This is a genomic window from Arthrobacter psychrolactophilus (assembly GCF_003219795.1).
GTDB classification, from domain to species: domain Bacteria; phylum Actinomycetota; class Actinomycetes; order Actinomycetales; family Micrococcaceae; genus Specibacter; species Specibacter psychrolactophilus.
The window spans coordinates 1-57435 of the sequence record NZ_QJVC01000022.1 but is presented as its reverse complement, the minus strand read 5'-3'; the positions used below and the strand labels follow the sequence as shown (position 1 = coordinate 57435).

Annotated in this window: 56 protein-coding genes (1 of these 56 only partly in view); 10 read left to right on the top strand and 46 right to left on the bottom strand. The window is 62.2% G+C overall.

The window, feature by feature from the left end; all coding sequences use genetic code 11:
* The 13 genes from CVS30_RS15615 to CVS30_RS15555 all read right to left on the bottom strand — a co-directional run.
* Positions 1-12, bottom strand: partial view of a helix-turn-helix domain-containing protein gene (locus CVS30_RS15615; RefSeq protein ID WP_110486483.1) — the start only. 429 nt of this gene lie to the left of the window's left edge; 12 of the gene's 441 nt are visible here — the first part of the coding sequence; the start codon lies at positions 10-12; its stop codon lies beyond the left edge, outside the window.
* 136 nt (positions 13-148) lie between these two features.
* Entirely contained in the window at positions 149-655 is a 507-nt protein-coding gene (locus tag CVS30_RS15610; RefSeq protein WP_110486482.1) for a CinA family protein, read from the bottom strand.
* A gap of 2 nt (positions 656-657) precedes the next feature.
* Positions 658-1269: a CDP-diacylglycerol--glycerol-3-phosphate 3-phosphatidyltransferase gene (gene pgsA / locus CVS30_RS15605; protein ID WP_110486481.1), complete on the bottom strand. Its 612-nt coding sequence runs from the start codon at positions 1267-1269 to the stop codon at positions 658-660.
* A gap of 52 nt (positions 1270-1321) precedes the next feature.
* Complete coding sequence (locus CVS30_RS15600; RefSeq protein WP_110486480.1) at positions 1322-4237, bottom strand: FtsK/SpoIIIE family DNA translocase; 2916 nt, start codon at positions 4235-4237, stop codon at positions 1322-1324.
* A 137-nt stretch (positions 4238-4374) separates the two neighbouring features.
* Positions 4375-6066 carry a ribonuclease J gene (locus tag CVS30_RS15595; RefSeq protein WP_110486479.1) on the bottom strand — a complete coding sequence of 564 codons (1692 nt, stop codon included), beginning with the start codon at positions 6064-6066 and terminating at the stop codon, positions 4375-4377.
* A gap of 2 nt (positions 6067-6068) precedes the next feature.
* A complete protein-coding gene (dapA, locus tag CVS30_RS15590; RefSeq protein WP_110486478.1) occupies positions 6069-6974 on the bottom strand; it encodes a 4-hydroxy-tetrahydrodipicolinate synthase in 906 nt (301 codons plus the stop codon).
* A 143-nt stretch (positions 6975-7117) separates the two neighbouring features.
* Complete coding sequence (locus tag CVS30_RS15585; protein WP_110486477.1) at positions 7118-7906, bottom strand: alpha/beta fold hydrolase; 789 nt, start codon at positions 7904-7906, stop codon at positions 7118-7120.
* 99 nt (positions 7907-8005) lie between these two features.
* Positions 8006-8398: a hypothetical protein gene (locus CVS30_RS15580; protein ID WP_370801143.1), complete on the bottom strand. Its 393-nt coding sequence runs from the start codon at positions 8396-8398 to the stop codon at positions 8006-8008.
* Positions 8399-8482: 84 nt separating this feature from the next.
* Complete coding sequence (dapB, locus tag CVS30_RS15575) at positions 8483-9241, bottom strand: 4-hydroxy-tetrahydrodipicolinate reductase (RefSeq protein WP_110486475.1); 759 nt, start codon at positions 9239-9241, stop codon at positions 8483-8485.
* A 10-nt stretch (positions 9242-9251) separates the two neighbouring features.
* Entirely contained in the window at positions 9252-9740 is a 489-nt protein-coding gene (locus tag CVS30_RS15570; RefSeq protein WP_110486474.1) for a molybdenum cofactor biosynthesis protein MoaE, read from the bottom strand.
* Complete coding sequence (locus tag CVS30_RS15565; RefSeq protein WP_110486473.1) at positions 9730-10230, bottom strand: MogA/MoaB family molybdenum cofactor biosynthesis protein; 501 nt, start codon at positions 10228-10230, stop codon at positions 9730-9732. Before CVS30_RS15565 ends, CVS30_RS15570 begins: the two co-directional genes overlap by 11 nt.
* A complete protein-coding gene (gene moaC, locus CVS30_RS15560) occupies positions 10227-10670 on the bottom strand; it encodes a cyclic pyranopterin monophosphate synthase MoaC (RefSeq protein WP_220033936.1) in 444 nt (147 codons plus the stop codon). The genes CVS30_RS15565 and moaC overlap by 4 nt, the downstream gene beginning before the upstream one ends.
* A gap of 53 nt (positions 10671-10723) precedes the next feature.
* Positions 10724-12031 (bottom strand): molybdopterin molybdotransferase MoeA, encoded by a 1308-nt coding sequence (locus CVS30_RS15555; RefSeq protein WP_110486471.1) that lies wholly within the window; start codon positions 12029-12031, stop codon positions 10724-10726.
* A gap of 179 nt (positions 12032-12210) precedes the next feature.
* Between CVS30_RS15555 and moaA the strand changes: the two genes are divergently transcribed.
* Positions 12211-13326 (top strand): GTP 3',8-cyclase MoaA, encoded by a 1116-nt coding sequence (gene moaA, locus CVS30_RS15550; RefSeq protein ID WP_110486470.1) that lies wholly within the window; start codon positions 12211-12213, stop codon positions 13324-13326.
* 2 nt (positions 13327-13328) lie between these two features.
* Positions 13329-13610: a MoaD/ThiS family protein gene (locus tag CVS30_RS15545; protein ID WP_110486495.1), complete on the top strand. Its 282-nt coding sequence runs from the start codon at positions 13329-13331 to the stop codon at positions 13608-13610.
* Positions 13611-13703: 93 nt separating this feature from the next.
* Here CVS30_RS15545 and CVS30_RS15540 read toward each other — a convergent pair whose 3' ends face one another.
* The 8 genes from CVS30_RS15540 to truB form a co-directional block, all read right to left on the bottom strand.
* A complete protein-coding gene (locus CVS30_RS15540; protein WP_110486469.1) occupies positions 13704-15068 on the bottom strand; it encodes a M16 family metallopeptidase in 1365 nt (454 codons plus the stop codon).
* 3 nt (positions 15069-15071) lie between these two features.
* Positions 15072-17312 (bottom strand): polyribonucleotide nucleotidyltransferase, encoded by a 2241-nt coding sequence (locus tag CVS30_RS15535; RefSeq protein ID WP_110486468.1) that lies wholly within the window; start codon positions 17310-17312, stop codon positions 15072-15074.
* Between the two features lie 375 nt (positions 17313-17687).
* Positions 17688-17957: a 30S ribosomal protein S15 gene (gene rpsO, locus CVS30_RS15530; RefSeq protein WP_110486467.1), complete on the bottom strand. Its 270-nt coding sequence runs from the start codon at positions 17955-17957 to the stop codon at positions 17688-17690.
* A gap of 171 nt (positions 17958-18128) precedes the next feature.
* Complete coding sequence (locus CVS30_RS15525; RefSeq protein ID WP_281268087.1) at positions 18129-19070, bottom strand: bifunctional riboflavin kinase/FAD synthetase; 942 nt, start codon at positions 19068-19070, stop codon at positions 18129-18131.
* Positions 19071-19152: 82 nt separating this feature from the next.
* Positions 19153-20331 (bottom strand): GNAT family N-acetyltransferase, encoded by a 1179-nt coding sequence (locus tag CVS30_RS15520; RefSeq protein ID WP_110486466.1) that lies wholly within the window; start codon positions 20329-20331, stop codon positions 19153-19155.
* Positions 20328-20753 (bottom strand): hypothetical protein, encoded by a 426-nt coding sequence (locus CVS30_RS15515; protein ID WP_110486465.1) that lies wholly within the window; start codon positions 20751-20753, stop codon positions 20328-20330. The genes CVS30_RS15520 and CVS30_RS15515 overlap by 4 nt, the downstream gene beginning before the upstream one ends.
* Positions 20750-21172, bottom strand: coding sequence for a hypothetical protein (locus CVS30_RS15510; protein ID WP_245934638.1), 423 nt, complete (start codon positions 21170-21172; stop codon positions 20750-20752). The genes CVS30_RS15515 and CVS30_RS15510 overlap by 4 nt, the downstream gene beginning before the upstream one ends.
* Complete coding sequence (gene truB, locus CVS30_RS15505; protein WP_110486464.1) at positions 21169-22146, bottom strand: tRNA pseudouridine(55) synthase TruB; 978 nt, start codon at positions 22144-22146, stop codon at positions 21169-21171. Before truB ends, CVS30_RS15510 begins: the two co-directional genes overlap by 4 nt.
* A 298-nt stretch (positions 22147-22444) precedes the next feature.
* Between truB and CVS30_RS15500 the strand changes: the two genes are divergently transcribed.
* Positions 22445-23572 (top strand): ScyD/ScyE family protein, encoded by a 1128-nt coding sequence (locus CVS30_RS15500; protein WP_110486463.1) that lies wholly within the window; start codon positions 22445-22447, stop codon positions 23570-23572.
* Positions 23573-23661: 89 nt separating this feature from the next.
* Here CVS30_RS15500 and rbfA read toward each other — a convergent pair whose 3' ends face one another.
* The 5 genes from rbfA to rimP form a co-directional block, all read right to left on the bottom strand.
* Positions 23662-24099: a 30S ribosome-binding factor RbfA gene (gene rbfA, locus CVS30_RS15495; protein WP_110486462.1), complete on the bottom strand. Its 438-nt coding sequence runs from the start codon at positions 24097-24099 to the stop codon at positions 23662-23664.
* A gap of 116 nt (positions 24100-24215) precedes the next feature.
* On the bottom strand, positions 24216-27143 hold the full coding sequence (gene infB / locus CVS30_RS15490; protein ID WP_110486461.1) for a translation initiation factor IF-2: 2928 nt from the start codon (positions 27141-27143) through the stop codon (positions 24216-24218).
* A gap of 176 nt (positions 27144-27319) precedes the next feature.
* Positions 27320-27670, bottom strand: a complete 351-nt coding sequence (locus CVS30_RS18595) for a YlxR family protein (RefSeq protein ID WP_110486460.1) — start codon at positions 27668-27670, stop codon at positions 27320-27322.
* A gap of 85 nt (positions 27671-27755) precedes the next feature.
* Complete coding sequence (gene nusA, locus CVS30_RS15480; protein ID WP_110486459.1) at positions 27756-28727, bottom strand: transcription termination factor NusA; 972 nt, start codon at positions 28725-28727, stop codon at positions 27756-27758.
* Positions 28728-28729: 2 nt separating this feature from the next.
* The gene (rimP, locus tag CVS30_RS15475; protein ID WP_110486458.1) at positions 28730-29359 is read right to left on the bottom strand and encodes a ribosome maturation factor RimP; all 630 of its coding nucleotides are present in this window, start codon (positions 29357-29359) and stop codon (positions 28730-28732) included.
* 168 nt (positions 29360-29527) lie between these two features.
* Between rimP and CVS30_RS15470 the strand changes: the two genes are divergently transcribed.
* The 3 genes from CVS30_RS15470 (at position 29528) to CVS30_RS15460 (ending at position 33808) form a co-directional block, all read left to right on the top strand.
* Positions 29528-31933 carry a DUF4439 domain-containing protein gene (locus tag CVS30_RS15470; RefSeq protein WP_110486457.1) on the top strand — a complete coding sequence of 802 codons (2406 nt, stop codon included), beginning with the start codon at positions 29528-29530 and terminating at the stop codon, positions 31931-31933.
* 91 nt (positions 31934-32024) lie between these two features.
* On the top strand, positions 32025-32756 hold the full coding sequence (locus tag CVS30_RS15465) for a VIT1/CCC1 transporter family protein (protein WP_110486456.1): 732 nt from the start codon (positions 32025-32027) through the stop codon (positions 32754-32756).
* 65 nt (positions 32757-32821) lie between these two features.
* Positions 32822-33808, top strand: a complete 987-nt coding sequence (locus CVS30_RS15460; RefSeq protein ID WP_110486455.1) for an aminoglycoside phosphotransferase family protein — start codon at positions 32822-32824, stop codon at positions 33806-33808.
* A 27-nt stretch (positions 33809-33835) separates the two neighbouring features.
* Here CVS30_RS15460 and CVS30_RS15455 read toward each other — a convergent pair whose 3' ends face one another.
* Together CVS30_RS15455 and CVS30_RS15450 are read right to left on the bottom strand one after the other, a co-directional pair.
* A complete protein-coding gene (locus tag CVS30_RS15455) occupies positions 33836-34636 on the bottom strand; it encodes a sulfite exporter TauE/SafE family protein (RefSeq protein ID WP_110486454.1) in 801 nt (266 codons plus the stop codon).
* Between the two features lie 101 nt (positions 34637-34737).
* Entirely contained in the window at positions 34738-36531 is a 1794-nt protein-coding gene (locus CVS30_RS15450; protein WP_110486453.1) for a proline--tRNA ligase, read from the bottom strand.
* A 251-nt stretch (positions 36532-36782) separates the two neighbouring features.
* On the opposite strand from CVS30_RS15450, the gene CVS30_RS15445 reads away from it, so the two are divergent.
* A complete protein-coding gene (locus CVS30_RS15445) occupies positions 36783-37589 on the top strand; it encodes an ABC transporter ATP-binding protein (RefSeq protein ID WP_110486452.1) in 807 nt (268 codons plus the stop codon).
* Positions 37589-38344 (top strand): ABC transporter permease, encoded by a 756-nt coding sequence (locus tag CVS30_RS15440; RefSeq protein ID WP_245934636.1) that lies wholly within the window; start codon positions 37589-37591, stop codon positions 38342-38344. The genes CVS30_RS15445 and CVS30_RS15440 overlap by 1 nt, the downstream gene beginning before the upstream one ends.
* Here CVS30_RS15440 and CVS30_RS15435 read toward each other — a convergent pair.
* From CVS30_RS15435 to CVS30_RS15390, 10 genes are all read right to left on the bottom strand, one after another.
* Positions 38341-38886 (bottom strand): PadR family transcriptional regulator, encoded by a 546-nt coding sequence (locus tag CVS30_RS15435; RefSeq protein ID WP_110486451.1) that lies wholly within the window; start codon positions 38884-38886, stop codon positions 38341-38343. The genes CVS30_RS15440 and CVS30_RS15435 overlap by 4 nt on opposite strands.
* Positions 38887-40914: an oxidoreductase gene (locus CVS30_RS15430; protein ID WP_110486450.1), complete on the bottom strand. Its 2028-nt coding sequence runs from the start codon at positions 40912-40914 to the stop codon at positions 38887-38889.
* Between the two features lie 229 nt (positions 40915-41143).
* A complete protein-coding gene (locus tag CVS30_RS15425; RefSeq protein WP_306418786.1) occupies positions 41144-41974 on the bottom strand; it encodes a GNAT family N-acetyltransferase in 831 nt (276 codons plus the stop codon).
* Positions 41975-41993: 19 nt separating this feature from the next.
* Positions 41994-43160 (bottom strand): flavodoxin-dependent (E)-4-hydroxy-3-methylbut-2-enyl-diphosphate synthase, encoded by a 1167-nt coding sequence (gene ispG / locus CVS30_RS15420; protein ID WP_110486492.1) that lies wholly within the window; start codon positions 43158-43160, stop codon positions 41994-41996.
* A gap of 129 nt (positions 43161-43289) precedes the next feature.
* Complete coding sequence (locus CVS30_RS15415) at positions 43290-43583, bottom strand: YciI family protein (protein ID WP_110486448.1); 294 nt, start codon at positions 43581-43583, stop codon at positions 43290-43292.
* Between the two features lie 4 nt (positions 43584-43587).
* Entirely contained in the window at positions 43588-44091 is a 504-nt protein-coding gene (locus CVS30_RS15410) for a hypothetical protein (RefSeq protein WP_110486491.1), read from the bottom strand.
* A gap of 42 nt (positions 44092-44133) precedes the next feature.
* A complete protein-coding gene (locus tag CVS30_RS15405; protein WP_110486447.1) occupies positions 44134-44775 on the bottom strand; it encodes a MarR family transcriptional regulator in 642 nt (213 codons plus the stop codon).
* A gap of 59 nt (positions 44776-44834) precedes the next feature.
* Entirely contained in the window at positions 44835-46166 is a 1332-nt protein-coding gene (locus CVS30_RS15400) for a M50 family metallopeptidase (protein ID WP_110486446.1), read from the bottom strand.
* 23 nt (positions 46167-46189) lie between these two features.
* On the bottom strand, positions 46190-47404 hold the full coding sequence (gene dxr / locus CVS30_RS15395; protein WP_110486445.1) for a 1-deoxy-D-xylulose-5-phosphate reductoisomerase: 1215 nt from the start codon (positions 47402-47404) through the stop codon (positions 46190-46192).
* 49 nt (positions 47405-47453) lie between these two features.
* Positions 47454-47951, bottom strand: a complete 498-nt coding sequence (locus tag CVS30_RS15390) for a MarR family winged helix-turn-helix transcriptional regulator (RefSeq protein WP_110486444.1) — start codon at positions 47949-47951, stop codon at positions 47454-47456.
* Positions 47952-48094: 143 nt separating this feature from the next.
* Between CVS30_RS15390 and CVS30_RS15385 the strand changes: the two genes are divergently transcribed.
* Positions 48095-48670 (top strand): NADPH-dependent FMN reductase, encoded by a 576-nt coding sequence (locus CVS30_RS15385; RefSeq protein WP_110486443.1) that lies wholly within the window; start codon positions 48095-48097, stop codon positions 48668-48670.
* A gap of 145 nt (positions 48671-48815) precedes the next feature.
* Here CVS30_RS15385 and CVS30_RS15380 read toward each other — a convergent pair whose 3' ends face one another.
* Genes CVS30_RS15380 through CVS30_RS15350 form a run of 7 tightly spaced genes read right to left on the bottom strand, consistent with a single transcriptional unit; the run spans position 48816 to position 56512 of the window.
* On the bottom strand, positions 48816-49625 hold the full coding sequence (locus CVS30_RS15380; RefSeq protein WP_110486442.1) for an HpcH/HpaI aldolase/citrate lyase family protein: 810 nt from the start codon (positions 49623-49625) through the stop codon (positions 48816-48818).
* A gap of 48 nt (positions 49626-49673) precedes the next feature.
* The gene (locus CVS30_RS15375) at positions 49674-50180 is read right to left on the bottom strand and encodes a MaoC family dehydratase (protein WP_110486441.1); all 507 of its coding nucleotides are present in this window, start codon (positions 50178-50180) and stop codon (positions 49674-49676) included.
* On the bottom strand, positions 50177-50830 hold the full coding sequence (locus CVS30_RS15370; protein WP_110486490.1) for a CoA transferase subunit B: 654 nt from the start codon (positions 50828-50830) through the stop codon (positions 50177-50179). The genes CVS30_RS15375 and CVS30_RS15370 overlap by 4 nt, the downstream gene beginning before the upstream one ends.
* 2 nt (positions 50831-50832) lie before the next feature.
* A complete protein-coding gene (locus CVS30_RS15365) occupies positions 50833-51618 on the bottom strand; it encodes a CoA transferase subunit A (RefSeq protein ID WP_110486440.1) in 786 nt (261 codons plus the stop codon).
* Positions 51619-51663: 45 nt separating this feature from the next.
* Positions 51664-52827 carry an acyl-CoA dehydrogenase family protein gene (locus CVS30_RS15360; RefSeq protein WP_110486439.1) on the bottom strand — a complete coding sequence of 388 codons (1164 nt, stop codon included), beginning with the start codon at positions 52825-52827 and terminating at the stop codon, positions 51664-51666.
* A 1-nt stretch (position 52828) separates the two neighbouring features.
* Positions 52829-54901: an acetyl/propionyl/methylcrotonyl-CoA carboxylase subunit alpha gene (locus CVS30_RS15355; protein WP_110486438.1), complete on the bottom strand. Its 2073-nt coding sequence runs from the start codon at positions 54899-54901 to the stop codon at positions 52829-52831.
* A gap of 3 nt (positions 54902-54904) precedes the next feature.
* On the bottom strand, positions 54905-56512 hold the full coding sequence (locus tag CVS30_RS15350; protein WP_110486437.1) for a carboxyl transferase domain-containing protein: 1608 nt from the start codon (positions 56510-56512) through the stop codon (positions 54905-54907).
* A 101-nt stretch (positions 56513-56613) separates the two neighbouring features.
* Between CVS30_RS15350 and CVS30_RS15345 the strand changes: the two genes are divergently transcribed.
* Positions 56614-57216, top strand: coding sequence for an SACE_7040 family transcriptional regulator (locus tag CVS30_RS15345; protein WP_110486436.1), 603 nt, complete (start codon positions 56614-56616; stop codon positions 57214-57216).
* Positions 57217-57226: 10 nt separating this feature from the next.
* On the opposite strand, the gene CVS30_RS18170 is transcribed toward CVS30_RS15345, so the two are convergent.
* On the bottom strand, positions 57227-57435 hold a 209-nt coding region (locus CVS30_RS18170), incomplete at its 5' end, for a hypothetical protein (RefSeq protein ID WP_220033935.1).

Below are 57435 nucleotides of genomic sequence, written 5' to 3'. Positions count from 1 at the left end.
TTGTTTCACCATTGGTATCGCCTTACTCCTTGTTAGATCACTAAAACAATGTTTGCTCTTCCAGTCTCTGACGGATGTTCCGTCAAACACTGCGCCCGTTAGGTGTTCCCATCCTAGAGGGGAAAGGAACCTTTTGGGTTCACTATGACTAACTATTGGATGACAACTTTTGTTCCCGAGCGGCATTAATGACTTGCTCAAGCAACGAAATCGCCTCCTGCGTGGCCTGCATGCGGATCATTTCGCGGTCGCCGAGGAAGTGATATTCATAGGATTTCGCCTCACCGTCAAAGGCCACACCGAGGTACACATGGCCAACTTCCTTGCCCTGATGAGGTTCCGGCCCGGCTACCCCGGTCGTGGAAATTCCCACGCGTGCCCCGGCTGCGGAGCAGGCACCCAGAGCCATGGCGCAGGCAACCTGAGGATCAACAGCACCCTGAGTTTCCAGTAATGACGCGGAAACTCCTAGAAGACGTTCCTTAATACTATTTTGGTAGGCGATGATCCCGCCCTGCAACATCGCCGAGGATCCGGGGACTTGCACCAACGTTGCCGCCAACAATCCACCGGTCAAGGACTCTGCCGTGGCGACGGTAATGTCTGCCTCGCGGGCGGCCGCAACGATTTCCGCCAGCCGTGTTTGTGTCAGCATGATTAGCCCTTGGCCGAACCTGAGTTAAGTCCCGAACGACCGGCGGCGCGCAACTGCCAGGCCTTCACGAGGTAGTCAATTCCCGTAACAACTGTGACGGCCAGGGCCGCCAGCATGATGATGAGCGCCAGCAAGGAGAGCCAGCTCGTGGCAGGCGTCACCGGCAAAAGGTACACAAAGATGGCGACGGTCTGCATGACGGTCTTGAGCTTTCCACCCTTGGAGGCGGCCATGACTCCGTAACGGATCACAACGAAGCGAAGCAGCGTAATGCCGATTTCACGCACCAGCATCACGATCGTGACCCACCACCACAGCTCACCCATGGCCGAGAGCATGATCAGCGCGGAGCCAATGAGCAACTTATCGGCGATGGGGTCGGCAATCTTGCCAAAGCTCGTGATGAGCCCGCGCGCCCGGGCGATGTCGCCGTCGAGCTTATCTGTGTAGATGGCAATGACAAAGATGACCACCGAAATCCAGCGCAAGAGCCCATAGTCGCCGTCGTCGGCCACGAAGGACCAGACAAAGAACGGCACCAAGACAATTCGCAAAAGCGTCAAAGCGTTGGGAAGATTCCAGTTCGAAGGGCGTGGCGCCACCGATTCACTCACAGCCCAAGGCTATCTGTAAATAGGGCCCAGAGAACATTTATGTGAGATTCGACTAGCGACCGGTCAAGGACCATGCGTCCTCACCGTCCTCGTCATCGGCGCCGTCGTTGTAGTCGACGGCCTGTGGGCGGCTCGCCAAATCGTCGGCCACGAGGTCCCCGCCCCAGCCATGATTGGCGTTGGCGTTCTCGGACAGGGCGGCAATCTTCGGGTCAACGGTCGGTGCGGCGGGCAGTCCCGCAGAAGGCCCGACGGCGGATCCGCCGCCCGCTCCCCCGTCGCCTCGGATGGCGGCGAGAGTCTCGGCCAGATCGTCGGGTTTGACCAGCACGTCGCGAGCCTTGGAACCCTCCGAGGGCCCCACGACGCCACGGGACTCAAGCAGATCCATGAGGCGACCGGCCTTGGCGAAGCCAACGCGCAGCTTCCGCTGCAGCATCGAGGTGGAACCAAACTGTGTTGTAACGACGAGTTCGGTGGCCTGCAACAGCACATCCATGTCGTCGCCAATGTCATCCTCGATGACCTTCTTGGGTGCCTCGGCGGCGACATCCTCGCGGTAGGTGGCTTTAAGCTGACCCTTGACGTGATCCACGACGGCCTTGATTTCGGCCTCGGTGACCCAGGCGCCCTGTACACGGACCGGCTTGGACTTGCCCATGGGCAGGAACAAGGCGTCACCTTGACCCAGCAGCTTTTCGGCACCGGGCTGATCCAGGACCACGCGGGAGTCGGTGACCGAGGAGGTAGCGAATGCCATGCGGGAGGGCACATTGGCCTTGATCAGACCCGTGACAACATCCACGGACGGACGCTGCGTAGCCAACACCAGGTGGATACCTGCCGCACGGGCCAGCTGGGTGATGCGCACGATGGAGTCTTCCACGTCGCGCGGGGCCACCATCATGAGGTCGGCGAGCTCGTCCACGATGACCAAGAGGTACGGGTAAGGGCGCACGACTCGCTTGGAGTCGACCGGCGGGTGCACATTGCCGGCCTTGACGGCCTTGTTGAATTCGTCGATGTGCTTGAAGCCGTAGTTGGCCAGATCGTCGTAGCGCTGATCCATCTCGCGCACGACCCACTGCAACGCCTCGGCGGCCTTCTTCGGGTTGGTGATGATCGGGGTAATCAGGTGCGGCACGCCTTCATAGGCGGTCAGTTCCACACGCTTGGGGTCAACCATGACCATCCGCACCTCATCCGGGGTGGCCCGCATGAGGATCGAGACAATCATGGAGTTCACAAACGATGACTTACCGGCACCCGTGGCACCGGCCACGAGCAGGTGCGGCATCTTAGCCAGGTTGGCCACGACAAAGCCACCCTCGACGTCCTTACCAACACCCATGACCATGGGGTGTTCGGTGCGCCGGGCATTGGCCGAGCGCAGCACGTCACCGAGCACCACAATTTCCTTGTCGGCGTTGGGGATCTCGATACCGATGGCGCTCTTCCCCGGGATGGGACTCAGGATGCGCACATCCGAGGAGGCCACGGCGTAGGAGATGTTCTTGCTCAGCGCCGTCACACGCTCCACCTTGGTGCCGGGTGCGAGCTCAATTTCGTACCGGGTCACGGTCGGTCCACGGCTAAAGCCGGTGACCTTCGCATCGACATTGAATTGCTGCATCGTGTCGGTCAGCGCGGCCACGACGGTGTCGTTGGCTTCCGTTGCGTCCTTGCCGGGAGGGCCCGCCGGAAGGAATTCGGAATCCGGCAGCGTGTAGGTGACATCGCCCGAGAGCAGCAGCTGCTCGGAGCGAGCCGGGATAGGTGTGGGTGGGGCCAGCGGCGGGGCTGGCATGGCCTGCGTCGCAGCGGCATCGAAGTCGTACACGCCAGCGCCGGCCGTAGCCCGGCCGGTCGGAGAGGCGATGACGCCAATGGCCTCGGTGACAGGCTCTCCGTCGGCGGCGACATCGAAAACATCCGAGGAGGTGGGCAGACCCTGGCGGGCCTTGATCTTGTCGGCGGCCAGCTGATCCCGTGTGGGGCGGCGGACCCCGGGGCGCAGGGAAGGCGACTTTGACGCTGGGATGGGAGCTCCGTCGTCGTCCAATTCAATAATGGGCGTGGCAAAGGCCTCGGTACCGACGACGTCCTCAAACTCGTCCTCGGCCTCACGGGCAGCCTTCTGCCGGGCGCGCAAACTCCGCGGCTTCTTGCTCTCAGCGGCATGCTCGTAGAGGTAGCTTTGGTCGTGGCCGTTGGGCAGGGCCCCGTCGGAATAGCCGGGCTCGGTGCCCATGAGCTTCTCGTAAATGCCGCGCAAACGGGCCGGAATATGCCGCACGGGCGTGTTGCTCAGGACCAAAACACTCGCGAAAGCCACGAGTGAGAACACGATGAGCGAGGTGACTGAGCCAAGATTGGCCACCAGCCCGCCGCTGAGCACGCCCACCATGCCACCGGCGGCGCTAATACCCGCGAAGCCATCGCTGATGTTGGGGTTCCCGGCGGCCACATGGGCCAGCGCGCAACCGGCCAGTGTCAGGATCGAGAACCCCAGGGCCACCCGGTTATTCGTTGACATATTGCTCGGCTGGCGGAAGACCAATACAGAGAAGATGAGGAACATGGGCGGCAGAAGGACGGAGAACCAGCCAAAGCTGCCCTGGAAGATGCCGCGCACACTGTCGGCCAGGGGACCTGTCAGACCCCACCATTCAAAGGTTGCGGTGACCAACGCCAAAAGGAAGAACAACAGTCCTGCGCCATCACGGCGTTCCTCGGCCGGCATGGCACCCTTGTCGGTACCCATGCGTCGAATGGCGGCACCCACAAGGTGGCCAAAGCCTTGCCAAAACGAGACGGCAACACGAACCGGCCACACCAAGTGAACCTCCTGCCCGGAAGCGGAAGGTTTGCTGCGGGAGACCGGCGTCTTGGTGGTCTTGGGGGCGCGCGAAGAGGTGCTGCCCTTCTGACCGGTGGACGAACGGGCGGAAGTAGAACGAGTCGCCATACCTTAAAGGTACCGCCAACTGCCTAAAATCCTAGGGATTTGGCCGCTGAAGGACCCGTGGTCACGGGTGGGAGCACGCGCCCGAGAGCCCCACCGTGACGACGCGCCAGCGCCGCCACGGTGGGAGCCCGTGGGTGCTACGCCTCCAAAACCACCGGGATGATCATGGGGCGGCGGCGCAATTTCCGGTTGACCCAGGTGCCGATGATCCGGCGCACCACCTGCTGGAGCTGGTGGTTGCTGTGATCGCTGTTGGCTAGGACCGCTTCCTCGAGCGCCTGAGCGATCTTGGGCTTGATCTCGTCAAAGACGGAATCATCCTCGGCCACACCACGGGCGTGGATATCGGGCCCGGAGACGATCTTTCCTGTGGCGCGATTCACGACCGTGATGATGGAGATGAAGCCCTCATCGCCGAGCACGCGGCGATCCTTGAGGTCGGCATCGGTGATTTCGCCGACGCTATTGCCATCGACGTAGACAAAGCCGCACTCGACCTGGCCCACGATGCTGGCCACACCGTCCTTGAGGTCGATGACGGATCCGTCATCGGTCAGGAGCACGTTCTCGGCCGGGACGCCCGAGGAGATGGCGATGTTGGCGTTGGCGATGAGGTGGCGAGTCTCTCCGTGCACGGGCATAACATTTTTAGGCGTCAGGATGTTGTAGCAGTACAGCAACTCCCCCGCGGCGGCATGTCCCGAGACGTGCACCTTGGCGGTGCCCTTGTGGATCACCTCGGCGCCACGCTTGAGCAGGCCATTGATGATCCGGAAGACAGCATTTTCATTACCCGGGATCAGCGAGGAGGCCAGAATGACGGTGTCGCCGGTGCCCACGGAGATCTTGTGATCGCCGCTCGCCATCCGGGACAGCGCGGCCATGGGCTCTCCCTGAGACCCCGTGGACATGAGCACAATCTCATGATCCGGGAGGCCGCCGACGTTCTTCAGGTCAATCACGACGTCGCTAGGCACGTGCAAATAGCCCAGCTTCTCGGCGATGGCCATATTGCGGACCATGGAGCGGCCCACGAAGGCGACCTTGCGGTTGTGCTTCACGGCGGCGTTGAGGACCTGCTGCACGCGGTGCACGTGGGAGGAGAAGCTGGCCACGATGATGCGCTTTTTGGCCTTGCCAAACAACACCTCAAGGGTGGGGCCAATCTCGGCTTCACTTGTGGTGAAGCCAGGGACGTCAGCATTCGTAGAGTCCACGAGGAACAGGTCCACTCCCTCTTCGCCCAGCCGGGCAAAGTGGCGCAGATCGGTGATGCGCCCGTCGAGCGGCAGCTGATCCATTTTGAAGTCGCCCGTGTGCAGTACGGAGCCGCCCTCGGTGCGGATGAACACGGCCAAGGCATCCGGGATGGAGTGGTTGACGGCGACAAATTCGCATTCGAAGGGGCCAAATTGTGCCACTTCTTCTTCCCGAACGACCGTCGTCACGGCCTTGATGCGGTGCTCCATGAGCTTGGCTTCCACAAACGCCAGCGTCAGTTGGGCGCCGATCACGGGGATGTCGTTGCGGAGGCGCAGCAGGTATGGCACGGCGCCGATGTGGTCCTCGTGACCGTGTGTGAGCACTAGGCCCACCACGTCATCGATTCGATCCGCAATGTAAGAGAAGTCCGGCAAGATGACGTCGACGCCGGGCTGATCTTCCTCGGGGAAGAGCACACCGCAGTCAACAATGAGCAGTTTTCCGTCCATTTCAAAGACGGTCATGTTCCGGCCGATTTCGCCGATGCCACCCAATGGCACAATGCGCAGGGTGCCCTTGGCCAGTTCTGGCGGGGTCCGCAGTCCCGGCTCAGCAATTTGGGTCATGTTTAGAGTTCCATTCCAGCTTCCGCAAGGTCAGCCTTGATCATGGCGATCTCGGCCTCGCCAGGCTCCACGAGGGGCAAGCGGACGACCGAGTTGGACAGGATTCCCTGCCACTTAAGAATTTGCTTGACGGCCACGGCGCCCTGCACATGGCCCATCGTGGCCCGGATGACCGGGTCGAGGGCAAAGTGGATGCGGCGGGCTGTGACAAAGTCTCCGGCCGCTGCGGCGTCGATCAGCGCGCGGAACTGTCCGGGGGCCACGTGGGCGCTGACACTGACAAGTCCGACGGCGCCGGCGGCCATGAGCGGCAGCGTCAGTCCGTCGTCGCCCGAGTAGACATCGAGGTCGGTGTTGGCCAGCACGCGGCTGGTTTCGGTGAAGTCGGCCTTGGCGTCCTTCAGCGCGGTGATCTGCGGGTGTGCGGCCAGCTTGATGATAGTTTCCGTGTGGATCGGCACGCCGGCGCGGCCGGGGATGTCGTACAGCATGACGGGCAGGTCCGTGGAGCTTGCGATGGCCTCGAAGTGAGCCTGGATGCCGGCCTGGCTGGGCTTGTTGTAGTACGGGGTAACAATCAACAATCCGTCAATGGGCAGCTTGGCTGCGCGCTGAGACAGGCTGATGGAGTGGCGGGTGTCGTTCGTGCCGGTTCCGGCGATGACGCGGGCGCGGCCGCCTACGGCGTCGATCACGGCCTGGAACATGCCAAGGTTTTCTTCGTCCGTCAGGGTGGAGGTTTCACCCGTGGTGCCGGTCACGAGGATACCGTCGCATCCGCCGTCGACCAGTTTGTTGGCGAGCTCTCCGGCCGCCTTGTAATCCACTTCGCCGTCAGGGGTGAAGGGGGTGACCATGGCGGGCACCAAAGTTCCGAAGGTACGGGGGGAGATTTCAGTTGCAGACATAGCTAAAACATTAGTCGCTCGGCACGGATTTCATGCAACGTCGTCCACGGCGTGAGCCAAGAAGTGCCGGTCCGTGACGTAAAAATGCGAGGACGCCGCGAGGGCTCTGGGACGACGGCGCGCCCGGGTGAGGCGGCGAGGTGCTAGAGCTCACGCAAAAACGGCAACCATTCATCCAGCACGGGGCCCGCGGGAATGAGCGTGTTTCCGTGGTTGCGGCCCGGCAATTCCACGAAGCGGGCGTGCGGCATGAGCTCGGCCGCGAGCCGCGAGTCAGCCCAGCGCGCCCGATCCTCGGTGCCGGCCATGAGTAGGCTCGGCAACGTGATGGTGGCCAAATCGGCCTCGGTGACACCGGGTTCGGTCTCCGTCTGGGCGAAGTATGAGCGCAGCGCCACGGCGTTGTTAGCCAAGAAGGCGGCGCGGGTCTGGGCATCGAGCGGACGGGCCATGGCACCTTCCCAGCCCTCGACGAAGGCGGGCATGCCACCCGAGCCGAGAGCGGCGTCGTACTCGGGGAAGAAGAGCCGGCCAATACTGCCGGGCTGGATCCGGAAGGTGCCGCCCAGCGAGGTGAAGGAGAGCAGGCGTTCGGGGGCGGCCAGCGCGAGCGAGAAGCCCAGCCGCGCGCCCACCGAATATCCGCCGTAGTGCGCCTGCTGCACGCCAGCGGCATCGAGCACGGCGAGGACGTCGGACACAAGGGTCGGCATGACATAGTCTTCACGGGTGAGGGGCTTGCCGCTGCGACCGTGGCCGCGCAGATCCATCGTGATGATGCGGTAGCTCTCGCGCAGGGCCTTGGAGTAGCCAAAGCCGCGCCAAATGGCCTTGCTCAGGGCGCTACCATGCACGAGCAGCAGGGGCGTGCCCTCCCCGACCGAATCGTAGGCGAGCTCGACGCCGTCGTGCGGGTTCAGTGCAATGGCCATGATCTCTCAACTTCCCATAATTCCAGGACGCACTTAGTGGACAAAAAACCGGCAGATAGACTTTTCACCGTCCACTAAGTGCGTTCTCGATAAGTTTGACTACCGGGTGGCGCGGAACATCGCCACGGCGTCCCGCATGGTTTTGCGGGCTCGCTTACGGTCGCCGGAAGCGTCGTAGGCGCAGGAGAGCCGGAACCAGGAACGCCAGTCCTCCGGAGCAGCTTCCGCCTCGAGCTTGTACTTTTCAAACTCGGCGTCCGCGGCCTCCCGGAGGATCCGTCCTCCGGGGGTGCGCGGCAAATTATCCACGGGCAGGCCGCCCTCCGCCGCGAGGACGTTGGCCATCTTTTCCGTGCGGGCGCCAAAGAGGATCTCACTGATCATGGCCCACGCCGCCACGAACGGGATGACAAAATACGCCAGCCCCAGCAACTTGGCGACCCAATCGGCGTCACCCAGCAACAGCACGGCTCGCTGCATCATGACCACCATGTAAAACACCAACAACAGGACGATCAAGGCGACCCAGATCTTGGTTTTTGAAATCCGCTTGCTTGCTCCGTCGTTCTCCACGGTTTAGCCTTCCAAATCGAGGTAGCCGTCCAGGCCCACCGTAAGTCCGGGGCGGGTGCCCACGGTGCGCACGCCGAGCAAGACACCGGGCATGAAGGACTCGTGGTTGAAGGAGTCGTGACGGATGGTCAGCGCCTCGCCGTGACTGCCAAAGAGTACTTCTTGGTGGGCCACGAGGCCGGCAAGGCGAACGCTGTGGACGGGGATGCCGTCCACCGAGGCGCCGCGGGCGCCGTCGAGTTCTGTTTCGGTGGCGTCGGGGGAAGCCGGAACACCGGCGGCGGTGCGGGCCGCGGCGATCAACTGGGCCGTGCGCAGGGCGGTGCCCGAGGGAGCGTCGACCTTGCGCGGGTGGTGCAGCTCGACGATTTCCACGGAGTCGAAGTACCGGGCGGCCTGGGCGGCGAAGCGGGTCGCAAGCACGGAGCCAAGTGCGAAGTTGGGGGCGATCAAGACACCGGATTCGGGGTGCTGGGCCAGCAACTCCGAGAGTGTAGCGAGGCGCTCGGCGTCCCAGCCGGTGGTGCCGACCACGGCGTGAATGCCATGCTCTACGGCAAAGTGCACATTAGCCTCCGTGGAATCCGGAACCGTCAGATCCACCACGATCTGTGCCCCGTGTTCGCGCAACAGCTCCAGGGAATCGTTGCGGCCCAGCGCGGCCACGAGTTCCATATCCGGTGCCGCAGTAATTGCCGCAACCGCGGCCGATCCAATTCGTCCCTTGGCGCCAAGTACGGCCACCTTCAGCATTTCACTCATAGCTTTAAGCCTACTGGTTTTCCTTGCCCTCGAGATCCGGCACCGTCCCGGCGCCCACCCACTCGACGGATCCGTCGCTAAAGAACTGTTCCTTCCAGATGGGAACCTCGGCCTTGATGCGTTCCACGAGCGCCGAACACAGCTCAAAGGCCTCGGCCCGGTGTGAGGAGGCCACGGCGCACACGAGCGCGAGATCGCCGATCTCGAGGGAGCCCACGCGGTGGGCGACCCAGACCCGGACGGGGTGGCCACTGGGGTCCATCACCGCGGTGCCGTCATCCACGAGGGAGGCGACGACGTCGCGGAGCACTCGCGTGGCGAGGGGGTGCGCACTGTAGTTGAGCCGCGTGACTTGTTGGCCGCCGTCGTGGTTTCTCACGATCCCGCTAAAGGAGACCACGGCACCGGCGGTGTCCGATTCCACTGCGGCAATGGCAGCATCCACGGAGATGGGTTCGGAGCTCAGCCCGGCGTACACAACGTCGATATTAGTGCCCATGGTGGCCGCCTACTTGATCCAAAAGATGTTTGATGATGGGGTCCAGAACGGCCAGACCGTCCATGACCCCGGAGGGCGAGCCCGGCAAGTTCACGATGAGCGTCTGAGCGGCCAGACCCGCGTACCCTCGGCTCAGCGCCGCCATGGGGGTCTTACTCAGCCCTGCCGCGCGGATTGCCTCCATGATGCCGGGGATCTCCCGGTCCAGGAACGGCTGCGTCATTTCGGGAGTCTGGTCATCCGGACTCAGCCCCGTGCCACCACTGGTCAGTACGACGGCGGGATGTTGCGTCAGCACGGCCCGCAGCGCCGCCCCTACCGGTGCCCCGTCTGGCACCACGATGGGCTCGAGCGTCTCAAAGCCATGTTCGGTCAGCCAGTCGGAGATGACGGGTCCCGTGAGGTCTTGATAAACGCCCAAGGCCGCTCGGGTCGAGGCGATGATGACGGCTGCCTTACCGAGAGAGGCGCCGGGTTCGCAGGCGCTCATGCCGGTGTCCCTTCGGAGATGGCCCAGTCGCCACTTTTGCCGCCGCTCTTGGCCAGCACCTGGATCCCGGAGATCACGGCGTGCTTGTCGACGGCCTTAATCATGTCGTAGACGCTCAGTGCGGCCACCGAGACTGCCGTCAACGCCTCCATCTCAACGCCGGTCACGCCGCGGGTCTTGACGGTGGCCAGGATCGTGACGGCGGTGTCGCCCAGTTCAAAGTCCACCGTGACCTTGGAGATGGGCAAGGGGTGGCACAGCGGAATGAGGTCCGGGGTCTTTTTTGCTCCCATAATGCCGGCGATGCGTGCCACGGCGAGGGCGTCGCCCTTGGGCAGGCCGCCGGTGCCGAGGAGTTGCATGACGGCGGGTGTGGTGGTCACCGTGCCGGTGGCGGTTGCCTCGCGGGTCGTGACGGCTTTGTCGGAAACGTCCACCATGGCGGCCGTTCCGTCGTGGCGCAGATGGGTCAGGGCAGGTGTATCGGAAGTAGTCACAACAGTAATACTTCCACTTTTGCCCCGACCTGCAATTCCGTGACACCTGCCGGGACAGTGATGAGTGCATTGGCCTGGGCTAGGGCACCGAGCAAATGCGATTGTGGACCGCCCACCTCGCGCACGGACGCCGCGGATTCAAACTCGGGGCCGGAATAACTGCCGCGGCGAATCTGCAGCTTGCCTGCGGGAGAGCTCATGGCGTGTTCCAGCGTGGCCAGCACGCGGTGGCGCCGCACGGGAGCGCCGAGAAGCTCGGACAAGGCCGGGCGCAGGAACATCTCAAAGGAGACAAAGGCGCTCACCGGGTTGCCCGGGAAGCCGAGGAAGGGAACGCCGCGGTAGCTTCCGGCGGCCTGCGGCCCACCCGGTTGCATCGCGACATGGCCAAAGTCCATCTGGGCCGCCTCCCCCGCGACCGTCAGGGCTTGCTTCACCACCTCAAAGGCGCCGGCGCTGATGCCGCCCACGGAGATGATCACATCGCACGGGTGTTCTGTGGCTCCTAGGAAGTTGTCAAGGAATTGCAACAGCTCCTGCGGATCGTCCTTGGCCACGAGTGATGCCACAACCTCGGCACCGGCCGCCTCGAGGCTGGCGCGTAACAGGGAGTCGTTCGCGTCGAAGATCATCCCTTCCGGCAGACCCGCGGCGGCGGCGGGATCGCCCGGCGACAACACCTCATCGCCGGTGGTCAGCAGGAGCACCTGTAGTTTTCGCCGCACGGAGACCTCGGTCAGGCCAAGCGCTGCCGCAAGTCCTAAATGGGCGGCGTTCAGCAATGTGCCGGCAGGGATCACGAGCTCGCCACGGCGGACATCGCTCCCGCGCTCGCGCACGAAGGTGCCTGCCGTCGTGCGGGGCAATTCAACCTTCTCGCCAACCTCGGCAAAGTGCTCGGGAATGGCCTGTTCGATGGGAACCACGGCGTTCGCCCCGGACGGCAACATGGCGCCCGTCATGATGGGTGCGGCACTTCCCGGTTGCAGCGGCTCGGGAACAGCTCCTGCGGGGATCGTCGCAGCAACCCGGTAACTGGTTGATTGTGCGAAATCAACGTCTTCTGATTGTTCCGGCTCGACCCGGATGGCGTACCCGTCCATCTGCGAGTTCGCGAAGGGCGGCAGGTCCAGGGGCGCTCGCAGATCGGCGGCCAGCACCCGGTCTCGGGCTGCCATAAGTGGCAGGCTCATGGTCCCCTCGCCGTCCTGCGCGCTAGCAGTGATGGATCCGGGAAGTGCGGCCCACTGCGTACGCAATAACTGCGCAATGGCGCGCTGGTGTTCGGCAACTGTTCTTCGCATCTTGTCCTCCCGGCAGGGCAGCACGGCGCGCCCTCGTCTTCAAGTCTAGGTGAGTGGGCTGGGATGGAACGGGGCCGCGGTGGCGAGTTCCCGCCGTCGTTCTTCATATTCGGAGCCTGCGCGAGCTAAAGCTGCCTCCAGACAGCGCCGGAGCCGCCGAGATGGCGTAGCGTTATGGCATGAACAGTGAACGAGTGGCATTGGGCCTGCCAGAAGTGCGCCCGAGCTCCTCCGAGACTGCCACTACCCGCACAGGCGGTGACGAACGCGGCCTGCTGGATCAATTTGGTCGAGTTGCCAGTGATATGCGGCTGTCGTTGACGGATAAGTGCAATTTGCGCTGCAGCTACTGCATGCCCGAGGCGGGACTCGACTGGCTCAAGAAGGACAAACTACTCACGGCAGCGGAGATTATCCGGCTTGTGGGCCTCGGCGTAAACCGTTTGGGCGTGCGCGAATTGCGTCTGACCGGTGGCGAGCCGCTGGTGCGCGCGGACCTCGTGGAGATTATTGCCGGGCTGCGCAAGAACCACCCCGAGCTGCCGATTTCCCTCACGACCAACGGCGTGGGGCTCGCGAAGAAGGCCCAGGCACTGGCCGACGCCGGGCTGACGCGCCTGAACGTCTCCATGGACACGCTGCACCACGACGCCTTCCTGCAGCTGACGCGCCGGCCCTTCCTGGACCAGGTGCTCGCGGGCATTGAGGCGGCCGCCGCCGCGGGACTTAGGCCATTGAAGATCAACGCCGTGCTGTTGCGTGGTGTCAATGAGGGACACGCGGCTGAGCTTTTGCAGTGGAGTCTGGATCGTGGCTACGAGCTGCGTTTTATCGAGCAGATGCCGCTCGATGCCGACCACGGCTGGACCCGCGAGGGCATGATCACCGCGGCCGAGATCCGTGAGCTGCTGAGCCCCGACTTTGAGCTCTCCCCCGACCCGCGCGCCCGCGATGGGGCGCCCGCGGAACGCTTTGAGGTTCGCCATCACGGCTCGACGGCGCTCTTGGGCACGGTGGGCATCATCGCCTCCGTGACCGAACCGTTCTGCGCCGATTGTCGCCGCACCCGCATCACGGCCGAGGGTAAGGTCATGAGTTGCTTGTTCTCCCGCACCGAGGTGGACCTCTTGGCCCTGCTTCGAGCCGGTGATTCCCAGCAGGACGACGATGCCGTCACGGCCCGCTGGCAGGACGCCATGTGGGCGAAGCCCCGTGCCCACGGCATGGGCCATCCCGGTTTGGGAGACGCCGATTTTGTTCAGCCAGACCGCAGCATGAGTGCCATCGGAGGATGAGCGTGAACATACGATTCTTTGCCGCGGCAGCAGCCGCAACAGGTGTTGAGGAACAACAGCTGGACCTGGCTACTCTTGACTCGACGAAAGCCTTTACCCTGGCGGACCTTTCCGAGCTACTTGTGACGAGCTTTCCGGTCTCGGCCTCGGCACACACGCCGCCCTTGGCGCAGGTGCTCACGCGGTGCAGTTTCCTGATTAACGAGGTCTCCACGCGGGATCTGAGCGCGCCGCTGCGTGCCGGCGACGTGGTCGACGTCCTGCCGCCTTTCGCCGGCGGCTGACGCTTTAAACGACTTTTCGCCACAGCCCCCCATTAATGCCACAGGAAGACCGGTGGCATTAATGGGGGGCTGTGGCGAAAAGCGTGCTGACGTTTAGAGCTTCAGTCCGAAGGTTTCGGTCTCCTCGAAGGGTCCAACCACGGTCATGGTGCGCGGGGCGGCGGCTAGCTCGCGGGCTAGCTCCTGCACCTGCTCGGCCGTGACGGCGCGAATGCAGCCCAGGGTCTCATCGATGTCCATGAACTGACCGGAAACCAGCTCCGAACGACCCAGGCGAGACATGCGTGATCCGCTGTCTTCCATGCCGAGGACGATACCGCCGGAGAGTTGCCCCAGCGCCTTCTTCAGCTCGCCCTCGCTCACGCCGTCGGCGGCCAGCTTCTCCAGTTCCTCAACGAGCAGGCCGATGACCTGACCCACCTTTTGCGGAGAGCAGCCTGCATACATGCCGAAGTATCCGGCATCGGCGTAAGCAGAAGCAAAGGAGTACGTGGAGTACACGAGTCCACGCTTTTCACGGATTTCTTGGAAGAGGCGTGAGGACATGCCGCCACCAAGAATCGAGTTCAGCACACTCATGACGTAGCGTCGCGAATCCGTCGCGGTCAGGGACGGGCAGCCCACAATGATGTTGGCCTGCTCCACCTTACGGTTGACGACCTGTAATCCTGCGGTTCCCGTGATGACAGCGGCCGTGGAGCTGCGACGTGCAACAGGTGCCACGCCGTCGTCCAGGGACCAGCCAGCGGTACGCAAGGCGTTCAAGACGAGTTCGCACACAGCCTCATGCTCGAGCCCACCGGCGGCGGTGATGACAAGAGTCTCAGGGCGGTAATGCTTTTGGTAGTGCTCCCAGACGGACTCACGCGGCACAGCCTTAATGGCCTCCGGGGTTCCTCCGATGGGACGGCCCAGGGCGTGATCGCCCAGGACTGCTGCCACAAAATGTTCGTGGGCCACGTCGGTAGGGTCATCGCCATCCATGGCGATTTCTTCCAAAATGACGTCGCGTTCCTGCTCCAACTCGGCCGGATCTATCACGGCAGAGGTGACCATGTCGGCGATGACGTCAATGGCCATGGGCAGGTCGGTATCCAGCACGCGTGCGTAGTAGCAGGTGCTTTCCTTGGCCGTAGCCGCGTTGGATTCGCCACCCACCTCGTCAAAGGCAGAGGCGATTTCCAACGCGGTTCGACGCTTGGTTCCCTTGAACAACAGATGTTCCAGGAAATGGGTTGAGCCGTGTTGGCCCTCGGATTCATCCCGAGAGCCAACACCAACCCAGAACCCGATTGTCGCACTGCGCTGACCAGGCATGGACTCGGTGAGGACTCGCACTCCCCCGGGCAGGACCGAACGGTGCACGACGGCACCGCCGACCGTGCCAGATATCAACGTGGACTCTTCGGAAGCCAGGCCGTCAGCAGCGCTAATAAGCGGCAAAAGGGTAATCGCCATGAATTATTCAGCAGCGCTTTCGGCAGCTACTTCTTCAGCGGCGTTCTCTTCATCGGCAACAACCGGTGAGAGGGAGAGCTTGCCGCGGTCATCGATCTTGGTGATTTCCACCTGGATCTTCTGTCCGACGGAAACTACGTCATCAACGTTGTCCACGCGCTTGCCATTGGCCAGCTTGCGGAGCTCGGAGATGTGCAGCAGACCATCCTTGCCCGGTGTGAGCGAGATGAACGCACCGAACGTGGTGGTCTTGACAACTGTGCCCAGGTAACGCTCGCCAATTTCAGGAATCTGAGGGTTGGCGATGGCGTTGATCGCTGAACGAGCGGCGTCAGCTGACGGACCGTTCGTTGCACCGATGTAAACCGTGCCGTCATCTTCAATCGAGATGTCAGCTCCGGTGTCTTCCTGGATCTGGTTGATCATCTTGCCCTTGGGCCCAATGACCTCACCGATCTTATCCACGGGGATCTTGACCGCGATGACGCGAGGAGCGAACTCGGAGAGCTCGTCCGGAACGTCGATGGCGCTGGTCAGAACGCTGAGGATGTGCAAGCGAGCTTCGCGAGCCTGCTTCAGAGCGGCAGCCAAAACAGAGGCCGGGATGCCGTCGAGCTTGGTATCAAGCTGGATGGCAGTCACGAACTCGGCGGTACCGGCAACCTTGAAGTCCATGTCACCGAAAGCATCTTCGGCGCCGAGGATATCGGTCAGGGCAGCGTAGCGGGTCTGACCGTTGACCTGGTCGGAGACCAAGCCCATGGCGATACCGGCAACGGGTGCCTTCAACGGCACACCGGCGTTGAGCAGCGACAGGGTCGATGCACAGACGGAACCCATGGACGTTGAGCCGTTAGAGCTCAGTGCCTCGGATACCTGGCGGATGGCGTAGGGGAACTCTTCACGCGTCGGCAGAACCGGCACGATGGCGCGTTCAGCCAAGGCGCCGTGACCGATTTCGCGGCGCTTGGGCGAGCCCACGCGGCCGGTTTCACCGGTGGAGTACGGCGGGAAGTTGTAGTTGTGCATGTAGCGCTTGCGCGTTACCGGGCTCAGCGAGTCAATCTGCTGTTCCATCTTCAACATGTTCAAGGTGGTGACACCCAGGATCTGGGTCTCGCCACGTTCGAAGATTGCCGAACCGTGAACGCGAGGCAGAACCTCAACCTCGGCGGTGAGCTGGCGGATGTCCGTCAGGCCACGGCCGTCGATGCGAACCTGCTCGGTGAGGATGCGCTGGCGGATGACGTGCTTGGTGACGGAGCGGAAGGCTGCGGAGAGTTCCTTCTCGCGGCCTTCGAAGTCACCAGCCAGAGCGGCAATGGTCTCGTCCTTCAAAGCGTCGGAGGCGTTGTCGCGATCCTGCTTGTCAGCGATGGAGAACACGGCGGCGAGCTTGGTAGCTGCAGCCTTCTCAACGGCGTTGTACGCGTCATCCTGGTAATCCAGGAACAGCGGGAACGTGACGGTGGGCTTGGCGGCGCGAGCAGCCAGGTCAGCCTGAGCGTCGCACAGAGCCTTGATGAACGGCTTAGCCGCTTCCAGACCCTCTGAAACGATCTCTTCGGTCGGAGCCTGGTGGCCCTGTTCCTTGATGAGCTTCCAGGAGTTGTCGGTAGCTTCGGCTTCAACCATCATGATGGCTACATCGTCGCCGGCCACCTTACCGGCAACAACCATGTTGAACACGGCGTTTTCCAGTTCGGAGTGCTTCGGGAAGGCAACCCACTGGGGGCCCGCTCCGTCGTCGATCAAGGCAACGCGAACGCCACCGATGGGGCCGGAGAACGGCAGACCGGAGAGCTGCGTTGACATGGAGGAAGCGTTGATAGCTACCACGTCGTACAGCACGTCGGGGTTGATGGCCAGAACCGTAACAACGATCTGAACTTCGTTGCGCAGACCCTTGACGAATGCCGGGCGCAACGGGCGGTCCATCAAGCGGCAAGCCAAGATGGCTTCCGTTGAGGGGCGGCCTTCGCGGCGGAAGAAGCTGCCCGGGATGCGGCCGGCTGCATACATGCGCTCTTCCACATCGACGGTCAGCGGGAAGAAGTCGAAGCCTTCACGCGGCTGCTTGCCGGCCGAGGTGGCCGACAGCAAAACGGTGTCTTCGTCGATGTACACCATGGCGGCACCGGCGGCTTGCTGAGCAAGGCGACCGGTTTCGAAGCGGACAACGCGCTTGCCGTAGCGGCCGTTGTCAATGACAGCCTCTGAATACTGAATCTCGGGACCCTCCATATGAGAGTCACCTCCATTTCTCGGTAGATGTTCGTCTTTGAACCCCCGCCAAGGATCGGTGCCGCACATTCTTCCCAGGACACCACCGGATCGTGCTGTGGCTCTCTGTACAACATCCGGTCTTCGATCGAGGCCCACGGGCGGAGAAGGTCGTTTGACGAACCTTCGTCCCGGAGGCCACTACCGAGGACCGCGAATGCGTGAATGCGGCGGACTCGTCCTTGTATGGCAGGGATTGGTAATGCTGGTATGCCGCCCGCCGAAGCGGACGGCATACCGTTCACAATATAGCTTTCCTACACTGTGAAAGGCGGCCTTCCAAGCTCAAACGACACGAGGTGTCTGAGCGCAGGAAAGCCGCCTTGTCTCACATGACTAGCGACGCAGGCCGAGGCGCTCGATGAGCGTACGGTAGCGAGCGATGTCGGTGTCCTTCAAGTAGCCAAGCAGGCGACGACGGCGACCAACCAGGGCCATGAGGCCGCGGCGGGTGTGGTGGTCATGCTTGTGCATCTTGAGGTGCTCGGTCAGGTCAGAGATGCGTCGTGAGAGCATCGCTACCTGAACCTCGGGCGAACCGGTATCGCCTTCGCTCGTTGCGAAAGCCTGCATGATTTCTTGCTTTACAGCGGCGTCTAATGCCACAAGTAACTCCTATGATGTGCCGTGAACAAGATCCCACGCACTACTCAATTTCTTGAGCCCACGTAGATGAATCCAGCCACCACGGACTGCAGCCGGATTCCACCTTTGAGTTTAGTGCAGAAACGCCGCTTCTGTCGAAGCCGTGAGCTTGAACTCAGTGTGGCGTTCCACTCACCCGAGGATGGCGCGGGTATCGATCACGTCTTGGTGCATCTGTTCAATCAGCGCCTCGGGACCCGTGTAAGCGACCATGCCACGCAAACGTCGCACAAATTCGACCACGATGTGCTGGCCGTAGAGGTTAAAGTCCTCGACGGATTCCTCGGGGCGGTTGATGACATAGGCCTCGACCTGGCGGCTGACACCCACGAACGTGGGATTGGAGCCAACGGAGATCGCCGAGGGCCAGCGGTGTCCGGACTCGTCCGTCAACCAGCCGGCGTAGACACCGTCCTCGGGAATGATGCCGCACGCGTCGGGGGAAAGATTTGCCGTGGGGAATCCCAGCTCCCGGCCACGGGCTGCTCCGTGCACGACCTCGCCACTCATGGTGTGGGGGCGTCCCAGTACCTGGGCGGCCGTGTCGACATCGCCTTGGCGCAGGGCCTCGCGTACCCAAGTAGAGGACCAGCGGCGGTCATGACCTTCGTCATCGACAACCACGACGTCGAACCCTAGGTCCGCGCCGAGGCTCACCATGGTCGAGAAGTCACCTGAGTTGCCTTTTCCGAAGCGTGTGTCTCGGCCAATCACGACGGCGCAGGCGCTAAGCCCGTCAACAAAGACATTGCGGACGAACTCTTCGGCGGTTTGCGCGGCAAAGTCCAGCGTGTACGGCAGGACCAGGACGGCATCCAGCCCCAACTCGGCCATGGCGTTGAGCTTGTCCGCCAGGCCCATGATTTGCTCCGGGGCGGACTCGGGGCGGTGAACCTTGGCCGGATGTGGGTCAAAGGTCAGCGCGACCGAACGGGCACCACGCTTGGCTGCTTCGTCACGGACCTGCCCCAAGACTTCCTGGTGTCCGAGGTGCAGCCCGTCGAAGTTCCCCAGAGTGACCACGCACGGGCCAAAGCTCTCGGGAACTTCCTCCATGGAGTTCCAAATCTGCACTACTGTTCCTCGTTCACTTAGATGCTCGGCGCGAATGGCATGCGCCCGGTCTGTCGCTAGGTAATTCAAGACGCTTCCAAGATTACCTGTTAATGGCCGCCGGTCCGGTCCATGGTTCCTGTGGCGTTTGCGGGTCACCGGCGGCCAGCGTCAGCTGCCACAGATCCGCAGGTGTGCCGCGATCGTTGTAGCCGCCACGGAGGCAGCCGGAGAAACTAAATCCTAGTTTCCAGGCCAGTTTCCGGCTTCCCCAATTGGGCACCATGGCACCCCAGTGGATGAAGCTGAGATTCATGTGCGTGAAACCGTAGTCCAGCAGAAGGCGCGCAGCTTCCTCTGCGGCTCCCGTGCCTCGTGCCTCCGGTCCAATATTGATTCCCACGGCGGCAACGCCGGGGTGTTTAGACTGCAGATCGATCGTGCCCAGCAGCTCGTCCGTGTCGACCGAGGCCACAGCAAAGGTCAGGGTCTCCCCTGTTCTCCAGCCGTCCACCACGACCGTCTTAATGAAGTAGTCGGCATGCTCGGAGGAGTATTCCAGGGGCACGGTGGTCCAGCGAATAGCCGCCAGATCGCGGCAGTTCCTCACCAGCGCCGGCGCATCGGCGGGTGTCAGGGCGCGCAGGAGAACCTTCTCGCCGTGTAACACTGGCACCACCGGTGCTAGGTCTAGGGATTGTTCCCGAGCATGCCACCGGGCAGCGGTCTGGCTAAAAATCAACCCACCCGCGACCTCGTCAGCGACCCGCGCGAAGCCGGGGATGTGTGCCAGTTGTTGAAAGCCGCATCGTTGGGCAAGGGACATACTGCCGCGGTTTCCCTCCGTGCAGATCCAGTGCAGATAGCCCAGTCCGAGATTGCCAAAGGCGTAGCCGCATACGAGCTCGATGGCCCGCTGCGCGGCACCTGTCCCCCGACCCGAGGGCAGCATCTTGATGCCGACATGAGCCGAGCCGCCGGCAGCCGTTGACACGACGTCCTGCAAACTCAGGGTGCCAACAACCTGCGATGTTCCCGCAATGATTTCCGTGATGGCAAAGCGTAATCCTGTGCCGCTCTCCCAGCCGGCGGCGATGTGACCCTCGATGAAGCCTAGGGCCTGCGCGGCGTCCATGGTGGCCACAGAACCGGTCCACTGAATGTTCAGCGGGTCTCGGTGAATCGCGGCAAATGCCTCCGCGTCCCGTACCTGAAAGCGTCGCAGCGTCGTGACGCCGTCGCTGAGAACGGGGTTGCTCGCTAACTGATCGAGCGCACTCACTTCACTTCCCGGTGGCGGTAAAGCCAGATCAGGCCGATGATGGGCAGCAGGAGCGGAATGTAGCCGTAGCCCTGGCCGAACTTGCTCCAGACGCTGGCGTGCGCGAAGGCGGCCGGATCCGTCAGGCTCAAGATTCCAACCACCAAGACACCCACAAGTTCAATGCAGATGGCCACCGTGGCGATCTTGGCCCACTGTGCCCCGGGCTTTGCCAAGGAAATCGTGGCCAGTATGTACACCAGCGCGGCGAAGGCCGAGAGTGAGTAGGCCACGGGCGCCTCGTTAAACTTGGTGCCGATCTGGAGCAGCGCTCGGGCCGTCGCGGAGATCGCGAAGACTGCGTACACCGTGATCAGCAACCGCCCCGGACCGGAGGTGCGGCCCTTGGGAGTTTCCATAGGTGCTGTGGTGGGAGTGCTCATGATCCGAGTCCTAATCGCAGTGTTTCCAGTGCTGGTACGGCTTGCGCGGACAGGCCGGTGCCGTACCAAATTTGTGCCATTCGAGCCATCATGACCACGACCGTGATACCCACGGCGCCCATGACGTAGTTCGACCAATGCGTGCGTTCCATCATGGCCCAGTAGAATCCGGCCACGGGAAGCGCCGCCGCGGTGAAGATGTACCCCCAGAACTCCCACGGCTCACCCACCAGCGGGACCCCGTTCAGCAGCCGAACCAGCGAACCGATCGCGTAGGCGATAATGAAAAGTTCGACGGCGGCCAGGGCCAAAAGCGTGATGTCGTTAGGTTTCTTCTTCATCACTGCGGCAACGACACACACGAAGGTCGAGGCAATGCCGACAATAGCGCCGATGATGAACCAGGCGTCAAGAGTCACGACTCGGTCTCCTCGGCTACGGCTTGTGATTCGGCTTTAGCGGCCGAATCCGGAGGGAAAACCAGCACCGGCTTCGCGTACTTGCCGGCGTCGGCCAATAACGCCACGAGCGTTCCGTCGGGGGCAAACGCCGCCGCCGGGTCATCGGAGGTATGGCGCCCCTCGGGGCTGGCCGGAATGCGGCGCCCGAAGGACAGCTCGGTGGCTTCGGCAGCCGTCAGCTCGCGCACCGGCATGAGGGCGCGGGCGGCATCGGCGATATCAAGAATTTCCAGGTTCTCGGCGAGCTGCTCGAGCGTCCGGGCACGGTCCAGGGTGTACGGGCCTACGGCGCTGCGGCGCAGGGCCGTGAGGTGACCGCCTACGCCCAGATCGGCACCCAGGTCGCGGGCCAGGGCTCGGATGTAGGTTCCTGAGGAACAACGCACCGAGACGTCGATGTCAACATAACTCACGCCGTCGTCCGTCGGAAGCACATCAGCGGCGGGCTGGGACGTGACTCCGTGACGGATCTCCAGCACGTCGAAGGAGTGGATCGTGACCGGGCGGGCGGCCAACTTGACCTCTTCGCCTGAGCGCACGCGAGCATAGGCGCGTTCGCCGTTGACCTTGATGGCGCTGACACTGCTAGGCACCTGCGAGATCGGGCCGCGGAGCTTTGCAATTCCAGCCTCGATCGCCTCGTCGCTGACGCCGTCCGTGGGGGTGGTCGCGGTGACATCACCTTCGGCGTCGTCAGTGATGGTCGTGGCACCGAGGCGAATCGTCGCCTCATACGTCTTTGAGGTGCCCACAATGTACGTCAACAGGCGTGTGGCCTTATTGACGCCCACCACCAACACGCCAGTGGCCATGGGGTCCAAGGTGCCTGCATGCCCGACTTTTCGGGTCCCTGCAAGCCTTCGCATTCGGCCAACCACATCGTGGCTGGTCCATCCCTGCGGTTTATCTACAATTACCAGTCCAGAAAGCACGCTTTGAAGTATATCGGCATGGCGGCCCCCTGAGCCGCCGCGAAAATCTCCGCAGCCACTCTAGTGACACAACTCACCGATTTTTGTGTTCTTGACGGCCCCGGTTGGGCAGTCCTAGGCTGGGATCACTTGCGGCACCGTCCAGTGCACGGGCGCAGGGGTGACGGGTAGCGGACCCTGGGGGACGGATATCCGATTGGCCTGTATAGGCCGAACTACAGCGGATTCAGCCTTGTTCAATCCAGACGTAGATCCTAGTCCTGCCCGTCATCACCGGGCTCTCCCCCAAGGGAACATTATGAGGAACAAAATTGCAGCTATTGCTGCAGCGAGTGCAATTGCCATGATCATGAGTGCGGGCCCCGCCCTGGCCTATCCGAACGGCTCCGGTGGCACGCGAGGCCACGCATCCCACTCCACGCCCACTCCCGTCACGGAGGTCGCCTCCCAGCTCATCAGCCCCTTGAAGGTGGCTTTTGGCTCCAACGGCAACTTTCTCGTGGCTGAATCTTTCGCCGGTCAGTTGAACAGCTACTCGGCCCAGGGTGTCAAGACCACCCTGGTCAATGCGCCAGGGCAGGAAATCGCCGGCGTTTCGCACCTTGCTGGCACCACCTTTTACTTCAACAATGATCAGGGTGCGGGGCCCGAGCCCGGAGGCGAGCTACTTCCTGCCCGGCTCATGAGTCTGGATCAGCATGGCATCGCGCACCAGATCACCGATTTGAGCGTATTTGAGGCCGCTAATGACCCAGACGGCGCAACTGTCTACGGTGTGCGGGATGCCTCGCCCACGTGTCTGGCACAGGCCCCGTATCTACAGTCGACCGGCGAGCTGTTCTCCCATCCTTACTCTTCGGCGCCCGTCAAGGGTGGCGTCTATGTAGGCGATGCCGGAGCTAACACCCTCTTGTACGTGTCCACCAACGGAAATGTGAAGCTGGTCAAGGCATTGCCGGCCGAGGCCCTCACGATTGATGCCTCCGTTGTGGCTGTGGCTGCCGAGATGGGCATGACGATCCCCGAATGCATGATGGGGCTGACGTACTACGCACAAGCAGTTCCGACAGATATTGAAATCGACGGGCAGTGGCTGTACTACACGGTATTGCCCGGTGTTCCCGGGGAAGCTCTCGGGGTTGGCAAGGCGTACCGCATGAACGTTAACAGCGGCACGACGCAATTACTCGCCCAGGGTCTTGCCGCTCCAACAGGCATCGCCGTTGACAAGAGCAACAATGTCTACGTCTCTGCGCTCTTCGGTGATGGTGTCAGCGTCATCAAGAACGGCAAGGTCAGCACCGTGCTGCCGGCCGCCATGGTGTCCGACGTGGAGGTCGGCGGCGCCACGCTCGCGGCCCTCACCAATTCCCTCGCCGAGACAGGCGGCAGCCTCGTCACGACGGGGCTGCGTAACGGCCGCTAGGCACAGTCCGTTGCGAGATACTGCCTAGGGAACGACGGCGGGAGCCCACCTTTTCGAGAAAAGGTGGGCTCCCGCCGTCGGACTGGGAGTTACGCCTCTTCGGCGTCCTCTTCATCCTTCTTGTACGGATCAGCATCGCCGGCAAACTCGGCGTTGGCCGAGAGCTCGGCCAGCTTTGCGTCGCGATCCTTGGCAACCCGCAGAAGGGCCTCCAGGTTCGAGGCGTTTTCCGGGATCACATCGGCAATGAATTCCAGGGTCGGCGTGAGGCGAACCGTGATGTTCTTGCCAACCTCGGCACGAAGCACACCCTTGGCGCGCTCGAGGCCGATCGCAGCCTCGCTCTTAGCCGTGTCGTCACCAAAAACTGTGTAGTAGATGGTGGCGTGCTGGAGGTCGTTAGTGACGCGGGCGTCGGTGACGGTGATGCCTTCAACGCGAGGGTCCTTGACCCGGGAGCGAAGACCTTCGGCCACCACAACCTTGATACGCTGCGCCAGCTTGGACGCGCGGGCTGAATCAGCCATGATGAACTCCTTAAAAGTGGAAAGACTGTGGATGGTTCTGGGACCATCTTAGGGAATGCAAAGCCGGCCGGTCGCCCCTGCGGACGCCCGGCCGGCTTTGTTGGTAGGCCTAGGGCCTAGACGCGCGGCTTTTCGCGCATTTCGAACGTCTGGATGATGTCCTCAGGCTGCAGATCGTTGAACGATCCCAGGCCGATACCACACTCGAAGTCCGTACGAACTTCGGTTGCGTCATCCTTGAAGCGCTTGAGCGAGTCAACGGTGAGGTTGTCACCGATGATCTTGCCGGCGCGGAGAACACGAGCCTTGGTGTTACGGCGGATGGTTCCGGAGCGAACGATGGAACCGGCGATGTTGCCGAACTTGGAGGAACGGAATACTTCGCGGATTTCCGCGGTACCCAGTTCAGCTTCCTCGTACTCAGGCTTGAGCATGCCCTTAAGAGCCAGCTCGATGTCATCGATGGCGCCGTAGATGACCGAGTAGAAGCGCATGTCGACGCCTTCACGGTCAGCCAATTCGGCAACGCGCTCAGCAGGCTTGACGTTGAAGCCGATGATGATGGCGTTGTCAACGGTAGCCAGGTTGACGTCGTTCTGCGTGATAGCACCAACACCGCGGTGGATAACGCGCAGCTGGACGCCTTCGCCAACATCGATCTTGAGCAAGGAGTCTTCCAAGGCCTCAACGGCACCGGAGACGTCACCCTTGAGGATGAGGTTAAGGGTGTCAACCTTGCCGTCAGCAACGGCCTGGTCGAAGTCTTCCAGGCTGATGCGCTTACGACGCTTGGCAAGGGCTGCGTTACGGTCAGCTGCTTCACGCTTTTCAGCGATCTGGCGAGCCGTACGCTCGTCACCTGTCACGAAGAAGGTGTCACCTGCACGGGGAACGTTGGACAGACCCAAAACCTGGACCGGACGTGAAGGTCCGGCCTCGGTGATGACGTCACCGTTCTCATCGAACATGGCACGGACACGGCCGTGAGCCGTACCGGCAACGATCGTGTCACCGACATGCAAGGTACCGGACTGAACCAGAACAGTTGCCACGGAACCGCGACCCTTATCCAAGTTAGCTTCGATAGCAATACCGCGGGCGTCCTTGTTCGGGTTGGCGCGCATGTCCAGGGCAGCATCAGCGGTCAACAGCACAGCTTCGAGGAGTTCCTCGATGTTGATGCCGTTACGAGCTGAAACGTCGACGAACATGGTGTCGCCACCGTATTCTTCCGGAACGAGGCCGTATTCGGTCAGCTGGCCGCGGATCTTCTCCGGGTTAGCGCCTTCCTTATCGATCTTGTTCACGGCTACAACGATCGGCACACCGGCGGCCTGGGCGTGGTTAAGCGCCTCAACCGTCTGCGGCATGACGCCATCATCAGCGGCAACAACCAGAACGGCGATGTCGGTGACCTTGGCACCACGAGCACGCATAGCGGTGAACGCCTCGTGACCCGGTGTATCGATGAAGGTGATGCGACGATCATTACCTTCGTGCTCGTGCACGATCTGGTAAGCACCGATGTGCTGGGTGATGCCACCATGCTCGTCAGCGACAACATCCGACTTACGGATGGCGTCCAACAAGCGGGTCTTACCATGGTCAACGTGACCCATGACGGTGACAACCGGCGGGCGGAGCTCGAGGTCCTCGTCGCCTTCAGCTTCAAGCTCGGCTTCGAAGTCGATGTCGAAGCTGCTGAGCAGTTCGCGCTCTTCGTCTTCAGGCGAAACAACCTGGACCTTGTAGCCCAGCTCGGCACCCAAGAGTGCGAAGGTGTCTTCGTCCAAGGACTGCGTGGCGGTAGCCATTTCGCCCAAGTGGAAGAGCACGGTCACGAGTGCTGCGGGGTTTGCCTCGATCTTGTCGGCGAAGTCCGAGATGGACGCGCCACGACGCAAGCGGACAACGGTGGTGCCGTTGCCGCGGGGAACCGTTACGCCACCAAGTGAAGGAGCACTCATCTGCTCTAGCTCTTGGCGCTTGGCACGCTTCGACTTGCGCTGCTTGCCACGGCCTGCGCCGCCCTTACCGAAGGCACCCTGGGTACCACCGCGACCGCGGCCACCCTTGCCGAAGCCACCACCAGCGGGAGCTCCACCTGGAGCGCCACCGGGAGTTGCGCCGGGAGCACCCGGACGGCCACGGCCCGGAGCACCGGGACGGTCATTTCCACGACCGGGCGCAGCGGGGCGCTCGGTGCGGTTCGGCATCATGCCGGGAGTGGGACGGGGACCACCCGGGCGCGGAGCGCCAGCTGCGGGACGAGGTCCACCAGCACCGGGGGCACCTGCCGGACGCGGTGCGCCCGGACGGGGAGCACCAGCCGGGGGACGTGGTCCACCCGGGCGAGGTCCGCCGTTGCCAGCTTCAGGGTTACGTGCCGAACCCGGACGGGGCATGCCCTGTGCGGTAGCGAACGGGTTGTTACCCGGACGCGGCGCACCGGCGCCAGCCGGACGCGGAGCGCGGCTGTCGTTACGGGCCTCGTTGCGAGATTCGTTACGGCCTTCGTTGCGCTCGGGGCGGTTGCCTGAACGCGGCATGCCCTGTGAGGTGGCGAAGGGGTTGTTACCCGGACGCGGGGCGCCCGGTGTTGCCGACTTAGCAGCGGCAGCCTTGGGTGCAGCGGCAGCGGGAGCTGCTGCTGGAGCGGCCGGGGCCGCTCCAGCAGGCGCCGCCGGAGCGGCAGCAGCGGGTGCCGGAGCAGCCGGAGTTGCCTTGGCGCCGGGCTTTACAGCCGGCGCGGGAGCCTTCGGGCCAGGAACAACAGCACCCGGCGTGGCCGGTGCAGCGGTCTTGGTGGCAGCAGCTGCCTGGGGCTCAGCAGCCTTCGGAGCAGCCGGTGCGGCTGCTGCAGGCTTGGACTCAGCAGCCGAAGCTGCTGCGGGGAATGCGTCGCGAAGTTTCTTCACAACGGGGGCCTCAATAGTTGATGATGCTGAACGAACGAATTCGCCCAACTCCTGCAGCTTACTTACTGCTTCTTTTGAGGTGATGCCGAGCTCTTTTGCAAGCTCGTGTACGCGGGCCTTGGCCACATTACTCCTGTCTCGGCCCGCACCGGACAGGTACGAACCGTTTAATTCTTACTGCACCGTTCCACGTTGGAATGGGCGGTATGAGAGAGCACAAAGATGCTCATTTTTGGGCACTCATCGCTGGGTACTCATCGGGTTTCCATCGGTTTTCTGACCCGCTTTCACAAAAGGGACAATTAGGTTCGTATGGCGTGGTCTGCCAAGTGCGGCAGACCGTTTTGTGCAAATGCTTCAACGTCTCCAACATTGGTGACCCCCGGAAGGGCCCGGCCAATGGCGCGGCGTTTGATCGCGAGCGTCCAACACTCCGCGATGGGGTGGAGCCAAGCTCCACGACCAGGGCGAGAACGTCGAACATCAACTAATGCCACCGTTTCACCGGAGCTGTTAGTTGATCTCACGATCCGAACTAGTTGATTCCGTGCCCCACTTTTCCTGCACCCAATACATGTCCGAACAGCTTCGCTGGCTTCGATTGAATTGCCCTGCGCGTCTACTGACTGCGCTGCAACTTCTCTCTTCGCCAACTGTGCATGCCTTCTAGGTATTGAGGGTGTCAGGGCAGTTTCGGGCCCGGTTCTTCTTATTCTACCGCGCGGCGCGACCGCAGACCTAAACCGCCGCGGCGTCGGAGACGATGTCGATGCGCCATCCGGTGAGCTTGGCGGCCAAGCGGGCGTTCTGACCTTCCTTACCGATGGCCAACGACAGCTGATAATCCGGAACTACCACGCGGGCTGAGCGCAAAGCCTCATCCAGGATGGTGACAGAAATCACCTTCGAGGGAGAGAGGGAGTTCGCGATGAATGTGGCCGGATCCTCATGAAAATCAACGATGTCGATCTTTTCGTCGTTGAGTTCGGTCATGACTGCGCGAACGCGTGAACCCATCTCGCCGATGCAGGAACCCTTGGCATTGACGCCAGCCTTGTTCGCCTGAACAGCCATCTTGGTGCGGTGACCGGCTTCACGAGCCAAGGAAACGATCTCGACGGTGCCGTCGGCGATCTCAGGAACTTCCATTTCGAAGAGCTTCCGAACGAGTCCCGGGTGTGAACGTGACAAGGTGATGGCCGGGCCCTTGGTGCCGCGGTGGACGTCCACAACGAAGGTGCGGATGCGGTTGCCGTGGCGGTAGTCTTCGCCGGGAACCTGCTCGTTGGGAGGCAAAACGCCTTCAACGGCACCCAGGTCAACCTGGATCATGTTGCGGTTGGTGCCCTGCTGGATCTGGCCGGCAACAAGCTCGCCTTCCTTGCCGCGGAATTCGCCAACAACAGCGTCGTCCTCGGCGTCGCGAAGGCGCTGCAGGATGATCTGGCGGGCGGTGCTGGCGGCGATGCGACCGAAGCCCTTCGGGGTGTCGTCGAATTCGCCGATGGCGTTTCCGTCGTCGTCGAGCTCGGCAGCGAAAATGGTGACGTGGCCGCTCTTGCGATCGAGTTCCGCACGAGCCATATCGTGGGCGGTGGCTGACTTATGGTAGGCCATCAGCAGTGCCTGCTCAATGGTCGGGATCAGCACATCCAGGGGAATTTCCCGTTGGCGCTCCAGTTCGCGAAGCGCGCTCATATCAATATCCATGCTCAGTTTCCCTCTCCATCGACTGCGTTGCCGCTCGTCGGTTCAAATTCCAAATCGAGCTCAGCCTCATCGAGACGAGCAAATTCCAGTTCAACAACACCACGGCGAATGACCGTAAACAAGATTTTTTCGGGTTCGCCCTGCTTGGCTTTCATGCCCTTCTTGACCGCAAGTTCCGGACGGAACAGCACGCCGTCGTCCTCCACTGCCAAAATTCGGCCCATGAAGTTCTCCCGATCCGAAGCGTTGACCTTGGCCATGCGACCCAAAGCACGGCGCCAGTGGCGGGGTTCTGTCAGGGGACGCGTTGCACCAGGTGAGGAGATCTCCAGATCATAGGCGCTGCCGTCATCGTTAGGATCGGTGTCCATGGCGTCGGAGAGTTCTCGCGAAATCGATGAGATCGCATCGAGGCCTACGCCTCCCGCCTCATCTTCAGGCAAATCAACAATGATGGAAACAGTGCGGTGAGCTCCTGCGAAGTGCACCTTGACGTCTTCGAGGAACAGATTCGCGGCTTCAACCGTAGGGGCAAGGAATGAATGTAGTCTCTGCGCTTCAGCAATGGCATCCGATGCTGAGGGCGTAGTCCCTGAGCGTGCGGCCATTTTGGACCTGTCTGGCTTCGTCATAAAACGCACGCCTCCCTATTGATGTTGTTGTAGTTATATAGACTACCGAGTTTCCGGCTCTTGCGCTTTACTCAAAGAGTGTGACTATGGACGCACTCTTTTTCGAATTCGTTCCTAGCCTTTTCAAAGTGTGCTCCGACGAGGGCACTCATGAGATGATCAACAGTTGTGAGCAATCCACATTCTCAGGCCGAGCCGAACGCTTCCCTTCCCGCCAAGGCCACGCTGCCGACCACCCCTTCGGGGAAGAGCCCTCGTAAAGGTCCGCGCCGCGCCACGGCGCCCGCCGGCGCCCCCTCGAAGGCTGCCAGCATCACGCCGCCGCTCCTCGTAGTTGGCGCCGATGGCATGGTTATCCCCGCCTCGCCTGAGAGCGGTGTGTCACCGTCGTCAACCGACGACGCCGGACACTCCCCCAATGCGGCTCCCCGACCTCCCCATGAGGGTGCGACCCCAGACAAGTCGGCTGTCGACGGAGACGACGCTCCGGACGCGTCCACCGGCGAAACAGTAACTGCTGATGAGGCTGTGGCCGCAAGCGACGCCGAGACGGAAGAAGCGGACGCAACTCACGCAGCGGACGAATCGGCCCCCGTTTCTAGCGAGAACGAAGAACCTGCCTCAGACAACAGCGGCAAGGACGCCCCGACGGAGCCTTCCGAGGGCGCCGACAATGAAGCGACGGATAATGGTGCATCCACGCCTGCCGCGTCCACCGGCGAAACTATAACTGCTGATGAGGCTGTGGCCGCAAGCGACGCCGAGACGGAAGAAGCGGACGCAACTGACGCAGTGGACGAAGCGGCCCCCGTTTCTAGCGAAAACGAAGAACCTGCCTCAGACAACAGCAGCAAGGACACCCCGACGGAGCCTTCCGAGGTTGCCGATATTGAGGCGACAGATGATGGCGCATCCACGCCTGATGACGCCTCGGGCGACGCCGAACCTTCTCCAGAACAGTCCTCCATCGAGGACGCCGACAAAGCTTCCCCGGATGCAGCAGAAGATCCAGCGCCCGCTGCCGCAGTCAGTGAAACGGCGCCGGAATCAAGTACCTCTGATACGAACGAAGCGCCGCCTTCCGACGACAAGAGTGACGACGCTCCAGTTGTGCCGGCAGACGGAGAAGATCCCGACGATTCAGCAGATTCTGAGAGCACCTCACATGATACCGAAGCCTCGAAGGAAGCGGCTTCCACCAAGCTCGAGAATGAAGAGGCTCCCACCGAGCCCGCCAGCGTTGCGGACTCTGAAGCCACCGAGCTGGCTGAAAAGTCCGACACCGCAGCAACGGATGAGTCAGCGGATACCGCTGATGAGGTTGACTCTGAACCGGCCCCGATGTCGCGCCGCGAACGACGCATGGCAGAGCAGAAGCTGGGCTCTGAAGCTGGTCCGGCCGATGTGCTGGCCGCGACTCGCACAACGGACGCCGTCAAGGAAGCCGCAACAGCTCCCCTCAGTGACGCCTCATCGGCGAGGTCAAAAGTTGATCCGCACAATGGTTCAGAAGAGAAGAAGCGAAAGCGCCCCTTCTCCTTCTTGAAGGGCTTCTTCTTCATGGTGGTCATTGCCGCCGTCGTGGTGGGCACCGGAACAGTACTCTCCGGCAAGGACGATCCCACGCTCAAACAATCACAAACCGAGCTGAATCGTCAGGCGGCCTGGGAACGCACGAGCTCCTTGGCCACCCAGGGGGCAGCACTGGCCACGTCAGCCACGGCTCCCAAGGTCCTGGAAGCGCTGGATCATATCACCACCGATCTTTCGGCGCAGGCTCTCGCTCTCGGGGATGGTCTCCCCCACGAGGAGTCCGCCAGCAACAGCCCAACGAGCAGTGCGCCCGCGACCCTGAGCGACTTCGTTGTGGCACTCAACGCCAGCGGTGGTGAGCTCCTCAGTAGCGCCTTAACAGCTGACCAAGCCATGGGACGAGTCTTTGCCGCTGCCGGGACAAGCCAGCTCCTGCAGGCGCAAAACCTCAGCACAGCGGCCGGCTCGACGTCACCGAGCTCGGCATTCCTCCCTGTCCGCGTCGACTTCGCCGCCCCCAAGGGGCCCGAATGCAAATCGGTCCTAGAGCCTCGCCCCGGGGTCACGATTGATTCAGCACTGCGCGCAGCGGCTTTGGGCGAACAGGAGGCTGTCTACGCCTACCAGGTCGCCACAACCCGCCTATCCGAGCCGCAGTTCAGCACCTCGGCGGGCCTCCTCGCCCGTCATCAAACCAAGCTCAAGGTGCTCAATGAAGAGCTGAAAGTCCGCTGCTTGCCTCAGACAGAAGCCACCGCTGGCTACGCCCTCGACGCCCAATTCACGACCGCCCCTGCTCCAGCTCTGGCCGCGTTGGAAGCGGATCTGACGCGCCTGTACGCCGACCTTGCAGCGCTCAGTTCCGCTCCCGCCGTTGAAACAACTGACGCGCCCGCACCCCCAGCAGTTGCCGAGGGGAAGTCATCGGCCAACCCGACCGAGCTGCGTAAAATCTCCGTCTCCTGGCTCCTCGACTCAGCATCCACCGAAGTGCTTTGGGGCGGCTCGATCAGCGCCCTGTCAGGCCTGCCCACCTCCTGATTCGCAGGCGGAGAACTCAGGAAAGCCAAACCTTCGCGAGGACATCCTTTCCTTGGTAGCGGCGCAAACTCAGGAGTGCTTTGCTAGGATTATGAAGCGAGTCGAGCAACTCACCCCACCTCGAGAGCGCTCCTTCACGGGAGACATCGCCCAACGCCTGAACTGGCTGCGGGCAGGCGTTTTAGGCGCCAATGACGGCATCGTCTCCGTCGCAGCTGTTGCTGTCGGCGTGGCCGGGGCAACAACGGAAGTTGGCCCCATCATCACCGCTGGTATGGCGGCACTTGTTGGCGGCGCCATCTCCATGGCCTTGGGCGAGTACGTCTCCGTCAGCAGCCAACGCGACAGCCAACGCTCTATGATCGCGGCCAAACGCGCCGAACTGAGACGATCCCCTCGGGAAAATCTGGAACGCCTGGCCCGCGCCTACGAACACAAGGGCCTCTCCCCCGCCACGGCCGCACTTGTGGCCGAAGAACTCACCGAATTTGATGCCCTCGGCGCCCACCTCTCGGCCGAGCTCAACCTCGACGTGGACGACGTCGTCAGCCCCTGGCATGCCGCGTTCGCCTCGGCCATCGCCTTCATCCTTGGCGCGGTTCTCCCCATGGCGGCCATTTTGCTCCCGCCCGAAGGCCTCCGGGTCCCCGTGACGTTCATCGCCGTGCTCCTGGCCCTTGGCATCACCGGCTGGATCGGGGCGGTCATCGGCGGCGGCTCGCGCTTCCGGGCGGCAGCCCGCGTGGTCCTTGGCGGCGCTCTGGCGTTGGCCGCAACGTTTGCCATCGGCAGTCTTCTCGGGGCGAGCGGACTCCTGAGTTAGTCACAACTACGGACGACGGCGCACGCCTCACCTGGGTGCCACCGGCTAAGCTCGAGGGTGTGTCCATGAGAGTTGAAATTCCTGAACCCCTGCGATTGCGGTACCGCCAAACCCTTGAGGGACGGACGTGGCTGGAGCAGCTGCCGGCTCGACTCGAGCAAGCCCTCCATCAATGGCAGCTGAGCATAGATCTGGCCGTGGGCGCTGCGCCGTGGCATGGACACACCGCCATGGTGCTCCCCGTGCTCACCCACAACGGGATGAAGGCCGTCTTGAAGTTGGCCTTCCCCACGGAAGAGACGCTTCTGGAACCGCTCGCGCTGCGGCTGTGGGCCGGGCATGGAGTTCTCGAGCTCATGGAAGAGGACGATTCAATCGGGGCCATGCTCATGGAGCGACTCGACGCGGACCGCTCCTTGCTGACAGCTCCTATGGAGGAAGCCATCACCGTCTGGGGCGAGTTGCTGAGGACCCTGAGCATTCGTCCCGATGACCGTCCGGAGTGGCGGCAACTGCCGCACATCGCAGGAACGGCCGAACGTTATTGCGATGAATTGCCGCAGCGGTGGAGCGATCTCGGTGAGCCTTTCCCGCGCTGGCTCCTCGAATCAGCGTTAGAACTCTGCCAAACCCGGGGATCCGTGGCCCGCCGCAGCAGCAATGACGTTTTGGTCCACACGGATCTGCACTACCAAAACATCTTGGCGAGCCTAGACGGTGGGCACTATCTAGCCATCGACCCACAGGCGCAACTGGGAGACGCCGAGTTCGCCGTGGCGCCCTGTCTCTGGAATCGATTGCACGAGCTGCCTGAACGAAACGTGGAGGAGGCCCTGCGCCGTCGTTCTTCTGCACTAGCTCAGGCGGCCGGGCTCGATGAGGAGCTCTCTGCCGCCTGGGCCGTGGTTCGAGAGGTCGAAAATGCGCTGTGGTATCTGGAGAGTCCGGGCCATGTCGGCGACGCACAACGATCCTTGTGGGTCGCCAGCACCATGGCCGGAAAGACCCTCCCTGGGCTACCCAGCGCGCATCAACTCAGCGTGCTGTCCTAGCCACCTGCCATCCTCGCCTGGGGGCGCCTAGCGGTGGAGGATATTTTCGTTGAGGACGTCGATGCCGAGCTTGATGATCAGCACGGCGACGACCACAAGGAACACGATTCGAATGAACTTGCTGCCCTGCTTCACCGCGGTGCGGGCGCCCAAGTAGCCGCCGGCCATATTGGCTCCTCCCAGGACGAGCCCGACACCCCACAGCAGCGATCCATGCGGCAGGAAAAACATCAGTGCACCGGCGTTGGTGGCCAGGTTGACGATCTTGGCCTTGGCGCTTGCTTCGAGGAAGGCATAGCCCATGAGCGTCACCATGGCGATGACAAGGAATGATCCTGTGCCGGGGCCGATCAGGCCGTCGTAAAAGCCGATCAAACCACCAATACACGCCGCCACCACATAGTGCGTCCGCCCCGAATGACGGAGCGCCGTCAGCTCTCCAACATTGGGTTTGGACGCGGTGAAGAGCAACACGGCGACGAGGGCGAGGACGATAATAGGTTTGAAGACCGAGCCCGGCAGGCTCGCCGCGACCACCGCCCCACAGAGGCTGCCCACGAGCGCCACGCCAGCCATGGGCAGGGCCGTGCGCAGATCGGGTTTCACCCGCCGGTAGTAGGTGACCGAGCTCGTCGCCGTGCCGAAGATCGAGCCCATCTTGTTCGTTGCCAAGGCCTGAACGGGTGTTATCCCGGGAATCATCAGCATGACGGGCAGCTGGATCAGCCCGCCACCGCCAACGACGGCGTCGATCCAGCCGGCAGCAAACCCCGCCACGATAATCAACAAGAGCGTAGCCATGGTGATGTTTTCAAAGCCGGAAATCATTGCAGTCCCCTTCTGCGGACGTGGCAAGACCCGGCGTGCACCTGTGCCGGCCACCCCGCAGTGGGACGGCCGGCACAGGCATTCGCCGGGTCTTGAGTGAATTACTGCTGGTCGAGGATGTACTGCACAGCCTCGGCAACGGCGACGTTTTCAGCAGCACCAGTTGCGCGGTTCTTGATTTCCACGACACCGTCTACCAGTCCACGGCCAACGGCCAAGATAGTGGGGACACCGATGAGCTCGGCATCGCCGAACTTCACACCGGGGGAAACCTTGGGACGGTCGTCGTAAATGACGTCCAGACCGGCAGTTTCGAGGTCCTTGGTGAGCTGCTCAGCTGTTCCAAAGATTTCCTCACCACGGCCAACGGCGACGACGTGAACATCGGCCGGGGCAACCTTGGCGGGCCAGATGAGGCCCTTATCGTCGTGGTTGGATTCAGCCAGTGCGGCCACGGCGCGGGTGACACCGATGCCGTAGGAGCCCATTGTGACCACGGCAAGCTTGCCGTTCTGGTCCAGAACCTTCAGGTCCAAGGCCTCAGCGTACTTGCGCCCCAGGGCGAAGATGTGACCCATTTCGATGCCGCGGGCGGCTTCGAGCGGACCGGATCCGTCGGGAGCGGGATCGCCTTCGCGAACCTGTGCGGCTTCAACCGTGCCATCCCAGGTGAAGTCACGGCCGGCCACGAGACCAAAGACGTGCTTGCCTTCTTCGTTGGCACCGGTGATCCAGGTGGTTCCAGAGACGACGCGCGGGTCAACGAGGTAGAGCAGCTTCGTGGAAGCTTCTGCGCCAAGAACCGCAGCATCCAGGCTCAGGCCAGGCCCAATGTAGCCCTTGATGAGTCCTGCGTGCTTCTTCAGATCCGCTTCGCCGGCTGCCTCAACACCCACCTCGCCACCGATCGGCAGGTGTGCTCCGATGTTGGCCTCGATGCGCTTGAGGTCAACGTCACGGTCGCCGGGCAAGCCGACAACCACGATCTGACGCTCGCCTGTGGGCAGGTCAACGGCCAGGACCACATTCTTGAGGGTGTCCGCTGCCGTCCAGACGCCTTCGGCACGCGGTGCCATGGCGTTGGCGGCCGCGACGAGTGACTCGATCGTCGCCGTGTCCGGCGTGTCCAGAACCTGCGCGGTCGGGGCGTTGCTGAAGTCGATGTCCTCGGGAACCACCGTGGTGACGGCCTCAACGTTGGCTGCATAGCCACCGGGAGAACGCACAAAGGTGTCCTCACCGACCGTCATGGGGTGCAAGAACTCTTCGCTCTTGGAACCGCCCATGGCGCCGGCTGTTGCGGCAACGGGGATGATTTCCAGGCCAAGGCGCTCAAAGATCCGCAAGTAGGCACCGCGGTGAGCCATGTAGCTGGCGTCCAGTCCGGCGTCGTCAATGTCAAAGGAGTAGGAGTCCTTCATGACGAATTCGCGGCCACGCAGGAGTCCGGCGCGGGGACGAGCCTCGTCGCGGTACTTGTTCTGGATCTGGTACAGGCTCAGGGGTAGGTCCTTGTACGAGGAGTACAGGTCCTTAACGAGCAGCGTGAACATTTCCTCGTGCGTGGGGGCCAACAGGTAGTCGGCGCCCTTGCGGTCCTGGAGGCGGAACAGGTTATCGCCATATTCCTGCCAGCGGTTCGTGGCCTCGTACGGCTCACGGGGCAGCAGCGCCGGGAAGTGAACTTCCTGGGCGCCGATCGCGTCCATCTCTTCGCGCACAATGGCTTCCACCTTGCGCAGGACGCGCAAGCCCAGCGGGAGCCATGTGTAGATGCCCGGGGCCGCGCGGCGAATGTAGCCAGCGCGCAGTAGTAGCCGGTGGCTGTCTACTTCGGCATCGGCGGGATCTTCACGCAAAGTACGTAAAAAGAGGGTGGAAAGGCGAAGTGCCACGCGAAAATTTCCATTTCTTGAAGTTGGTAGGTGCCGCCCCTAGTCAGGACGAACAGATACTAATCTACCGGTTCAGTCCATGCCATGACAGTTGCACGGCCGGTGACGGGTGAAAAGCCACAGAATTCCGCCACGAGGCAATCCCACCGCCACCTCCGAGGCATGCGGTGCGACGGCGGATGCTGGACACACCAGTGACCCGGGACTAGTTTGAAAAGAGACGACCACGAACCGGCAGCCTTGGAGCCCAGATGTCCCACAGAGCAGCGTTGCCCGAACCCGATCCGCGCTTCGCTCCGGTTCCGGCCGATCCCTCAGGCACCAACGGGCCCATCAGCGTCAGCGTCGAGGGCTTGCGCGTGCATCGCGGCAAGTCCACCGTCCTAGCTAATATCACCTGCAATATCCCGGCAGGACGCATCACAGGTCTTCTGGGCCCCTCCGGCAGCGGCAAGACCACCTTCATGCGTGCCCTCGTGGGCGTCCAGAAGATCTCCGCCGGTACCGTCACTGTCCTGGGCCGTCCGGCAGGCGACCCGCTCAACCGCAACGACGTCGGCTATGTCACCCAGGAGGTCAGCGTCTACCGGGACTTGAGCGTGCTCGATAACGTGCGGTACTTCTCGGCCGTCCACGGCGGCAGCCGAGATGAGGCACAGGCGGTGCTGGCCGCCGTCGGGCTTTCCGATTTTGCCAAGCGGAAGGCCGGGAGTTTATCTGGTGGGCAATTTAGCCGGGTGTCCTTGGCGTGTGCGCTCGTGGGCAAACCAAAACTGCTCGTCATGGACGAACCAACAGTGGGGTTGGATCCCGTGCTGCGGGCGGATTTATGGCAACAATTTGCCGCCCTGGCCGCCGAGGGCACCACGCTGGTCATTTCCAGCCACGTCATGGAGGAGGCCGGGCACTGTGATTCGCTCCTGCTCTTGCGCGAAGGACTGCTCCTGTCGCAACTCACGCCGGCTCAGCTGCGCGAGAACGGTCAAACGGATGATCTGGAGCTGGCGTTTCTCCGGCTCATCCAAGAATCCATGGCCGCCGAGGAAAGGACTGCCTGATGAATCTGGGCATGATGTGGGCGACGTGCACTCGGGTGCTGCGCCAGCTTAAGGGTGATCCTCGGAGCATTGGCATGATCTTGGTGGTGCCAGCCATCTTGTTGGCGTTGGTGTACTGGCTATACGAAAACGAGACCGTGGCACCGGGGCTGCCTCGTACCTTTGACCGTGTGGGCCTGATGATGCTGGGGATCTTCCCCTTCGTGGTGATGTTCCTCGTCACCTCCATCACGATGCTGCGCGAACGCACCTCGGGCACACTGGAGCGCTTGCTGACCACGCCCATCCACAAGGCCGATCTGCTGTTTGGTTACGCCCTCGCGTTCTCCATCATGGCCGCGTTGCAGGCGCTTGTTGCCACGGGAACCGCGTATTGGGTGTTTGGCATGAAGATCGCAGGCAATGCCGGCTGGGTGGTCCTAATCTCGGTCCTCACGGCCGTGCTCGGTGTCGCGTTGGGGCTGTTGTGCTCGGCCTTTGCCACGACGGAGTTTCAGGCCGTACAGTTCATGCCGGTCGTGGTGATCCCACAGATCCTGTTGTGTGGCTTGTTCGTGGCACGGGATCAGATGAACGCGGCGCTGGAGGGGCTCTCTAACCTTCTGCCCCTGAGTTACGCCGTGAGCGGTTTGCAGGAAGTCGCCGCCCACCCCGACCCCACACGGGATCTCGGCGGCGACCTGTTGGTCATCGCCGGATTCGTGGTGGTGGTGCTGGTGCTGGCCTCCTTGACGCTGCGCCGGCAAACCCGTTAGGGCTGCTGCGCGGCGTGGCTCAAGTCATGCAAAGTTTGCGCGCACCAGGCCAACCACGAGCGCTCGAAGGCAATACCGGCCTGTAAGACTGCCCTTTGCAGCTCGTCGGCCGCGGATCGGTTCACGGCGGGCGGAAAGTCCTTCGCGTCGATGAGCTGGTAGCGCTGCAACGTTTCCTCGTGCAGCCCCTGATGACGCCGCAGCTCCCGCGTGACATCCACCGTTCCCAACACGGCCGAGGCGCGGATGCGCACCATGAGTTCGTCACGAATGGGGCGCGGCTCCCCCTGCCCGCCGCACCAGTCAAGCAGCTCGGCAGTGCCCGCCTCCAATACCTCAAAATGGCGTTGCTGCCCGCGCGTGGACGGCAGGCCCCGCGCCGCCACGAGCCCATCGCGCTCCATGGCGCCGAGCTCGCGATAAATCTGCTGATGCGTGGCCTGCCAAAAATAGCCCAGCGACTTATCAAAACGCCGCGCCAGCTCCGCGCCCGTGCAGGGCCGCTCCAGCAGCGACGTCAGGATGGCATGTGTCAACGACATTTAGAGTCGCGCCGCCAGCCGGGTGCCCTGATCGATGGCCCGCTTGGCGTCCAGTTCCGCCGCGACGTCCGCTCCCCCAATGAGATGGACGACGGCGCCACCAGCTTCCAGCCCCGCGAGGAGTTCGCGCTGAGGTTCTTGTCCCGTACAGAGGATGACGTTGTCGACGGGGAGGACCGTGTCGGTGCCGTTGACGCGGAGGTGGAGTCCGGCGTCGTCAATCTTTTGGTACTCCACGCCGGGCACCATCTGAACCCCCTTGGCTTTGAGCTCGGTGCGGTGAATCCAGCCCGTGGTCTTGCCCAGTCCGGCACCGACCTTGCTGCTCTTGCGCTGGAAGAGGGCAACGCGGCGGTCCGGGCGCGGCGGCGCGGCCTCGGTGATCCCACCGGCCTGGGTGTAGTCCGGATCGATGCCCCATTCCCGGAAGAACTTCTCCGGCACAAGCGAGGCACTCGTGCCATGCGCCGTGAGGTACTCGGCCACGTCAAACCCAATGCCGCCCGCGCCGAGGATCGCCACAGAGGCGCCCACGGGAGCCTTGTCGCGCACCACCTCGAGGTAAGAGAGCACGCTGGGGTGATCGACGCCGTCGAACTCGGGGATGCGCGGCGTGACACCCGTGGCGAGGACGATCTGATCGAAGCTGCCCGCCAGCAGGGTCTCGACATTGGCTCGCGTGTTGAGGTGCACGTCGATGCCGCGGAGCTCGAGCTGGCGGGTGAAATACCTGATGGTCTCGTAAAATTCTTCCTTGCCCGGAACCTGCTTGGCGATGTTGAACTGGCCACCCACCTCAGCGGCGGACTCGAAGAGCGTCACGTGGTGACCACGTTCGGCGGCCGTCACGGCGAAGGCAAGACCGGCCGGACCGGCGCCCACGACGGCCAGCTTCCGCGGCGTCGTGGTGGCCTCGATGACGAGCTCGGTTTCGTGGCAGGCCCGCGGATTGACCAGGCAAGAGGAGGTCTTCCCAACGAAGGTGTGATCGAGGCAGGCCTGATTGCAGCCGATGCAACTATTGATCTCATCGCTACGACCGGTCTGCGCCTTACGCAGGAAGAACGGGTCGGCTAGGAAGGGTCGGGCCATGGAGACCATATCCGCGGTGCCATCGGCCAGAAGGCGCTCGGCGACGTCGGGGGTGTTGATGCGGTTGGTCGTGATCAGCGGAATGCCCACGGAGCCCATGAGCTTCTTGGTGACCCAGGCGAACCCGGCGCGCGGAACCGAGGTCGCGATGGTGGGAATGCGGGCCTCGTGCCAGCCGATGCCGGTGTTGATGATGCTCGCCCCGGCCTGCTCCACGGCCTGGGCCAGCTCGATGACCTCCGGAAGGGTTGAGCCGCCCTCGACCAGGTCGATCATCGACAGGCGATAGATGATGATGAAGTTCTCCCCCACCCGCTCCCGGACACGACGGACGATCTCCACGGCGAAGCGCATCCGGTTCTCGTAGGTGCCGCCCCATTCGTCGTCCCTCTGATTGGTGCGCAGAGCCACGAATTCATTGATCAGATAGCCCTCCGACCCCATGATTTCAACGCCGTCGTAGCCGGCGGACTGCGCGAGTGCGGCGGCGTGGGCGAAGTCCTCGATGGTTTGCTCCACCTCGTCCCCTGTCAGGGCGTGGGGCGTCAAGGGGCTGATGGGGGCCTGAAGCGCGCTGGGTGCGACGAGCTCGGTGTGTGAGGCGTAGCGACCGAAGTGCAGGAGTTGGAGCGCAATCTTGGATCCCTCGGCATGCACGGCCGCCGTCACTACCTCATGGCGCCGTGCTTCCTCTTCTGTACTGAGCTTGGCACCGCCCTGCATGGGACGGCCGGCGTCATTGGGCGAGATGCCGCCGGTGACCATGAGCCCGACTCCGCCGCGGGCCCGCTCAGCGTATAAGGCGGCCATGCGGTCGAATCCACCGGGGAGCTCCTCGAGCCCCACGTGCATGGACCCCATGATCACGCGGTTTGGCAGGGTCGTGAACCCGAGATTCAACGGGGCAAATAGGTGGGGATACTGGCCAGCATTCATTCATGCACTCCTTTGCGCAACAAGTTGCATAATCGTAGCGCAGAAAGGTGACCGGCATAACATTTTGGGGGAATTTCTGATTCCGGAGCACCCTAGTGGGCAATTTCGGAGCCATCTGGGCACCCAGGGCCGCTGCGCCTCGTCCCCTCCGTTGAGTCGCCATATGACGCCGCTATGCCCGAGGTGAAGGGGCGTTATATGACGGGTCAATTTAGGAATGGGACGTGGACTAGAACAAGACCGTGGCGAAAGTGCCAACCTGCTCAAAACCAACCTGTTCATAGACAGCTCGGGCTCGAATGTTGTAGTCATTGACGTACAAACTCGCGATGGGAGCGTGCTGGCGGGACAAATTCACCACGGCCGCCATGTATGCAGCGCTCAGGCCTTGGCCGCGAAAGCGCGGGTTCATCCAGACGCCCTGTATTTGGGTCACGTGGGGTGTCACGGCGCCCAGATCTGCCTTGAAGATGACCTCCCCGTGGGGCTCGCAATGGCTCAGGGAGTATCCATGACTTATCAGCCAGGCCACGCGTCGACGGTAATTTCCCTCGCCGCCGAGGAAGGGTGAGTAACCCACCTCTTCCTCGAACATGGCTGCCGCGGCAAGGAGGATCTCGTCAAATTGTCCGCTCTGGCTGACGAGCAGGGAGGGACTGGCCGGAATAAGTGGCGGACCAGCAATGGTCAGCAAGGGCTGATTCGCACGGACCTCTTGCGCCTGAACACCGGCCTTGCGCATGACCTCGGCGATGGCCAGGGTGGGTTCGGCGGGGCCAAAGATGGAGGCATGCTGTTGCTGATGGTCAACGACCCAGTGCCCAAAGTGCGTCGCCTGCTCCGCGGTGGCTTCGATGGGGACCACATTGGAACCCACCCAACAGGCGGCAGCCAGCGTCACGCCGTCGTCCGCAAACAAACCCAACATTACCGAGCCACGAAAGGTGGGCACGGCACTGTTGTTTTCGCGGACTAGGGAGTCGACGAAAACATTCGCGACGCGATCGCGCGCGATCAAGGCCCGGAGCGCGTCCGTGTCCGCGTGGACCAAGACGCGCACCGGGCTGTGGTGCGTTCCTCTAGGAAACGGTAACCACGGGGCCACCCTGGACAGTCGTGTCATCCGCGTCGGACTCCATCTGTTCGGCGATCTTCATGGCTTCTTCAATGAGTGTCTCAACAATTTGATCCTCAGGAACAGTCTTGATGACTTCTCCCTTAACGAAGATCTGGCCCTTGCCGTTACCGGACGCCACACCCAGGTCGGCCTCGCGGGCCTCGCCGGGACCATTGACGACGCAGCCCATGACGGCAACGCGCAACGGCACTTCCATGCCTTCAAGGCCGGCGGTTACTTCTTCGGCCAGCTTGTACACATCAACCTGGGCGCGGCCACAGGAGGGGCAGGAAACAATTTCCAGCTTGCGCGGGCGCAGGTTCAGGGACTGCAGAATCTGATTACCGACCTTGATTTCCTCAACCGGCGGGGCGGAGAGGGAAACTCGGATGGTGTCGCCGATACCCTTGGCGAGCAAGGCGCCGAAGGCCGTGGCGGACTTGATGGTGCCTTGGAACGCGGGACCAGCCTCGGTCACACCCAGGTGCAGCGGCCAGTCGCCCTGTTCGGCGAGCATTTCATAGGCGGCAACCATAATGACGGGGTCATTGTGTTTCACGGAGATCTTGAAGTCGTGGAAGCCGTGCTCCTCGAACAAGGACGCTTCCCAGACGGCGGACTCCACGAGTGCCTCCGGGGTGGCCTTGCCGTACTTCTTCATGATGCCCGGCTCCAGGGAACCGGCGTTCACGCCGATGCGAATGCTGGTGCCGTGATCCTTCGCGGCCTGAGCGATCTGCTTGACCTGGTCGTCAAACTTGCGAATGTTTCCGGGGTTGACACGCACGGCGGCGCACCCTGCCTCGATCGCGGCAAAAACATACTTCGGCTGGAAGTGAATGTCCGCGATCACGGGAATTTGCGACTTCTTGGCGATGATGGGCAGCGCATCAGCATCGTCCTGCGACGGGCAGGCCACACGCACGATATCGCAACCGGACGCCGTCAATTCAGCGATCTGCTGCAACGTGCCGTTGATGTCAGTGGTTGGTGTGGTCGTCATGGACTGCACGCTGATGGGCGAATCCGAACCGACACCTACCGAGCCGACCTTGATTTGCCGGGTCTTACGGCGGGGTGCAAGGACTGGCGGCGGCAATGGCGGCATGCCAAGACTGACGGAGGTCAAAATATGCTCCTTGGAGTTCATCGATCAAATATTGCGGCAGTTGCACCGGCTTGTGGCACCACTAAGGAATCTCGCAGTATCTACAGTTGATTGTAGGCTCGATCCCGCTGTGACGTGGACAAATGAGGTCTAGCCCACGTACTTGCTGAGCTTTCCGATAATCGGGTTCCATCCGGAGATCTTCAGTCCAGTCACCCCGCCACCGATTGTCATGGGGTCCTGGGCCACGAGTTCCTGGATGGCAGCCTCGTCGGCCCCACGGAAAATGAGCAAAGCCCCTGCGCCGTCAGCGTATGGACCGGAGGCGAGCAAGGTCTCGGATTCGGCCAGTTCGGCGAGCCATTCGCGGTGCTTGGGGCGGTGTTCGTTCCGCGCAGCTTCGACTTCCGGACCATAGACGTATTCAACAGCAAAAATAGACATGACATCACCCTATATGCAGCAAAGTTTTAGCGAGGACCGCGACACTGGCTGCCCACAACATTGAGGCGAGTGTGCCGATAATAAATCGTTCACTCGCGGCAGGGGTGTCCTTGAGTTCGGGATACCGCCCCAGGCCCTTGATCGCCACGACATATGCAATCGCGACGGGTTGACCGGAGAAGATCGCCACGGCGACCGCCGCCCGCTCCAGGAAGCCAATCACGAGCCCGCCCCGCAGGACCTCCGCGGCAGGACGAGTCGGAGCCGCTGGCACCGGCTCCGGTTCTGCTTCCTGCTGCTCGGGATCTTCGAGGGGAATCTCGTCACTGGGAACGTCCGACGGCGGCAGCTCCGCCACGGGAACGGCCACCTCGGTTTCCGTCCCCGACTCGGCGGCATCCACGGCCCTGACTGACTTTGATTTGGCAAAGACCAAGATGCCTGCCGTCACGGGCCAGCCACCCACCGCGGCCACCACCAGTGCCCCAGCGATCCAGAGCGCCTCCATGAAACCTCCTCGCGCCAAGGTCACTGCCATGCAGTTCTTGGCTTAGCCGTTTCCTTCACAGTAGCGGTCGGCACCGACATTCAAGGAACATTTCGTGGCATGGCTCAGCAGGAGTGCGGCCGCACGTCGTCCGTTAAGTTCTTCCTGCCGGCCAGATCTGACGATCGCCTTGCTGACAGCTTGCGCGGTGATACCCAGGCTCGCGGCGACATCCTTTTGCGTCGCCCCCGGCGCCGCACTTAGGGCGTCGAGAACACGCCACTCGGCCGCGGATCGGCGACGCACCACATCGCCGAAGAGCACGAGCACGGCCTCGGCGGCATCGGCCCATTCGGAGACTGCGGAGCCTCGGATCACGAGAGGCACGCGCTCCCCTGTCTTTTTTGCCGCGTCAATCGCGCCACGCGCCGCGACAAAGGCCGCTCCGGAGCCTTCCCGAGACGCCGCAGGAAGTGGCAAGTCCACGGGTCCGATGCCAATGCCGATATACCAATCGCGTTCCCGCAGCGTCCTGGCCACGGCATCCACCACGGCGAGTGGATCGTCGATGACCCCTTGAACCTCGTCCCCGACGGAACGCTCAAAGGGCACCACGGTATCCACCTGCGCCAGTATGGCCAAGAGCTCCGGAACCTTGTCGCCCGTGCTGCGGCTGCCTCGCTGATCAATGGTTAAAACAAACATGACTCAACCATATTTGTTTGCTTATAAGGAATCAACCATTTTTGGATAATCGACGCGGGCTAGCCGAAGAGGTTGACCGGTTTGACGATGTCGGCATAGATCAACAGGGCACCCATTCCCATCATGACAATCGCCACAACATAGGTGATCGGCAGTAGCTTGGCGATGTCGAAGGGACCCGGGTCGCGGCGCTTGAAAAGCTCAGCCACACTGCGGCGCGCTCCTTCATAGAGCGCACCCAGGACGTGCCCGCCGTCGAGCGGGAGCAACGGAATCAAGTTGAAGACGAACAGAGCCAGGTTCACTCCGGCCAGCAATCCGATCAGGGTCGCCGCGCGTGAGCTGACGGGGATCTCCTCCATGGCCGCTACCTCGCCGGCCACTCGCCCCACACCCACAACGGAGATGGGGCCATTGGGATCGCGCGGCTCGGAGCTGAAGGCAGCTTTGGCGACGCCGACAAGCTTTTGCGGGAGTTGGAAGACCACACCGCCGATCTGCTTGACGTTATTGGCCACGGAGGGCAACACGGTCAACGCCGATTGCCGCACCATCGTGGCAGTGGGGCCCACCCCTAAGAATCCGGCCTGAACGGTCACGGCATTACCGGCCGCATCCACCTCAGCCTGCCCATTCGAGCCAATGACGGGACGCGCGGTCAAAACCGGGGTGATGGTCGTGGAGATGGTTGTGCCTGCACGCTCGTACACGAGCGGCACGGATTTTCCGGCTGAGGCCCGGACCTTCTCGGTGAAGGCCGACCAATTGGTGACGGCCACGCCGTCGAACGTCTTGATGGTATCCCCGGGCTGCAGGCCAGCGGCGGCGGCAGGTGTCGGGGTGCAATTGCTCAGATCCGCGGGCACCGGCTCGCCATAAGCCACCTGGCAGGCGTTGACCTCGGAGAGCGTCGTCGTGGCCTGCGCCGAGCCGAAGCCCATGAGCAAAACAGCCGTCAGGACCACGCCGATGAGCAGATTCATGAACGGGCCACCGAGCATGATGATGATCTTTTTCCACACGGGCAGTTTGTAAAACACCCGGTTCGCGTCCTCTGGCCGGACCTCTTCATGCGCCGCGCTGCGCGCCTCGGTGGCGAGCGTCTGAAACATGCCGGTGCTGGAGGGGCGCACGCTGCCATCGACGGGATTGGGCGGATACATGCCGATCATGGCGACGTAGCCACCGGCCGGGATGGCCTTGATCCCGTACTCGGTCTCACCCTTTTTGCGCGACCATAGCGTGGGCCCGAAGCCGATCATGTACCGCGTGACGCGAACCCTGAACAGCTTGGCAGGCAGCAGATGGCCCACCTCGTGCAAGGCGATGGACACGGCGATGCCAATGACCATGAAGGCCACGCCACCGATGAAAAGTAGAACAGTCACAATTTACTTTCTCGTTGCAGAAATTCTCAGCCCTTGGCGGCCAAAAGCTCATTCGCCCGCGCGCGTGCCCAGACTTCAGCTTCCAACACCGATTCGAGTGTCAGCTGCGCGTCGGGTGTGTGTTCACTGAGAACTTGCGCAATCGTGTCGACAATATCCAGGAAGCCGATCCGCCCCGCGTGGAAGGCATGAACCGCTTCCTCGTTGGCCGCGTTGTACACAGCAGGGCAGGTACTCCCCCGTCGCGCTGCCTCCTTGGCAAGTTCGACGGCGGGGAAGGCCACGTTATCGAGTGGCTCAAACGTCCAGGTGGCCGCCGTGGTCCAGTCACAGGGAGTTGCCGCCCCCGGGACACGCTCGGGCCACCCCATCCCTAGTGCGATGGGTAGGCGCATATCCGGCGGAGAGGCTTGGGCGATCGTGGAACCGTCGGTGAATTGCACCATGGAATGAATGATGGACTGCGGGTGCACCACGGCTTCAATCCGGTCCAGGGGAACATCAAAGAGTAAGTGCGCCTCGATGACTTCCAGGCCCTTATTGACCAGGGTGGCCGAATTTGTCGTGACCATGGGGCCCATATCCCAGGTGGGGTGGTTGAGCGCCTGCGCGGGCGTGACATCGGCCAGCTCTTCGCGACTGCGGCCGCGGAAGGGACCACCGGAAGCCGTCACGATGAGCTTCTCGACCTCACCCGCCGTGCCGGATCGCAGGGCTTGGGCCAGTGCGGAGTGTTCGGAATCCACGGGCACCAATTGACCCGGTGATGCGGCATCCTTGACCAAGGCACCACCCACAATGAGGGATTCCTTATTGGCCAGCGCCAAGATGGCGGTAGTGGCCAAGGCTGCCAAAGTGGGCGCCAGGCCAATGGATCCGGTAATGCCGTTCAGCACGACGTCGGCGGCCTCGGGGGTGCCCGCCCCCCATGCGGCAATGACGGTGGAGGCGTCCGGTCCGGTCACAAGATCCGGAGCAAAATCTGCCAAGCCGGCGGAGGCGGCAGCCACGCTAATCAGCGAACGCAAGGTCTCGGCGTCGTTCGAGGCAGTTCCCACCGCCAAAACTCGCAAGGCAACAGCCTGCTGCGCCAGTAATTCAAGGTTTCCGCCGCCGGCACTCAGGGCCGTCACGCTAAAGCGCGGGCTGCCATCTGCCAGCGTGGCGTGCCCGACGACGTCAATCGCCTGAGTGCCAATAGAACCAGTTGAGCCAAGGATGATCACTTTACGATGCGACATAACTACCAGTATTCCGCACCCAGCGGACTCCAGCGTGCGTGCCTGACTTTTACCAGAGGCCGCGGTCGGTTGCGGCGAGTCGAATACAGCGTATCGCGGTGAGCAATTGCTCCTGTTGCGCAACCGTGAGCGGATCGAAAATGGTCTCGCGAACCATCGTGACGTGCCCCGGCGCCGCGCTACGGATGGTCTCCCAGCCCAGATCAGTCAGGGTAATTTCCTGAGCCCGCCCATCAGAGCTGGCGGCACACCGGCCAATCAAGTCCTTGGCCTCCATGCGGCGCAGGAGATGGGAGACGCGGGATCGATCCCAGGACAGGATCGCAGCCAAATCGCCGGAGCGCACTCCTTCAGGAGGAGCCTCCGAGACGGCGGCAAGCACCGCATATTCAACGCCCGAGAGACACGCATCCTGGGCGAGCTGCCGATCGATGGTCCGACTCAGGCCATTGGAAAATTCTCGCAGCTCGAGCCATAACTGCTGTTCCTCAGCGCTCAACCACCGCGTCTCGGCGCTTCCTGCAGCCAAAGTTTCCGGGTTGTTCATGATGTCCCCCTTCGTTATTAACGTCACTAGTTCAAGGTAGTTGACATATCAAGTATGTCTGATGCATGATTGAAACATCAAGTTTTAGTTGACACGTCATCTAATCAAGATTACGAGTCCTCACCTCACCCAAGGAGCACCACATGACCAAGATCGCTATCGTCACCGGTTCAACTCGCCCCGGCCGCAACAACTCGGGCGTAGCCGAGTGGGTATTGGCTCAGGCTCAGCTGCGTGGAGACGCTGCTTACGAAATCGTTGACATCGCGGACTTCAACTTGCCCCTCCTGGATGAGGCTTACCCGGCCGCTTACCAGAACTACCAGAACGACCATACGAAGGCCTTCTCCGCTAAGATCGCCGAGTTCGACGGCTACATCTTCATTGCCGGCGAATACAACCACTCGGTTCAGCCGGCTCTGGCCAACGCCATCTCCTACCTCAACGCTGAGTTCGCCAACAAGGCTGCCGGCATGGTTGGTTACGGCTCCGCTTACGGTGTTCGCGCCATGGAACACCTCCGCGGCATCCTTTCCGAACTCCAGGTTGCCCACGTGCAGAAGACCGGCATGTTCTCACTGTTCACCGACTTCGAGAACTTCTCCACCTTCAAGCCCACGGAGCAGCAGGCTGCTTCGGTTGCTCCCATGTTTGACCAGCTCATTTCCTGGTCCACCGCCATGAAGACTGTGCGCGAAGGCGCCTTGGCAGCCGTCTAAGCACCGCCTCTATTCCAACGCCGCACCACCTTCCGGCCGTTTTTCCCAAACGCCGCATCACCTTCCGGGTTCGTTAATAACGTTCTCCACGGGAAGTGGTGCGGCGTTTGAGTTTTATGGCCGGAAAGTGGTGCGGCGTTGGGGGTTATAGGGAGGAACGGCGCAGGATTTGCCGGGCATGGCGCAGAATCGGCTCATCCACCATGGCACCCTTGAAGGCGAAAACCCCCGTTCCGGCAGCGTCTGCCGCCGCTAACACTTCCTGCGCCCAAGCAACATCGGCCTCGGAGGGGCGATACGCCGCACGGATCACGCCGACCTGCGACGGGTGAATCGCCGCCTTGGCAGCAAAGCCGCTGGCCACGGCATCGTCTGCTTCCACCGCGAGCCCGTCCAGATCAGCAAAATCTGCGTAAATGGAATCGATTGCCAACTTGCCCGCCGCCCCGGCCGCCAAGAGTAGCTGCGAGCGCGCCTGCAGTGCCACGGCCCGGTAGCTGCCAGCCATGGGGCCGCTCGTTAATCTGCTCGAGCTTCCACCCAGGGAGGCCACGAGGTCTTCCGCTCCCCACATCAAGGCGACAACATGTGGCATCTTGGCCAAGCGCGGCGCCGCCAAGATCCCTGCCGCTGTCTCACATAAGACCACGAGCTTGAAGCGGGTGAGGGCTGCGATGGCGTCGATGTCCGAGGCTTTGGCGATCATGATGGTGCGGAATGGGCTGCGATCGATGGCGGCGAGGTCCAGTCGGGCGTGCTCCGTGTCGAGGGCGTTGATGCGGATGATCGTCGTGGCCGGGTTGAGCCCGCTCTTGAGCATGTTCTCGCGTGCTTCGGCCTTAGCCGCGGGAGCCACGGCATCTTCGAGATCGATGATGACGGTGTCAGAGCGTTCGGCCGCCTTACTAAACCGTTCGGGGCGATCCCCCGGCGCAAACAGCAGCGCCGGTCCCATGGTGACTTCTGTTGTACGCAAAGTGGTGTGCTCCCTTATGGTGCGCTTCTAGTGGGTGGTGGTGAGCCAGAAGAGTGCTGTACGGCTGGCTTTTCCCACGACGACCCCTGACTGGTTCCGTCCCGTGTGTTCCATCGTGACAATCCCCTGTCCGGGCCGAGAGGCAGAGAGCCGCTTCGCCGTCACGACGGTCTCCGTGTATAGGGTATCGCCATGAAAGAGCGGGTGTGGGAAGGAGATGTCGCTCATGCCTAATTGCGCCACGATGGTTCCCTGCGTCAATTGCGCCACGGACTGACCCACCATGGTGGCCAGGGTAAACATGGAGTTCATGAGGCGCTGCCCGAAGGGTTGCTCCGCACTCCATGCGGCATCCAAGTGCAGGGCCTGCGTATTCATGGTCATGGTCGTGAACATGACATTGTCCGTTTCGGTCATGGTGCGCCCCGGGCGGTGCTCGTACCGGACGCCGATCTCCAATTCCTCAAAGAACAACCCGCGTTGCGTCACTACTCGAAGCTCATCGTCTGGCTCGCCTGTCCGCTGTTCACTCATACGAAGTCCACATCATGCATCTCCACATTCAGGGGCGCCCCGGTGGCCGCCACAATTTGTTCAACACTCACGCCGGGGACAAGCTCCTTCAAGACCAAGCCATCTGGCGTTACCGCGATGACGGCGAGATCCGTGATGATCAGATCCACACAGCCTTTCCCCGTCAACGGCAGCGTACACTCCTGCAGGATCTTCGGGTTGCCGTCCCTGTCGGTGTGTTCCATCATGACGATGAGCTTCTTCGCCCCGAACACCAGGTCCATGGCCCCACCCATCCCCTTGACCATCTTGCCCGGGATCATCCAGTTCGCAAGATCCCCATTGGCTGCTACCTGCATGGCACCGAGCACGGCCACGTCCACATGTCCTCCACGCACCATCCCAAAGGACAGCGCCGAGTCAAAGAACGCTGCCCCCTTGTTCACGGTGACGGTCTCCTTGCCTGCGTTGATCACATCAGGGTCGACGGCTGATTCCTCAGGATACGGGCCCGTCCCCAAGATCCCGTTCTCAGAATGCAACACGACCTCCACCCCGGCGGGGATGAAGTTGGGAATCAAGGTCGGCATTCCAATCCCCAGGTTCACGTATTGCCCGTTGTGCAGTTCCTGGGCCACACGAGCAGCCAGTTCATTACGTGTCAGTGCCATGATCATGACTCCTTGTCGTTTGCTGGGGCCGCGGCGACAGTCCGCTTTTCGATGCGTTTCTCGCTCCCTGGTGAGCCCGCGGGGACATGCACCACGCGCTGGACGAAGATGCCCGGAACGTGAATGTGTTCGGGATCGAGCTCTCCGGCTTCCACGAGTTCCTCTACCTCGGCGATCGTGATCTTGCCCGCCATGGCACACAACGGGTTGAAGTTCATGGCTGTGGCATGAAAGACCAGGTTGCCGTGCCTGTCCCCCTTCCACGCGTGCACCAGCGCAAAGTCCGGGGTGAGCGATTCCTCCAGCACAAACTCGCCTGTCCCAAAAGTACGCACCTCCTTAGCCGGCGAGGCCACCGCGACCCCACCCGCGCCGTCGTACTTGCGGGGCAGGCCACCCTCGGACACCTGCGTCCCTACGCCGGCGGCCGTGTAGAAGGCCGGGATGCCAGCACCACCGGCGCGCAGTTTCTCGGCCAGCGTCCCTTGCGGCGTCAGCTCCACCTCGAGCTCCCCGGCGAGGAACTGGCGCGCAAATTCCTTGTTCTCCCCCACATATGAGGAGATGGTGCGGCGGATCCGGCCATCGCGCAGCAGGATCCCCAGACCCCAATCGTCAACGCCACAATTGTTGGAGATGGTTTCCAGCCCGGAGGTTCCGGCGTCGTGCAGTGCCTGAATGAGCGCCACGGGAATGCCGCACAGGCCAAAACCACCCACCGCGAGGGAGGCGCCATCGTGGATGTCATAGACGGCGGCGGCGGACGATGCAACTACTTTGTTGATCATGGCAAGATACCTTTCCTGGTTCGGTCTGCGCCGGCTCGGGCCCGCCTACAAACCCAATTCGCGGGCGATGAGCATCAACTGAACCTCGGTGGTGCCCTCTCCGATCTCCAGAATCTTCGAATCCCGGTAATGCCGGGCCACGGAGAATTCATTGATGAAACCGTAACCACCAAAGACCTGTGTGGCGTCCCGTGCGTTGTCCATGGCCGCCTCACTTGCCACCAGCTTAGCGATGGCAGCCTCCGTCTTGAAGGGCTTGCCGGCCAGCATCCGCGCGGCCGCATCGTAATAGGCCAGTCGGGCGGTGTGGGCGCGTGTCTGCATGCGGGCAATCTTGAAGGAAATGCCTTGATAGTGGCCAATATGGTGCCCGAAGGCGCTGCGTTCCTTGGCGTAGCGGGTGGCCTCGTCCACGCAGCCTTGCGCGGCTCCGGTCGCCAGCGCAGCAATGGCGATGCGCCCCTCATCCAAGATGGACAGGAAGTTCGCATAGCCGCGGCCACGCTGCCCGAGGAGGTTTTCCTCCGGCACCCTGGCGTTGGCGAGCGTTAGCGGATGGGTGTCGGAGGCGTTCCAGCCCACCTTGCTGTAGGGCTTCTCCACCGTGAAGCCGGGCGTCCCATTGGGCACGATCAGGGTGGAGATCTCCTTTTTGACCGAACCATCGGCGCGTTCGGCGGTGCCCGTGACGGCCGTGACCGTGACAAATTTGGTGATGTTCGTGCCCGAGTTGGTGATGAACTGCTTGGATCCGTCGATCACCCACTCGCCATTCTCGAGCCGTGCCTTGGTGGCGGTGCCCCCGGCGTCCGATCCGGCGTCGGGCTCGGTCAGGCCAAAGCCTGCGAGCGCCTCACCTGAGGTCAGGGACGGCAGCAACGCTTCCTTTTGGGCTTGCGTGCCGAAGCGGTGGACGGGCATGGCTCCGAGGGACACACCCGCCTCGAGCGTGATGGCGACCGATTGATCCACCCGCCCCAGCTGCTCCAGCGCCAGGGACAGTGCGAAGTAGTCCCCGCCCATGCCGCCGAATTCCTCCGGGAACGGCAAGCCGAAGAGGCCCAACTCCCCCATCTGCGACACAACCTCATACGGGAAGCTGTGTTCCTCATCGTGCTTGGCCGCGACGGGCGCAACGACCGAGTCGGCAAAGTCGCGCACCATGTCGCTGAGGGCCTGGTACTCGTCATTGAGTTCAAAATTTGGCACGTCATTCCCCTTCAGGGCTGATTACTGCGTTGATTTCATCGGGCACCACATGGGCCAGGACTTGCTCGGCCTTGACCAGTGCTCCCACACCGACGTTGATGTGGACCGTGCCGGCCATGGTTGCCACGAGTTGGTGTTCCATCTTCATGGCCTCCACCGCGAGTAGCACCGTGCCGGCCACCACCTGATCCCCCGTGGCCACATTGACCATGGTGACGGTCCCTGGCATGGGACTGCGGAGCTGCGGATCGGCGACGTCAGCGTCACGCTCCATCCCGGCCAGCATCCGAGCTGTGGCCTCGTCACGATCCAGCCGCTGGAGCGCCACGCTCCATCCGCCGTTGCCCAAAAACACACTGTTCCCGGCGATCGCTACGTGATAGCCATCCCACGATGCCGCCACCTCCTGCGGACTCTCCCCCAGTCCGCTGACACGCACGACGTCGGACCCTTCGGTTCCGCTCTTGGCGTGCGCGCCGCTGACCGTCACCACCCCGGTGCGACCAGGTGCCGCCCACGAGCTGCGCCACGGTGCGCTCTCACCGATCCGCCAGTTGTCGGCGCGGCCCCACGGGCGTGAAGGTGGTGCCACGCCGTGAGCGACAGCTCCGGCCTTGTCACCGGTGCGCGCAACAAGCGCTGCGGCGGCGTACTCCTGCGTACCCACGTGACGGAATGTCATGTCCGGCAGCTTGCGTTCGATCAAGGTGGTGTCGAGGTGCCCGGCTTGAACATCCGGGTCAGCTAGGAGCAATCGCAGGTATTCGATGTTGGTGGGGACGCCCAAGACTACATAATCCGCCAGTGCGCGATCCAGCCGGTCAAGAGCCTCATGCCGGTCAGTGCCCCACGCGATGACCTTGGCAAGCATGGGGTCATAGTTCGCGGTGATCTCCAGCTTCCTCGCCAGCGAGCTATCCACGCGGACGCCGTCACGCAGCGCCACCGACTCGTCGAGAGCAACGATGGTTCCCGTGGCGGGCAGGAAGCCGTCGGCCGGCTGTTCGGCATAGACCCTGGCCTCGATGGCATGTCCTTCTAAGGTCACGTCTTCCTGCGTGAAGTCGAGCTTCTCCCCTGCTGCGATGCGTAGCTGCCACTCCACGAGATCTAGGGCCTCACCTCGAACCCGAGCGACCATTTCGGTGACAGGGTGTTCCACCTGCAGGCGGGTGTTCATCTCCATGAAGAAGAACTCTTCGGGATTGTCATCAGAGACGAGAAACTCCACTGTTCCGGCACCTGTGTAGTTGACGCTCGCAGCCGCGGCACAGGCGGCGGCGCCAATACGTGCCCGAATGGTCCCGCCGTCGTTCATCCCAGACAGCAAAGGTGAGGGCGCCTCCTCGATAACTTTCTGGTGGCGGCGCTGCAGGGAACACTCACGCTCACCCAGATGCACCACATGGCCAAAGTTGTCCCCCAGAATTTGCACCTCGATATGCCGAGGGTTGGCCACGAGACGTTCCAGGAACAAGGTGTCATCACCAAAGGACGCAGCGGCGACGCGTCGGGCGGTGGCCAGTGTGGCGGGCAGCTCTTCCGGGGCGAAGACGCTGTGCATGCCCTTACCACCGCCGCCCGCGGAAGGTTTGATCAGCAGCGGGTAGCCAATGCCAGCAGCTGCCTCGATCAAGTCCGCATCCGTGAGTCCGGGCTGGGAGATCCCCGGCACCACGGGAACGCCTGCGGCGATGACGTGGTTTTTGGAGCGGATCTTGTCGCCCATGACGTTGAGGGCTTCAATATTGGGGCCAATGAAGGTGATGCCGGCAGCTTCGAGTGCCTTGGCGAAGTCGAGGTTTTCGGACAAGAAGCCATAGCCTGGGTGAACAGCTTGGGCACCCGATGCCTGAGCCGCAGCGAGGACGGCGACGATACTGAGGTAGCTCTCGGCGGCCGAGGCGGGACCGATGCACAGCGCAAGGTCGGCCTCGCGCACGTGGCGAGCTCCGGCGTCGGCCTCTGAATAGATGGCGACCGAGCGGATTCCCTGCGCCTTCAGGGTGCGGATGACGCGGCAGGCGATCTCGCCGCGATTGGCCACGAGGACAGTGTCAAACAGAGCGGTCATGATTCACATCCTGAAGAGACCGAAGGAGGTCTCCGGTAGTGGGGTGCGGGCGCAGACGTCAAGCGCCAGACCTAGAATCGTGCGAGTGTCGGCGGGGTCGATCACGCCATCGTCCCAGAGGCGTGCGGTGGAGTAGTAGGGACTGCCTTGATCCTCATACTGAGCCAGGATGGGGGCCTTGAAAGCAGCTTCCGCCTCGGCTGACCATGCCTCACCGTGCCGTTCGCGTTGGTCTCGTTTGACGGTGGCCAGTACGGAGGAAGCCTGATTGCCGCCCATGACAGAGATTCGGGCGGCGGGCCACATCCACAGGAATCGGGGGCCGTAGGCGCGTCCACACATCGAGTAGTTACCGGCGCCGAAGGAGCCGCCGACAATAACTGTCAGTTTCGGCACGCGTGCTGTGGCGACGGCGGTGACCATCTTGGCACCGTGCTTGGCGATGCCGCCGTGCTCGTAGTCCTTACCCACCATGAAGCCGTTGAGGTTCTGCAGGAAGATGAGCGGGATGCCGCGCTGATCGCAGAGCTCAATGAAATGCGCTCCCTTCAACGCCGACTCGCTGAACAGCACGCCATTATTAGCCACGATGCCGACCGGGTGCCCGTGCAGTGTGGCGAATCCGGTCACGAGTGTGGTGCCGTAGTTCTTCTTGAACTCGTGAAACTTACTGTCGTCAACGAGCCGGGCGATGATCTCGCGTACGTCGTAGGGTGTATTCAGATCGGTGGGAACGGCTCCGTAGAGGTCAGCCTCATCCGCGGCGGGTTTCTGACTCTCGCCGATGGCCCATGCCGGCACCGGATTAGGTGGGAAGGTGGCCACGATGTCGCGAATGATGGCTAGGGCATGCTCGTCATTTTCGGCCAAATGGTCGACGACGCCAGAGATTCCCGCGTGTACGTCACCGCCGCCGAGCTCTTCTGCCGTAACGACCTCGCCGATGGCGGCTTTCACGAGCGGCGGACCACCTAGGAAAATGGTGCCCTGGTTGCGGACTATCACGGTTTCGTCGCTCATGGCCGGCATATACGCACCGCCAGCCGTGCAGGAACCCATGACCGCCGCGATCTGCGGAATCTTTCGGGCCGACATTTGCGCCTGGTTGAAGAAGATCCGGCCGAAGTGTTCCTTGTCGGGAAACACCTCATCTTGCTTGGGCAGAAACGCACCGCCCGAGTCCACAAGGTAGATGCAGGGCAGACGATTCTCCAATGCGATCTCTTGGGCCCGCAGATGCTTCTTAACTGTCAATGGGTAATACGTTCCGCCTTTAACCGTGGCGTCATTACAGACGATCATGACGTGGCGGCCCGCAACCAGCCCGATACCGGCGATGACACCCGCACCGGGGGACGCGCCGTCGTACATCTCATGCGCGGCCAGCGGGGCGACCTCAAGGAAGGGACTACCGTCGTCGAGTAGTTGATCCACACGGTCTCTGGGGAGCAATTTGCCACGGGCAACATGGCGTTCACGCGACGATTCAGGGCCACCTTGCGCGGCAGTCCTCAGAAACTGGCGTAATTCCGTGACCAATGCGCGCTGCTGAGCGTCATTGCGCACAAATGCCTCGCCGTTCGGCTCCACCAAACTTTGCAAAGTCTCCATTGACCCCTCATTTACCCAACTACGGTTACACTAAGTTAATATTCACTAACTGAATTTTAGGTTAGTCTGTCATTTCTGTGATGTCCAGCACAAGGGAAAAGATGAGTCAGCCGCAAGCGCAAGCCATGAGTCGCACCGAAGCTAAAGCCCAACGTCGCTCCGTGCTGCTCAATTCCGCTGCGACCCTCTTCGCTCAGCGTGGCTTCCGGGGCGTCTCCATCGAGGACCTGGGCGCCGCTGCCGGTGTGAGCGGACCGGCGGTGTACCGACACTTCAACGGTAAGCAGGCTCTTTTGGGTGCCCTCCTAGTGGGAGTGAGCGAGGACCTACTTTCCGGCGGACAAGCAGTTGTGAACTCAACACCCGACGTCGAAGCTGCCTTGCGCGCTTTGGTCGCCTTCCATGTTGACTTTGCTCTAAGTAAGCCCGACGTGATCCGAGTCCAGGACCGGGACTTTGAAAACTTGGGTTCCGACGAGCGTGCCGCCGTTAGGTCGTTGCAACGCGCATATGTTGAGCTCTGGGTCGGCGCACTTGGTCAGCTTTTCCCTGAGCGCGATGCCGCCGTCCGTCGCCTTCAGGCTCACGCGATCTTTGGACTCATCAACTCCACTCCACATAGCGTTCAAATGCACCGAGAGCCTGCTGCCACGGCCCGTCCTGTGCTTGAAGCCATGGCTTGGGCGGGGCTGACTGGGCTGTAGCTTCGACGGGTTAACTGCGGCAGCTGACCTTCAGGGGATCCTGAAGATCGGAATGCGTAGTGTCTTGTGTCGATGTAATTTGTGTGTTGAATAGCGGGTTCTGGTCTTTGGGCTGGGGCTCGTTGTTTTGTTGGTGGGGGTGGGTTTTAGTTCCAGCCTTGGCCGCGGAGTTCGGGGTAGTTGGGGCGGGGTAGGCCGTGGTGGAAGGTGTTGCGGCGG

Excerpts from the sequence above, each read along its gene's own strand:
- dapA (WP_110486478.1), bottom strand. The coding sequence starts at position 6,974 with ATGTCTGCAACTGAAATCTCCCCCCGTACCTTCGGAACTTTGGTGCCC.
- CVS30_RS15555 (WP_110486471.1), bottom strand. The coding sequence starts at position 12,031 with ATGCGAAGAACAGTTGCCGAACACCAGCGCGCCATTGCGCAGTTATTG.
- CVS30_RS15390 (WP_110486444.1), bottom strand. The coding sequence starts at position 47,951 with ATGAACAACCCGGAAACTTTGGCTGCAGGAAGCGCCGAGACGCGGTGG.
- CVS30_RS15445 (WP_110486452.1), top strand. The coding sequence starts at position 36,783 with ATGTCCCACAGAGCAGCGTTGCCCGAACCCGATCCGCGCTTCGCTCCG.
- dapB (WP_110486475.1), bottom strand. The coding sequence starts at position 9,241 with ATGAGTGAAATGCTGAAGGTGGCCGTACTTGGCGCCAAGGGACGAATT.
- nusA (WP_110486459.1), bottom strand. The coding sequence starts at position 28,727 with ATGGATATTGATATGAGCGCGCTTCGCGAACTGGAGCGCCAACGGGAA.
- CVS30_RS15355 (WP_110486438.1), bottom strand. The coding sequence starts at position 54,901 with ATGACCGCTCTGTTTGACACTGTCCTCGTGGCCAATCGCGGCGAGATC.
- CVS30_RS15570 (WP_110486474.1), bottom strand. The coding sequence starts at position 9,740 with ATGGGCACTAATATCGACGTTGTGTACGCCGGGCTGAGCTCCGAACCC.
- CVS30_RS15440 (WP_245934636.1), top strand. The coding sequence starts at position 37,589 with ATGAATCTGGGCATGATGTGGGCGACGTGCACTCGGGTGCTGCGCCAG.
- CVS30_RS15600 (WP_110486480.1), bottom strand. The coding sequence starts at position 4,237 with ATGGCGACTCGTTCTACTTCCGCCCGTTCGTCCACCGGTCAGAAGGGC.
- CVS30_RS15500 (WP_110486463.1), top strand. The coding sequence starts at position 22,445 with ATGAGGAACAAAATTGCAGCTATTGCTGCAGCGAGTGCAATTGCCATG.
- CVS30_RS15460 (WP_110486455.1), top strand. The coding sequence starts at position 32,822 with ATGAGAGTTGAAATTCCTGAACCCCTGCGATTGCGGTACCGCCAAACC.
- CVS30_RS15585 (WP_110486477.1), bottom strand. The coding sequence starts at position 7,906 with ATGGCCATTGCACTGAACCCGCACGACGGCGTCGAGCTCGCCTACGAT.
- moaC (WP_220033936.1), bottom strand. The coding sequence starts at position 10,670 with ATGGTGGACGTTTCCGACAAAGCCGTCACGACCCGCGAGGCAACCGCC.
- dxr (WP_110486445.1), bottom strand. The coding sequence starts at position 47,404 with ATGTCGCATCGTAAAGTGATCATCCTTGGCTCAACTGGTTCTATTGGC.
- CVS30_RS15365 (WP_110486440.1), bottom strand. The coding sequence starts at position 51,618 with ATGATCAACAAAGTAGTTGCATCGTCCGCCGCCGCCGTCTATGACATC.
- CVS30_RS15535 (WP_110486468.1), bottom strand. The coding sequence starts at position 17,312 with ATGGAGGGTCCCGAGATTCAGTATTCAGAGGCTGTCATTGACAACGGC.
- CVS30_RS15405 (WP_110486447.1), bottom strand. The coding sequence starts at position 44,775 with ATGTTTGTTTTAACCATTGATCAGCGAGGCAGCCGCAGCACGGGCGAC.
- CVS30_RS15345 (WP_110486436.1), top strand. The coding sequence starts at position 56,614 with ATGAGTCAGCCGCAAGCGCAAGCCATGAGTCGCACCGAAGCTAAAGCC.
- moaA (WP_110486470.1), top strand. The coding sequence starts at position 12,211 with ATGAACAGTGAACGAGTGGCATTGGGCCTGCCAGAAGTGCGCCCGAGC.
- CVS30_RS15565 (WP_110486473.1), bottom strand. The coding sequence starts at position 10,230 with ATGAGCGCCTGCGAACCCGGCGCCTCTCTCGGTAAGGCAGCCGTCATC.
- CVS30_RS15610 (WP_110486482.1), bottom strand. The coding sequence starts at position 655 with ATGCTGACACAAACACGGCTGGCGGAAATCGTTGCGGCCGCCCGCGAG.
- CVS30_RS15350 (WP_110486437.1), bottom strand. The coding sequence starts at position 56,512 with ATGGAGACTTTGCAAAGTTTGGTGGAGCCGAACGGCGAGGCATTTGTG.
- CVS30_RS15515 (WP_110486465.1), bottom strand. The coding sequence starts at position 20,753 with ATGAGCACTCCCACCACAGCACCTATGGAAACTCCCAAGGGCCGCACC.
- CVS30_RS15430 (WP_110486450.1), bottom strand. The coding sequence starts at position 40,914 with ATGAATGCTGGCCAGTATCCCCACCTATTTGCCCCGTTGAATCTCGGG.
- CVS30_RS15385 (WP_110486443.1), top strand. The coding sequence starts at position 48,095 with ATGACCAAGATCGCTATCGTCACCGGTTCAACTCGCCCCGGCCGCAAC.
- CVS30_RS15415 (WP_110486448.1), bottom strand. The coding sequence starts at position 43,583 with ATGTCTATTTTTGCTGTTGAATACGTCTATGGTCCGGAAGTCGAAGCT.
- CVS30_RS15375 (WP_110486441.1), bottom strand. The coding sequence starts at position 50,180 with ATGAGTGAACAGCGGACAGGCGAGCCAGACGATGAGCTTCGAGTAGTG.
- CVS30_RS15580 (WP_370801143.1), bottom strand. The coding sequence starts at position 8,398 with ATGGTGGTCATGATGCAGCGAGCCGTGCTGTTGCTGGGTGACGCCGAT.
- rimP (WP_110486458.1), bottom strand. The coding sequence starts at position 29,359 with ATGACGAAGCCAGACAGGTCCAAAATGGCCGCACGCTCAGGGACTACG.
- CVS30_RS15435 (WP_110486451.1), bottom strand. The coding sequence starts at position 38,886 with ATGTCGTTGACACATGCCATCCTGACGTCGCTGCTGGAGCGGCCCTGC.
- CVS30_RS15410 (WP_110486491.1), bottom strand. The coding sequence starts at position 44,091 with ATGGAGGCGCTCTGGATCGCTGGGGCACTGGTGGTGGCCGCGGTGGGT.
- rbfA (WP_110486462.1), bottom strand. The coding sequence starts at position 24,099 with ATGGCTGATTCAGCCCGCGCGTCCAAGCTGGCGCAGCGTATCAAGGTT.
- CVS30_RS15370 (WP_110486490.1), bottom strand. The coding sequence starts at position 50,830 with ATGGCACTGACACGTAATGAACTGGCTGCTCGTGTGGCCCAGGAACTG.
- CVS30_RS15465 (WP_110486456.1), top strand. The coding sequence starts at position 32,025 with ATGAAGCGAGTCGAGCAACTCACCCCACCTCGAGAGCGCTCCTTCACG.
- CVS30_RS15595 (WP_110486479.1), bottom strand. The coding sequence starts at position 6,066 with ATGACCCAAATTGCTGAGCCGGGACTGCGGACCCCGCCAGAACTGGCC.
- CVS30_RS15540 (WP_110486469.1), bottom strand. The coding sequence starts at position 15,068 with ATGGCGATTACCCTTTTGCCGCTTATTAGCGCTGCTGACGGCCTGGCT.
- CVS30_RS15380 (WP_110486442.1), bottom strand. The coding sequence starts at position 49,625 with ATGGGACCGGCGCTGCTGTTTGCGCCGGGGGATCGCCCCGAACGGTTT.
- CVS30_RS15455 (WP_110486454.1), bottom strand. The coding sequence starts at position 34,636 with ATGATTTCCGGCTTTGAAAACATCACCATGGCTACGCTCTTGTTGATT.